The sequence below is a fragment of the Type-F symbiont of Plautia stali genome (assembly GCF_059731105.1).
The window spans coordinates 4,041,256-4,082,191 of record NZ_AP035909.1 but is presented as its reverse complement, the minus strand read 5'-3'; the positions used below and the strand labels follow the sequence as shown (position 1 = coordinate 4,082,191).

31 protein-coding genes, 1 tRNA gene and 3 rRNA genes (1 of these 35 cut by a window edge) are annotated in these 40,936 nt (G+C 56.0%); 21 read left to right on the top strand and 14 right to left on the bottom strand.

The features are described 5' to 3' along the window. Positions 1 to 109 precede the first annotated feature (109 nt). From mioC to ravA, 5 genes are all read right to left on the bottom strand, one after another. Positions 110 to 550, bottom strand: a complete 441-nt coding sequence (gene mioC / locus AC6I7A_RS19455; protein ID WP_058957195.1) for an FMN-binding protein MioC — start codon at positions 548 to 550, stop codon at positions 110 to 112. Between the two features lie 155 nt (positions 551 to 705). After that, positions 706 to 1,167, bottom strand: a complete 462-nt coding sequence (asnC, locus tag AC6I7A_RS19450; RefSeq protein WP_009088190.1) for a transcriptional regulator AsnC — start codon at positions 1,165 to 1,167, stop codon at positions 706 to 708. 103 nt (positions 1,168 to 1,270) lie between these two features. Continuing rightward, positions 1,271 to 3,409, bottom strand: coding sequence for a 5-histidylcysteine sulfoxide synthase (gene ovoA / locus AC6I7A_RS19445; RefSeq protein WP_058957196.1), 2,139 nt, complete (start codon positions 3,407 to 3,409; stop codon positions 1,271 to 1,273). Positions 3,410 to 3,477: 68 nt separating this feature from the next. Beyond that, positions 3,478 to 4,938, bottom strand: a complete 1,461-nt coding sequence (viaA, locus tag AC6I7A_RS19440) for an ATPase RavA stimulator ViaA (protein WP_009088186.1) — start codon at positions 4,936 to 4,938, stop codon at positions 3,478 to 3,480. Continuing rightward, a complete protein-coding gene (gene ravA / locus AC6I7A_RS19435) occupies positions 4,935 to 6,431 on the bottom strand; it encodes an ATPase RavA (RefSeq protein ID WP_046100974.1) in 1,497 nt (498 codons plus the stop codon). The genes viaA and ravA overlap by 4 nt, the downstream gene beginning before the upstream one ends. Positions 6,432 to 6,721: 290 nt before the next feature. On the opposite strand from ravA, the gene kup reads away from it, so the two are divergent. Continuing rightward, positions 6,722 to 8,590, top strand: coding sequence for a low affinity potassium transporter Kup (gene kup / locus AC6I7A_RS19430; protein WP_009088184.1), 1,869 nt, complete (start codon positions 6,722 to 6,724; stop codon positions 8,588 to 8,590). Positions 8,591 to 8,605: 15 nt separating this feature from the next. Here kup and qseC read toward each other — a convergent pair whose 3' ends face one another. After that, positions 8,606 to 9,961, bottom strand: a complete 1,356-nt coding sequence (gene qseC / locus AC6I7A_RS19425) for a quorum sensing histidine kinase QseC (RefSeq protein WP_082668184.1) — start codon at positions 9,959 to 9,961, stop codon at positions 8,606 to 8,608. Continuing rightward, on the bottom strand, positions 9,949 to 10,620 hold the full coding sequence (gene qseB, locus AC6I7A_RS19420) for a quorum sensing response regulator transcription factor QseB (protein WP_009088182.1): 672 nt from the start codon (positions 10,618 to 10,620) through the stop codon (positions 9,949 to 9,951). The genes qseC and qseB overlap by 13 nt, the downstream gene beginning before the upstream one ends. A 162-nt stretch (positions 10,621 to 10,782) precedes the next feature. Here qseB and AC6I7A_RS19415 point away from each other — a divergent pair, with 162 nt between their 5' ends. The 7 genes from AC6I7A_RS19415 to rbsR all read left to right on the top strand — a co-directional run bounded on the left by AC6I7A_RS19415 (position 10,783) and on the right by rbsR (position 17,277). After that, the gene (locus tag AC6I7A_RS19415; protein ID WP_009088181.1) at positions 10,783 to 11,190 is read left to right on the top strand and encodes a YgiW/YdeI family stress tolerance OB fold protein; all 408 of its coding nucleotides are present in this window, start codon (positions 10,783 to 10,785) and stop codon (positions 11,188 to 11,190) included. A gap of 293 nt (positions 11,191 to 11,483) precedes the next feature. After that, positions 11,484 to 11,903, top strand: a complete 420-nt coding sequence (gene rbsD / locus AC6I7A_RS19410; RefSeq protein WP_058957197.1) for a D-ribose pyranase — start codon at positions 11,484 to 11,486, stop codon at positions 11,901 to 11,903. Positions 11,904 to 11,910: 7 nt separating this feature from the next. Then, complete coding sequence (rbsA, locus tag AC6I7A_RS19405; RefSeq protein WP_058957198.1) at positions 11,911 to 13,419, top strand: ribose ABC transporter ATP-binding protein RbsA; 1,509 nt, start codon at positions 11,911 to 11,913, stop codon at positions 13,417 to 13,419. Further along, a complete protein-coding gene (rbsC, locus tag AC6I7A_RS19400; RefSeq protein WP_009088178.1) occupies positions 13,416 to 14,387 on the top strand; it encodes a ribose ABC transporter permease in 972 nt (323 codons plus the stop codon). Before rbsA ends, rbsC begins: the two co-directional genes overlap by 4 nt. Before the next feature lie 25 nt (positions 14,388 to 14,412). Then, positions 14,413 to 15,288, top strand: a complete 876-nt coding sequence (gene rbsB, locus AC6I7A_RS19395) for a ribose ABC transporter substrate-binding protein RbsB (protein WP_009088177.1) — start codon at positions 14,413 to 14,415, stop codon at positions 15,286 to 15,288. 62 nt (positions 15,289 to 15,350) lie between these two features. Continuing rightward, positions 15,351 to 16,280, top strand: coding sequence for a ribokinase (gene rbsK, locus AC6I7A_RS19390; protein WP_058957199.1), 930 nt, complete (start codon positions 15,351 to 15,353; stop codon positions 16,278 to 16,280). Positions 16,281 to 16,284: 4 nt separating this feature from the next. After that, a complete protein-coding gene (rbsR, locus tag AC6I7A_RS19385) occupies positions 16,285 to 17,277 on the top strand; it encodes a ribose operon transcriptional repressor RbsR (protein WP_009088175.1) in 993 nt (330 codons plus the stop codon). Here the strand turns inward: rbsR and mdtD are convergent. Next, the gene (mdtD, locus tag AC6I7A_RS19380; protein ID WP_058957200.1) at positions 17,274 to 18,674 is read right to left on the bottom strand and encodes a multidrug transporter subunit MdtD; all 1,401 of its coding nucleotides are present in this window, start codon (positions 18,672 to 18,674) and stop codon (positions 17,274 to 17,276) included. The two genes, rbsR and mdtD, sit on opposite strands and share 4 nt — an antisense overlap. A 533-nt stretch (positions 18,675 to 19,207) precedes the next feature. Between mdtD and AC6I7A_RS19375 the strand changes: the two genes are divergently transcribed. From AC6I7A_RS19375 to rrf, 4 genes are all read left to right on the top strand, one after another. Next, a 16S ribosomal RNA gene (locus AC6I7A_RS19375) occupies positions 19,208 to 20,747 on the top strand. Between the two features lie 88 nt (positions 20,748 to 20,835). Continuing rightward, a tRNA-Glu gene (locus AC6I7A_RS19370) sits at positions 20,836 to 20,910 on the top strand. 229 nt (positions 20,911 to 21,139) lie between these two features. Beyond that, positions 21,140 to 24,044 (top strand): 23S ribosomal RNA (locus AC6I7A_RS19365). A 100-nt stretch (positions 24,045 to 24,144) separates the two neighbouring features. After that, positions 24,145 to 24,260 (top strand): 5S ribosomal RNA (gene rrf / locus AC6I7A_RS19360). The 16S, 23S and 5S rRNA genes sit together here with 1 tRNA gene alongside, the layout of an rRNA operon. Before the next feature lie 85 nt (positions 24,261 to 24,345). Here rrf and mobB read toward each other — a convergent pair. Both mobB and mobA read right to left on the bottom strand, forming a co-directional pair. After that, positions 24,346 to 24,852 (bottom strand): molybdopterin-guanine dinucleotide biosynthesis protein MobB, encoded by a 507-nt coding sequence (gene mobB, locus AC6I7A_RS19355; RefSeq protein ID WP_058957392.1) that lies wholly within the window; start codon positions 24,850 to 24,852, stop codon positions 24,346 to 24,348. Position 24,853: 1 nt separating this feature from the next. Then, complete coding sequence (gene mobA / locus AC6I7A_RS19350; RefSeq protein ID WP_058957391.1) at positions 24,854 to 25,420, bottom strand: molybdenum cofactor guanylyltransferase MobA; 567 nt, start codon at positions 25,418 to 25,420, stop codon at positions 24,854 to 24,856. A 39-nt stretch (positions 25,421 to 25,459) separates the two neighbouring features. On the opposite strand from mobA, the gene AC6I7A_RS19345 reads away from it, so the two are divergent. From AC6I7A_RS19345 to spfP, 5 genes are all read left to right on the top strand, one after another. Next, a complete protein-coding gene (locus tag AC6I7A_RS19345; protein WP_046100879.1) occupies positions 25,460 to 25,735 on the top strand; it encodes a YihD family protein in 276 nt (91 codons plus the stop codon). 45 nt (positions 25,736 to 25,780) lie between these two features. Beyond that, positions 25,781 to 26,767, top strand: a complete 987-nt coding sequence (locus AC6I7A_RS19340; protein ID WP_009088169.1) for a serine/threonine protein kinase — start codon at positions 25,781 to 25,783, stop codon at positions 26,765 to 26,767. A gap of 26 nt (positions 26,768 to 26,793) precedes the next feature. After that, a complete protein-coding gene (dsbA, locus tag AC6I7A_RS19335) occupies positions 26,794 to 27,423 on the top strand; it encodes a thiol:disulfide interchange protein DsbA (protein WP_009088168.1) in 630 nt (209 codons plus the stop codon). A 378-nt stretch (positions 27,424 to 27,801) separates the two neighbouring features. Beyond that, a complete protein-coding gene (polA, locus tag AC6I7A_RS19330) occupies positions 27,802 to 30,588 on the top strand; it encodes a DNA polymerase I (protein ID WP_058957390.1) in 2,787 nt (928 codons plus the stop codon). A gap of 285 nt (positions 30,589 to 30,873) precedes the next feature. Continuing rightward, complete coding sequence (gene spfP, locus AC6I7A_RS19325) at positions 30,874 to 30,921, top strand: small protein SpfP (protein ID WP_071892919.1); 48 nt, start codon at positions 30,874 to 30,876, stop codon at positions 30,919 to 30,921. Positions 30,922 to 31,006: 85 nt separating this feature from the next. On the opposite strand, the gene yihA is transcribed toward spfP, so the two are convergent. Beyond that, positions 31,007 to 31,642: a ribosome biogenesis GTP-binding protein YihA/YsxC gene (yihA, locus tag AC6I7A_RS19320; RefSeq protein WP_009088163.1), complete on the bottom strand. Its 636-nt coding sequence runs from the start codon at positions 31,640 to 31,642 to the stop codon at positions 31,007 to 31,009. A 549-nt stretch (positions 31,643 to 32,191) separates the two neighbouring features. Between yihA and yihI the strand changes: the two genes are divergently transcribed. Both yihI and hemN read left to right on the top strand, forming a co-directional pair. Continuing rightward, positions 32,192 to 32,716, top strand: a complete 525-nt coding sequence (gene yihI, locus AC6I7A_RS19315) for a Der GTPase-activating protein YihI (RefSeq protein ID WP_009088161.1) — start codon at positions 32,192 to 32,194, stop codon at positions 32,714 to 32,716. Positions 32,717 to 32,949: 233 nt separating this feature from the next. After that, a complete protein-coding gene (gene hemN / locus AC6I7A_RS19310; RefSeq protein WP_058957389.1) occupies positions 32,950 to 34,323 on the top strand; it encodes an oxygen-independent coproporphyrinogen III oxidase in 1,374 nt (457 codons plus the stop codon). A gap of 40 nt (positions 34,324 to 34,363) precedes the next feature. Here the strand turns inward: hemN and glnG are convergent, their stop codons facing one another. The 3 genes from glnG to glnA form a co-directional block, all read right to left on the bottom strand. After that, positions 34,364 to 35,773, bottom strand: coding sequence for a nitrogen regulation protein NR(I) (glnG, locus tag AC6I7A_RS19305; protein WP_009088155.1), 1,410 nt, complete (start codon positions 35,771 to 35,773; stop codon positions 34,364 to 34,366). 7 nt (positions 35,774 to 35,780) lie between these two features. Next, complete coding sequence (gene glnL, locus AC6I7A_RS19300) at positions 35,781 to 36,830, bottom strand: nitrogen regulation protein NR(II) (RefSeq protein WP_009088153.1); 1,050 nt, start codon at positions 36,828 to 36,830, stop codon at positions 35,781 to 35,783. 138 nt (positions 36,831 to 36,968) lie between these two features. After that, entirely contained in the window at positions 36,969 to 38,378 is a 1,410-nt protein-coding gene (glnA, locus tag AC6I7A_RS19295; RefSeq protein WP_009088151.1) for a glutamate--ammonia ligase, read from the bottom strand. 438 nt (positions 38,379 to 38,816) lie between these two features. On the opposite strand from glnA, the gene typA reads away from it, so the two are divergent. Both typA and yihX read left to right on the top strand, forming a co-directional pair. Further along, entirely contained in the window at positions 38,817 to 40,640 is a 1,824-nt protein-coding gene (typA, locus tag AC6I7A_RS19290; protein ID WP_009088150.1) for a ribosome-dependent GTPase TypA, read from the top strand. Positions 40,641 to 40,850: 210 nt separating this feature from the next. Further along, positions 40,851 to 40,936: the 5' end (the start) of a glucose-1-phosphatase gene (gene yihX / locus AC6I7A_RS19285; RefSeq protein WP_058957388.1), read on the top strand. The gene runs 511 nt beyond the window's last position; the window shows 86 of its 597 coding nt (coding positions 1–86); it begins with the start codon at positions 40,851 to 40,853; its stop codon lies beyond the right edge, outside the window.

Genomic DNA, 40,936 nt, shown 5'->3' with positions numbered 1-40,936 from the left:
TTATACGCAGTAAAAGAGGGTAGTTATCCACAAAATAATCGAGCGGAAAAGGATAAAATCAGCATCTTCCACTGGGGATCGTCACTATTTCGCGATCCCCGTCCGCGATTCAGATCGCGTTTTTCCACGTTTCCAGCCAGGCCTCTGCCGGATCTTCAGGGATCTCATGCTCCAGCACGTCAATCTCCAGACGATCGCCTATCCGCTGCGCCCCCTGTGCGGTCAGCAGCGCATCAATCTGGCGGATCGCGCCGCAAAAGAGATCGTACTCATGGTTGCCGAGTCCGACAGCGCCAAAGCGAACCTGAGAAAGATCGGGCTGGCTGTCGCGGATAGCTTCAGCGAGTGGCAGCAGATTGTCAGGGATATCGCCGGCACCATGCGTTGAGCAGACCACCAGCCAGATACCGGTCTGCGGCACCTCATCCAGCTCCGGGCCATGCAGCAGCTGCGTGGAGAAGCCTGCTTCCTGTAATTTTTCTTCCAGATGTTCAGCCACATACTCGGCGCTTCCCAGAGTACTGCCACTGATTAAGGTAATATCGGCCATCTTGCTCTCCCGGACAGTAAGGCGAGCATTGTACGCTGTGATCAAGCGGTGATCCACCTGTGGACAACAGGGTTAATGGATCGGGAAAGGCGAACGCAGCCGTTGTCAGCCGCCACATTCGTCAGGGATAAGATTATGCACAGGGAAAGGAACGATCAGGGCTTGATGGTACGCATGATTGGGTTTTGCAGCGAGATCAGGGTTTCGGTTGACTGAATTTCATCAATGGTCTGGATCTTGTTGATCAGCACCTGCTGCAGGGCATCGATTGACCGGCACATCACCTTAATAAAGATGCTGTAGTGACCGGTGGTGTACCAGGCTTCAACCACCTCATCCAGCGCATCCAGTTTGCTCAGCGCCGCCGGATAGTCACGCGCGCTCTTCAGGATAATGCCGATAAAGCAGCAGACATCAAACCCCAGCTGGCGCGGATCGATATCCACCCGCGTGCCCAGGATAATACCCGCCTGCTTCATCTTCTCCACGCGCACATGAATGGTGCCGGGACTGACATTAAACTGCTTTGCCAGCTCGGCGTAAGCGGTGCGCGCATTCTCCAGCAGGGCATTCAGAATGCCGCGATCCAGGTTGTCGAGCTGCAGATGTTCGGCCATGGCCATCCTCGTTGTGGGTCTGCTTAAGTGAACAAGGGTGAATGTGCAGCAAAATAGTGGTTCAGGCAACTCCCGGCAGCGACGGGCGCCGCTGCCGGGTTGCTTAGCGTTTGCGCCAGACGGTGACCTGCGCCAGCGTATGCTGGAACTTGCGGGCCGTTTCGCGGATCACGAACGGCACATCCTGCGGTTCATCGATCAGCTCGAAGTCGGCGGCCAGCAGCCGTTGCAGCGCCTGCAGGGTCGTCAGGGCCTCTCCGTTTTCCCGCACGCCGCCCAGCCAGTTCTCTTTCGGCGTGAAATCTTCCAGCCAGGTGTAAGGCGATGAGAGCAGCAGAATGCCGCCCGGACGCAGCATCGGCGTCACATCCTGCAGGAAGCGCGCGGGCTGACGCAGACGATCGATCAGATTGGAGGCAAGCACCAGATCGTAACCGGCCGGTTGCGGCTTCAGGTTGCAGGCGTCCCCCTGCACAAAGCGGATTCGCTGCGCCAGATCGCTCTCCAGATCGAAATCTTTCAGGCGAACCTGACGATACTCGACCAGATCGCCCTCCTGAGGCAGGAGATAGCGGAAATCTTCACCGCTGGTCAGCTGCAGCGCCACATCGATGAAGCGCGCCGAGTAGTCCATGCCGGTGACGCGTTCGAAGTGGCGGGCCAGTTCGAAACTGGCGCGTCCGGTCGCGCAGCCGATATCCAGGGCGTCGCCCCGGGCGCGGGTGTAATTCAGCGCCAGCTTCACCAGGCTTTCGGCATAGTTTTCCACGCCGAAATAGCGCGGGCCATACTGGAAGTCGAGATACTGCGACACCATGGCGTCAGACTCATACGGATTCAGCGCCATGCTCTCCCTGTGCCCGGACACCACATAGCGGAAACCGGCATGCTGGAAGAAGTGGCGGCGAAACGCATAGCGTGCCGATTTCAGGGCTTCATTGCCGGTGGATATCCAGCTGCCCCCTTTGATCAGCGAGTGTTTACCATCAAACGTCGGCGTCGAGAAATCGTCGTAAAGCGGATGGACCCGGAAGCCTTCGAAGCCGTTAATTGGCGTGGTGGTCCACTGCCAGACGTTGCCGACGATATCGAAGAAGTCGCCCTGGGCGAACAGATCGACCGGTGACGAGGAGGCCCAGTAAGCCAGGTTAATGTTGCCCGGTGCCTGCTCCCATTGCGGCTGGTCGCCGGCAACCTGTTCGCGCAGCTGAGTCCACTCCGCTTCGCAGGGAAGCTGAATCGCCAGCCCCGTCTGATCTGCTTTCCAGCGGCAGAAGGCGGCGGCTTCCAGCTGATTGACCTCGGCAGGCCAGTCCCAGGGCATCGCCACCTCTTCACACATCAGACGCAGTTTCAGCTGATCGGGCATCGCAGGTGTGCCAACCCAGAAGGTGGGCATCTCTGCTTTGGCAAACTGACACCAGCCCCAGCCTTCATCATCCCACCAGCGACGATCCTGATATCCTCCCGCCTCGACGAAGGCCAGAAATTCTGCGTTGCTGACCAGCATTTTGCTCGCCTGGAACGGCTGCAGCGTAATCTGCTGGCGGCCATACTCATTATCCCAGCCGTAGGTGTCGTCAGTTTTACCCAGCGTGACCGTGCCGCCGGGCATCGGCAGCAGGGCGTTGGCCGGAACGGCCTGACGCTGGTGGCGCGCCAGCGGACAGATGGGCCATGCGGACTGCGGCTTAACCCACTCAATCGGAAGCTGGCGGATCAGCACGCTGGAGGTTTCCAGATGGATGCGCTCATGCTCGATGCCCATCAGGATCACCCAGGCCGGACTTTCCCAGTCGATCGGCAGAGTGAGCGGCATGGTCTGGATGAGATCGCTGACCAGGGCTTTCACGCGTCCCCGGTATTCACGCACTTCATCGACGGTGGGCCAGTCGTAGTGACTGTCGTTGAGATCGTCCCAGCTCATCTCATCCACCCCGATCGCCATCATCGCTTCGATGCGATCGTTCAGACGCGCGTCGATGAGACGTCCGGCCATCAGCTTATTAATGTAGAAGGTCGCCGTGTGACCGAAATAGAAAATCAGGGGGTGGCGCAGCGGAATGGCTTTGGTGAACCAGGCCTGCGGATCCGCCAGACAGGTAAACAGACTCTCATACTGCTCCCAGGTCTGATGGAAATAGGCCAGCAAATCGGCACGTTTTTGTTCGCTATTCTGGCCGGAGAGCAATAACGTCCGCGTAGGTGCAGGCAGATCGCGGTGGGGTTGAGCAAGCGTCACAGGAAGCTCCAGATTGCTGAGTAAGTGAAACGGTAAACTATAGCAAAGAAGCTTTTCTGCCAGATGACTTAACGGCGCCAGTGACGCAGAAGGCGGCTTTTCATGCCGGTATCGAAACGCCAGATATGGTCGAAGATGCGCAGAATACCGGGTTTCCCGTGGGCCGACATGGCCACCGCGTGAAAACGTTGCTGATTGTGTCGCTGGCGCTGTTTTATCGCCCCGATCACCTCTTCCGGCAGACGCTGGGCGATGAAATCGGAGACGATGACCGCATCCGCTTCCTGCCACAGTGCGCCCTCCATCCGGTTCACCACCGAGGAGAGGCAGGCGGCCAGATCGGTGCCGCCACGAAAGCGCTGGCTGAGAAAGCGAATCGCCTGTTCCAGCCCATCTTCCCCGGTCAGCTCGTAGCCGATGACTTCATGGGCAAACAGCATGATGTAGCAGCGACGCCGGTCGGCCAGCGCGACTTTCAGCAGCGCCAGACAAAACGCTTTTGCGCAGCGCTCGTTGAAGCCCCCCATTGAGCCGGAGGTATCCACGCAGACGATAAACGGCCCGCGGGGCTGCTCCTCATGCTGCTGATGGCTGGCCGGCCGCATCGTCACTTTTTCGTGCCAGGCCTCGCCCTGCAGACGGTAGGTCAGCAGCCGTTTCTCAACCAGGCGCCGGTAAAACTCCAGCTCCAGTTCGCTGATGCTCAGCGCGGCTAACTCCGGCGGCAGCAGACGCAGTACGTCATCGCTCTGATGAATGCCGCTCACCTCTTCCGGCACGGACGCGGGCTCCTGCACCAGATGGTGAAAGGCCTCCATCGGGGCATCCTGTGACGGCACCGATTTAGCCTCCCGACTACGGCCCAGCTGCTGTGCCAGCTTCAGCAGCTCCGGTTGCTGCGCGAGAAAATCACCATATTGCAGCATCAGCTGATAGTCGCCGGGCTGCAGTGACGCTTTGCTCATGTCCCATAACCGGCCTGCCGCCGCTTCATCATCGTCGCCCAGGATCGGGGCCAGCTGACCGCTCAGCGCCATGCGCTGCTGCAGCTCCGCCAGCAGGCGTTCGCGCTGCTGCTCCAGCAGCTGCTGATTCAGTGTCAGGGTCTGTAAGGTCAGACTCAGCCGCCAGCGCTGCAGAAAAAGCTGGTGCTGCGCGCTGCTGAGATGGTGGATATCGGTGTGCTGCAACAGCCGGTTCGCTTCATCCAGGAAGGGCGAAGGCAGGCTTTGCAGCGCCTGAAGCGTCGCATCCAGCTGGTGGATAAATTCACGATCGCTGAGGAGCTGAACCCGCTGAAAGAGCTGAAACTCCTCTGCCAGCGTGGCCGGAACCGGGGTGGCTTTGAGTTCCGCGTTGATCTCGGCCCGCCAGCGCGGCACATCACGCAGCAGCGCTTTTTTCAGCCCGGGAAACTTTTCAAAAAACAGCGCAAGCTGTGGGGAGGCCAGCAGGGCGACGATCAGCTCTTCAATCAGTTCGGTCTCCCCCACCGAGAGCAGGGTGCTGAGCGTCTCCACGGAGATCATTTACGCGCCTGTTTCAGCTGCTCTGCCACATCCTGCAGGCTGGTTTCGACCCGCGCCAGCCAGTCGTCGCTGATAAACAGGCAGCGCTGATGCTGACTGAAGAGATGCCGCTGGGTGCGCAGTTCACTCTCCAGTGCATCCAGCGCCTCGGTAATCTCACCGGGCAGCGGCTCGCTGTTGCTGACGCCGGGCAGGGTCAGCCGCGATGCCTGCAGACTGACATCGCGGATCGCCAGGCAGTGCTGCGCATCCACCTGAAGATCCAGGCTCTGAGCAAAGCCGATGCCGTTGAGCTTGCCGCGCACCTCGCCCCCTTTCTGCAGCCACTGGTTCAGCGCATCACGCGCGATCACCAGGTGGGTAACCTGCATATCGTGCAGCATCAGCGGCTTTTGCAGCATCAGCGTCAGCTGCTCATCGGTGAGGCTTTCGGGCATATCGTAGTGCGGCTTGCGGCTGAACATGCCGCTGTGCTTCTCCAGCGTGATGGCCTGCGCCACGCTCTGCTGTTGCTGCAGCGCCAGACGACGGGCTTTGATCTGATGCAGTTTCAGCAGCATCGGCTGCTGCTGCCAGGCGTGTTGTGTCATCAGCTGGTCGATTTCGCGTTCCAGCAGCTGCATGGACGCCACGTCGTGCCAGAGGCAATCTTTCAGCAGGATCAGGTCTATCGGCGCAATCGCGCTGCGTCCGCTGTAAAAGGCGCTGGCCTGTAACAGGTGAATGGCTTTTTTCCAGCGACGATCGGAAATGTAGGGGGCGGCAGGCTGGCTCTCCAGCTGCTGACGCAGCTGATAGATCAGCTCGAAAACGGCATCCGGCAGCCCCACCTGGCTGATGCTGAGCTGCCACTGCGCATACTCCTCATCGCTGATGCGCAGAGATTCCGCCACCGGATTGGCGTGTTCATCCTGCTGGTGGGTCAGCATGCTGCGGAAGTTCTGCTTCTCATGCACGTTATCCAGCCACAGGCGGATCAGCATCCGGTCATAGAGCGCCTCAAGACCGCTGTCCGCTTCCGGAAGTTCATTGGAGGCGGTGACCAGCAGACGCATCGGGATGGTCTCTTCGCTGTCACCATTACGGAAGCGGCGTTCGTTGATGGCGGTCAGCAGGGTATTCAGAATCGCCGGGCCGGCTTTCCAGATCTCATCCAGAAACACAATCTCTGCGTCGGGCAGATACCCTTTAGTGAGGCGCTGATAGCGCCCTTCATCCTTCAGCGCCTGAATAGAGAGCGGGCCAAACACCTCTTCCGGCGTCGAGAAACGGGTCATCAGATATTCAAAGGCGCGGGCGTGCTGAAAGGCATATTTGAGGCGGCGTGCTATCAGGCTCTTGGCGATGCCGGGCGGGCCCAGCAGGAACACGCTTTCACCGCTCAGCGCCGCCAGCAGGCAAAGGCGAATGGCATGATGCCGCTCATACAATCCTTTTTCTAACGCATTGCTCAGGCGAGAAATTCTTTCTGCCAAAAGATGGGGTTGAGCCATAATCACTTCAATGTCCTTACGATCGACGGGCCGCCGCGCTTAAGCAAGCGCCTTACTCTATAGATCATCATGCGTGAAAGCGTTGATAGCTGTCAGCTTTTTTGTATCAGAAGGTTTGCCTGCTATCACGCGGTATCCACTGACATTTTACCGCCTGAAGCGCCCCCGTTATCCGGCGAGCAAGGCGAAGCGGGTATAGGAATTTTCACCAATACGTGCATACTGTGCGCTTTTTGATGGCCTGAGCGAGGGGTGTTTGCGCCTCTCAGACTCCAACAAAAGATAACTCTATGAGCTCAGATAATAAGCAGTCCCTTCCCGGATTAACGCTGGCCGCGATTGGTGTTGTTTACGGGGATATCGGCACCAGTCCGCTCTATACCCTGCGTGAATGTCTCTCCGGACAGTTTGGTTTCGGCGTTGAACGGGAAGCGGTGTTTGGCTTTCTGTCGCTGATTTTCTGGCTGCTGGTGCTAGTGGTCTCACTCAAATATATCAGTTATGTGATGCGCGCCGACAACGCCGGAGAGGGCGGTATTCTGACCCTGATGTCGCTGGCGGGCCGCCACACCGGTGCGCGCGCCACGGCGGTGCTGGTGATCATGGGACTGATTGGCGGCAGCTTCTTCTACGGGGAGGTGGTGATCACTCCGGCCATTTCGGTGATGTCCGCGATTGAGGGCCTGGAGATTGCCGCGCCGTCACTGGATCCTTTTATTGTGCCGATGTCGATTGCGGTGCTGACGCTGCTGTTTGTGATTCAGAAACATGGCACCGGTATGGTGGGCAAACTGTTCGCGCCCGTGATGCTGATCTGGTTCCTGGTGCTGGCGGTCCTGGGGGCCTGCGGCATCATGAAAAACCCGGAAGTGCTGCACGCACTCAATCCCGCCTATGCCATTGAGTTCTTCCTGCACTACAAGTCGGTCTCGTTCTTCGCGCTGGGCGCTGTCGTGCTGGCGATTACCGGCGTGGAGGCACTCTATGCGGATATGGGCCACTTCGGCAAAGTGCCGATCCGGCTGGCCTGGTTCTCGGTGGTGCTGCCGTCGCTGGTGCTGAACTACTTTGGTCAGGGCGCGCTGCTGCTCAGCGATCCGAAAGCGATTAAAAACCCCTTCTTCCTGCTGGCCCCGGACTGGGCGCTAATCCCGATGCTGATTCTGGCGACGCTGGCCACCGTTATCGCCTCACAGGCGGTTATCTCTGGCGTCTTCTCGCTGACGCGTCAGGCGGTGCGACTGGGCTATCTGCCTGGGATGCGTATCATCCACACCTCTGAGCGCGAGTCGGGTCAGATCTATATTCCGGCCATCAACTGGGTGCTCTATTTCGCCGTGCTGATTGTGATTATCAGCTTTGAGCATTCGAGTAACCTGGCGGCGGCCTACGGTATCGCCGTGACCGGCACCATGGTCCTGACCTCGATCCTCGTCTGCACCGTGGCCATTAAAAACTGGCACTGGCAAAAGCTGGCCGTCGGCCTCATCCTGGTGCTGCTGCTCTTTATCGACGTGCCGCTGTTTACCGCCAACCTGGTGAAAATCTTCTCCGGTGGCTGGCTGCCGCTCTGCCTCGGTCTGGTGATGTTTATCATTATGACGACGTGGAAAAGCGAGCGTTTCCGCCTGCTGCGTCGCATGCATGAGCACGGTAACTCCCTGGAGGCGATGATCGCCTCGCTGGAGAAATCGCCGCCGGTTCGTGTGCCGGGCACCGCGGTCTATATGTCGCGTGCGCTGAATGTGATTCCGTTTGCCATGCTGCATAACCTCAAGCATAACAAGGTATTGCATGAGCGCGTGGTGCTGCTGACGCTGAGAACGGAAGATGCGCCCTACGTTCACAACGTGCGGCGTGTGACGATTGAGCAGCTCTCACCGACCTTCTGGCGGGTGGTCGCCAGTTACGGCTGGCGTGAAACGCCTAACGTTGAGGAGATTTTCCATCGCTGCGGGCTGGAAGGGCTGAACTGCCGCATGATGGAGACGTCGTTCTTTATGTCGCACGAGTCGCTGATCATCGGCAAACGCCCCTGGTATCTGCGCCTGCGCGGCAAACTCTTCCTGGCGCTGCAGCGCAACGCACTGCGCGCACCAGACCAGTTCGAGATCCCGCCAAACCGGGTTATCGAGCTGGGCACCCAGGTCGAGATTTGACGGGTCGCGCCCGCCTTACGGGGTGGGCGCGGACCAGCGCAGCGTGACGCACAGGCCGCTGCCGGGACGCTGGCTGAAGCTCACCTGCATCCCGTGCAGCTGGGCAATATTACGCACAATCGAGAGTCCCAGTCCGCTGCCACTCTTCTCCTGACCGGGCGGTCGCCAGAAACGCTCACCAAGACGCTGGCGGTCGGCTTCACTCAATCCCTCGCCGTTATCCTCCACCGCCAGGCTGTTCGCCTGTAACCGCACATCAACTTCACTGCCTGCTGGCGTATAACGAATGGCGTTATCCAGCAGATTACGCACCAGCAGTGACAGCAGCAGCGCATGCCCCTGAATCTGCGGATCGGCGTCGGCATGCAGCCGCAGCGTCACGCCCGCTTTATCCGCCAGCGGCAGCTGGGCGGCCAGCGTCTCCTGAACCGTGCGCTTCAGCGCCACCGGCCCGAAGGCACTGCGCGCATCGTCGGCTTCCACCCGCGAGAGCGTCAGCAGCTGATCCACCAGCCGCGTGGCGCGCAGGATCCCCGCATCCAGCTGCTGCAGCGCATGGGTGCGCATCACCTCATCATCCGCCGTCAGCTGAATGACTTCGCTTTGCACCTGCAGTGCAGCCAGCGGACTGCGCAGCTCGTGCGCCGCGTCGGCGGTAAAGCGCCGTTCGCGCTGCATCATGGCGCTGATGCGGCGGAAGAGGCCATTCAGCGCCACCATCAGCGGCTGGACCTCTTTCGGCACCCGCCCGGCCTGCAGCGGCGTATCATCATCGGGCGCGCGCTGCGCCAGCTGCTTCGCCAGCCTCTTCAGCGGGCGCAGTTCAGACCAGACCAGCCCCATCAGCAGCAGCAACATAAACGGCAGCGCGATCAACCAGGGCAGCACGCTCGCTTTCATTACGTCCTGCGTCATGTCATCCCGGTACTCCAGCTCCTGGCCGACCACCACGCGAAACTGCTTGTCGGGAGTGGTGAGCCAGACAAATCGCCAGCGGTCATCATCATTCGTGAGCTGACCTTCATGGAATCCCTGAGATGCTGCGTCGAACGGCAGATAGCGACCATTATCTCCATCGTTCATCACCTGCCTGCCGTCATGCGTGAAGACGGCAAACGCCAGGGCGTCGTCATCCTGTTCGCCGCGATGGTGGCGCAGGATCGCTTTGGTTTTTGGCAGCGTGGTGTTCTCCAGCGTCGAAAAATCCAGTGTCAGCAGACGCTTTGCCAGCAGCATCTGCTGGGTATCGAAGAGTTCATCCAGGGTTTCACGCGTCTGATGCCAGGCACTGAGGCTGGCACTGACCCAGCAGAAAGCGACCAGCAGCACAAAACCGATGCCAAGCCGCAGAAACAGGCTCATTGATCGCATTCGGCGGCTCCCAGGGTATAACCGACGCCGTGCAGCGTGCGGATGAACTGACTGCCCAGCTTTTTACGCAGATGATGGATATGCACCTCCACCGCATTGCTGGAGACATCGGCATCCCAGCTGTAGAGCTTCTCCTCCAGCTGGCTGCGCGTCAGCACCCGACCGGGATTTCGCATAAACAGCTCCAGCAGCGCCAGCTCCCGGCTTTTCAGCGCAATGGTTTCGCCCTCACGCATCACGCTGTGACCGCCGGGGATCAGCACCACATTGCCGTGACGAAGTTCAGGCTGAAGCTGGCCGTGCCGGCGGCGAATCAACGCCTGCAGGCGCGCGGCCACCTCGGTCAGGGCAAAAGGTTTACACAGATAGTCATCGGCACCCTGCTGCAGCCCTTCGACCCGCTGATCGAGCGCATCGCGCGCGGTAAGGATTAACACCGGAACATCTTTGCCCTGCTGTCGCCACTGTCGCAGAATATCGAGCCCGTCGCGTTCGGGCAGAGAGAGATCCAGAATCACCGCATCCCAGGGGGCCGCGTCCAGCGCGTTAAAGCCCGCCTCACCGGAGGTAAACCAGTCAACGCTGAAGCCCAGCCTGCTCAGCCCTGCCTTAATACCGTCACCAATTAAGCGATCGTCTTCAATCAGTAAAATACGCATGATGTCTCCCTGTTCCGATAGCGTTTTATACGAAGCCACCTCCTGCTTGTACAGCGGATTCCGGCAAATATCGTCTATTTTTAATGCTTAAGAAGCTGTTAAGAACTCTGTGGTCAACTGGGCCTGTTCCACCCGGACCGACCACTAAAAAAGGGGTACACCATGAAAAAGCACGCTGCTATTCTGACCGTCGTTATGCTGGCTTCCGCGCCGGTTTTTGCTGCACAGCAGGGCGGATTTGTTGATCCCAGTGCGCCCGCCGCACAGACGAAGGCTGCCGCTGGCCAGGGCGGTTTTCGTGCCGACCAGACCAGTGTGGTGACGGTGAAGCAGGCGGAAGAGATGAAAGATGACAGCTGGATCACCGTGCGCGGCAAGCTGGAGAAACAGATCGGCGATGAAGATTATCTGTTCCGCGACCAGACCGGCACGATGAAAGTCGAAATCGACCACAAGCACTGGAACGGCCAGACCATCTCACCGAAAGACAATGTTGAGTTGACGGGTGAGCTGGATAAAGATTTCAACAGCATTGAGATGGACGTCAAACAGGTTAAGAAACTGCCTTAATCTTTTTTTCAGGCCCGCGCCTCTCCTGGCGCGGGACGCTTTCCTCCTCTGTCCATCTCCTCTCTGTTTTGTGCTGAACCCTTGCTGCCCGTTTTTTCCGGCGTTAAGTTTGCCAGCCGCCTGAGACTGCCTTCACGATCCTTTTTTCAGCCCCTCTCCTGCCCTAATTCAAATTCTCGCCCGCGTAAGCGAAACGTTTCGATAGCGATCACAGATTTCTTCTTTGCCGGTTGAGTTGATGGCGGCATTTCATACACTCCTGTCAGCGAAACGTTTCGCTGTGGAGTGAAAAGATGAAAAAAGGTCGCCTGTTAAACGCTGAACTCTCTCATGTGATTGCCCGCCTGGGACACACGGATACGCTGACGATTGCGGATGCTGGCCTGCCGATTCCGGCCGGTCCGCAGCGTATTGATCTGGCGCTCACGCCGGGTACGCCCGATTTTATGCAGGTGGTGAATGCGGTTGCCCTGGAGATGCAGGTAGAAAGCGCCCTGATGGCGGAGGAGATTCAGCAGCACAATCCGCCTCTTCACCGTGCGCTGATTGCCGCACTCGAAGCCCTGCAGCAGCAGCAGGGGAACGTCATCACCATCCGCTACCTCTCGCATGAACAGTTCAAACAACACACGCAGCGTAGCCAGGCGGTCATTCGCAGCGGGGAGTGCTCTCCGTTTGCCAATGTCATCCTCAGCGCCGGTGTGACCTTCTGAGGCCGCTATGCAACCTTTACTGCAACTCGACGGCATTGAAAAATCCTTTCCGGGGGTGAAAGCCCTTAAGGGTGCCTCGCTGAATGTCCGCGCAGGTCGCGTGATGGCGCTGGTCGGAGAGAACGGCGCAGGCAAGTCCACCATGATGAAAGTCCTGACCGGGATCTACCAGTATGATGCCGGTACGCTGCGCTGGCTCGGCAAAGAGACCCGCTTCAGTGGGCCGAAAGCGTCGCAGGAAGCGGGCATTGGCATCATCCATCAGGAACTGAACCTGATCCCGCAGTTAACCGTGGCGGAGAACATTTTTCTTGGTCGCGAATATGTCAGCCGGTTTGGCCGCATTCAGTGGCAACGCATGTATGCCGAAGCCGACGCGCTGCTCAAACGCCTCAATCTGCGCTTCAGCAGCCACAAGCTGGTGGGCGAGCTGTCGATTGGCGATCAGCAAATGGTCGAAATCGCCAAAGTGCTGAGCTTTGAATCGCAGGTGATCATCATGGATGAGCCGACCGACGCGCTGACCGACACCGAAACGCTGTCGCTGTTCCGGGTGATCAATGAGCTGAAAGCGCAGGGCTGCGGCATCGTCTACATCTCGCATCGCATGAAAGAGATCTTTGAGATCTGCGATGACGTCACGGTGTTCCGCGACGGGCAGTTTATTGCGGAGCGTCCGGTCAGCGCGCTGACCGAAGAGAGCCTGATCGAGATGATGGTCGGGCGCAAACTGGAAGATCAATATCCCCGTCTGGATCAGGCGCCCGGCGACGTGCGGCTGAAAGTGGAAAACGTCAGCGGACCGGGCGTGGATAAGGTCAGCTTCAGCCTGCGCAAAGGCGAAATTTTGGGTATCTCCGGCCTGATGGGCGCGGGCCGTACCGAACTGATGAAGGTGCTTTACGGCGCGCTGCCGCGCCACGAAGGCAAACTGTGGCTCAGCGGCCGCGAAGTGGTAACGCGTTCGCCACAGGATGGGCTGGCTAACGGCATCGTCTATATCTCCGAGGATCGTAAGCGCGACGGCCTGGTGCTGGGCATGTCGGTAAAAGAGAACATGTCGCTGACGGCGTTACGTTATTTCAGTCGCGGCAGCGGGTCACTGAAGCACGCGGCAGAGCAGCTGGCGGTCGGCGATTTTATCCGGCTGTTCAATGTGAAAACGCCCTCAATGGAGCAGCCGATTGGCCTGCTTTCCGGGGGTAACCAGCAGAAAGTGGCGATTGCCCGCGGACTGATGACCCGGCCCAACGTACTGATTCTGGACGAACCGACCCGCGGTGTGGATGTCGGCGCGAAGAAAGAGATCTATCAACTGATTAACCAGTTCAAGGCCGAAGGGCTGAGCATCATCCTCGTTTCCTCGGAAATGCCGGAAGTGCTGGGCATGAGCGACCGGATTCTGGTGATGCATGAAGGCCGTATCAGCGGCGAATTTTCCCGGGAAGACGCCACTCAGGAACGTCTGATGGCCGCCGCCGTAGGCAAGCAACACAGCGAGGATTTAGTGGTATGACAACCCAAACGTTACCTGCCAGCCGCCGCTGGTTTAGCAAAAGCTGGTTACTGGAGCAGAAGTCGCTGATTGCGCTGATGGTGCTGATCGCCGTGGTCGCCAGTCAGAGTCCGAACTTCTTTACCGTCGCGAACCTGTTCAACATTCTGCAGCAGACCTCGGTGAATGCCATTATGGCGGTCGGGATGACGCTGGTGATCCTGACTTCCGGTATCGACCTCTCTGTGGGATCGCTGCTGGCACTGACAGGTGCGGTAGGCGCGTCGCTGGTGGGTATGGAGGTCAATGCCCTGGTGGCGGTGGCTGCCTCGCTGGCGCTGGGGGCGGCAATCGGTGCCCTGACCGGCACCATCGTGGCGCGCGGCAGGGTACAGGCGTTTATTGCCACGCTGGTCATGATGCTGCTGTTACGCGGCGTTACCATGGTCTATACCGACGGCAGCCCGATTAACACCGGATTCAGCGCCAATGCCGATTTGCTGGGCTGGTTTGGTATTGGTCGCCCGCTGGGTGTGCCTGCACCGGTCTGGCTGATGGCGCTGGTCTTTATCGCCGCCTGGTACATGCTGCAGCATACCCGCCTGGGCCGTTATATCTATGCGCTGGGCGGTAACGAAGCGGCTACCCGTCTCTCCGGCATCAATGTAAATCGCGTCAAAATCATCGTCTATTCACTGAGTGGCATGCTGGCGGCGCTGGCGGGCACGATTGAAGTGGCCCGTCTCTCTTCGGCACAACCTACTGCGGGCACCGGCTATGAGCTGGATGCGATTGCCGCGGTGGTGCTGGGTGGCACCAGTCTGGCGGGCGGTAAAGGGCGTATTTTCGGCACGCTGATCGGTGCGCTGATCCTCGGCTTCCTGAACAACGGCCTGAACCTGATGGGCGTCTCTTCTTACTACCAGATGATCGTTAAAGCGGTAGTCATCCTGCTGGCGGTGCTGGTGGATAATAAAAGCAGTAAATAACTCTGACCTTACACAGGATAATAAGATGAAAAAGTTAACCGCACTGGCCATCATCCTTGGCGCAACTCTCAGTACCAGCGCCATGGCAAAAGAGACCATCGCTCTGGTGGTTTCGACCCTGAATAACCCCTTCTTTGTTTCGCTGAAAGAGGGTGCGCAGAAAGAAGCCGATAAGCTGGGCTACAACCTGGTGGTGCTGGATTCACAAAACAATCCGGCGAAAGAGCTGGCAAACGTGCAGGATCTGACGGTGCGCGGCACTAAACTGCTGCTGATCAACCCTACCGACTCGGATGCTGTAGGCAATGCCGTGAAGATGGCTAATCAGGCGAACATCCCGGTCATCACACTGGATCGCGTCGCGTCACAGGGCAAAGTTGTCAGCCATGTCGCCTCCGATAACCGGTTCGGCGGTAAAATGGCCGGTGACTTCATCGCCAAAAAAGTCGGTGAAAACGCGAAAATTATTGAGCTGCAGGGCATTGCCGGGACCTCCGCGGCCCGTGAACGTGGCGAAGGTTTCAAACAGGCTGCCGATGCGCATAAGTTCCAGATCCTCGCCAGCCAGCCCGCTGACTTTGACCGCACCAAAGGGCTGAACGTTATGCAGAACCTGCTGCAGGCCCACCCGGATGTGCAGGCCGTCTTCGCGCAGAACGATGAAATGGCTCTGGGTGCTCTGCGCGCGCTGCAGACCGCCGGTAAAACCGGTGTGATCGTGGTCGGTTTTGACGGCACGGCGGATGGCGTGAAAGCGGTAGAAAGTGGCAAACTGTCCGCGACCGTGGCACAGATGCCGGACAAAATTGGCATGATCGGCGTGGATACCGCTGATAAAGTGCTGAAGGGTGAAAAAGTGCAGGCGATCAATCCGGTCGACCTGAAGCTGGTCACTCAATAACTCAAAGAAAAGCAGGGCACCGCGCCACCCTTCCGGTGGCGCACTTATTCCGGACTCCCCTAATGAGCAAAAACGCAAAACTGGCCGTTCTTGGCAGCATTAACGCTGACCACATCCTTAATCTGGCGCACTTTCCTCGTCCCGGTGAAACGGTGATCGGGCAGAATTATCAGATTGCGTTTGGCGGTAAAGGTGCGAATCAGGCGGTTGCCGCCGGTCGCGCAGGAGCCGATATCGCCTTTATCGCCTGTGTGGGCGCTGACGACATGGGTGAACGGATTCGTCAGCAGCTGGCGCAGGACAATATTGATACCACCCCGGTTGAAGTGGTTGCGGGTGAGTCCACCGGCGTGGCGATGATTTTCGTTAACGGTGACGGCGAAAACAGTATCGGTATCTACGCCGGTGCCAACGCGGCGTTAACGCCTGCCTGTGTGGCGCGTCATCAGCCGGTCATCGCTGCAGCCGATGCGCTTCTTATGCAGCTGGAGTCACCGCTGGAGAGCGTTCTGGCCGCGGCCACGTTTGCCCGACAGCATCAGACTCAGGTGATTCTCAATCCGGCCCCGGCCACCCCGCTCTCTGACGACCTGCTGGCGCTGGTCGACATTATTACGCCGAATGAGACTGAAGCGGAGAGCCTGACCGGCATCGCCGTCAACAGCGATGAAGATGCTGCCCGCGCCGCGGCAGTGTTACATGCAAAGGGCATCGGCACGGTGTTGATTACGCTGGGGCGCCGCGGCGTCTGGCTGAGCGAACAGGGTGAGGGCCAGCGCATTGCAGGCTTCAGCGTGAAGGCGATCGATACTATCGCGGCGGGCGATACCTTTAATGGTGCGTTTATTACCGCACGACTGGAGCAGAAGCCGATCTATGAGGCCGTACGATTTGCCCACGCCGCCGCCGCGATTGCCGTGACCCGCTCGGGTGCGCAGCCCTCCGTGCCGTGGCGCGCGGAGATCGATGAATTTTTGCAGCAGCAGGGCTAAGCGCTTGAGTACCATGAAAGATGTCGCTCGCCTGGCGGGCGTCTCTACCTCCACCGTCTCGCACGTCATCAACAACAATCGCTTTGTCAGTGAAGGCGTGCGGGAAAAAGTCGAGCAGGCGATACGTCATCTGAATTACGCCCCCTCGGCACTGGCGCGCAGTCTGAAGATCAACCAGACCCACACGATAGGCATGCTGCTGACCACCAGTAGTAACCCGTTCTATGCGGAGGTGGTGCGGGGCGTCGAAGAGAGCTGCTATCAGCGTGGCTACAGCCTGATCCTCTGTAACACCGCCGGGGATGAGGAGCGGATGAACCGCAGCCTTGAGACGCTGATGCAAAAGCGCGTCGATGGCTTACTGATTATGTGCACCGAAAGTCACCTCCCTTCCGCAGACATTCTGAATCGCTATCCCTCTATCCCGGCCGTCATGATGGACTGGGCGCCATTTGAAGGGCGTGGTGACATTATTCAGGATAACGCCCTGCTGGGAGGCGAACTGGCAACTCAGCATCTTATCGACAGCGGCTATACCCGCATCGCCTGCATCGCCGGCCCGCAGGATAAGACCCCGGCCCGCATGCGTCTGCAGGGGTATCGCAACGCCATGACAAAAAGCGGCCTTGAGATTCTGCCGGGCTACGTGGTGAGCGGTGACTTTGAATTTCAGGGCGGTTACAACGGGATGGTTGAGCTGCTGGCACTGGACACGCCACCGGATGCGGTGTTCACCAGCAACGACGCCATGGCGGTCGGCGTTTACCATGCGCTCTATCAGGCGGGACTGCAGGTTCCACAGCAGATGGCGGTCATGGGCTATGACGATATCGAACTGGCGCGTTATCTTTCTCCGCCACTGAGTACCGTTCATCAGCCAAAAGATGCCCTGGGCGAACTGGCGATAGACACCTTAATCCATCGTCTCAGCGATCCCGACGCCAGCCAGCAGACGCTGGTGCTGACGCCGGAACTCGTGGTGCGTGGGTCGGCTTAAGACTTTTTCTTCCTGTCGCGATTGGTGATCAGATTACGTCCATCCCCGTTTTTCAGCAGCATAAAGGTCAGCCCGGAGAAGACGGTTATCACGCCCATGGTCAGAAACGTGGCGTGAAACTGTGAAATGGTGCTGGTTTCAAACTCCTGATAGAAGCGCAGTACCGCGGCGCTGACGGCCACACCAAAACTGATCGCTAACTGCTGGGTCACGGCCAGCACGCTGTTGCCGCCGCTGGCGTTGTCATCATCCAGATCAGCCAGCGTGATCGTGTTCATGGCCGTGAACTGTGTCGACATGGCCATGCCGAGAATAAACAGCGGCAGTAACAGCACAATAATGCTCTCAGCAGGCGACTGCAGGGAGAAGCTGGCGATCAGAATGCCAATGATGGCGGTAATGCCGACCAGCAGGCGGCGGTATCCCAGCCAGCGCAGCAGTTGGGTCACCGTGGATTTCGCCAGGATAGAGCCAATCGCGGTGGGAGCCATCATGCAGCCTGCGATAATTGCTGAATAGCCAAAACCGACCTGCAACATCAGTGGCATTAAAAAGGGCACGCAGCCCGTGCCGAGACGTGACGCGATGTTACCACCGATGCCGACTGAGAAGGTGCGGGTTTTAAACATCGGCAGGCTGATCAGCGGTGAAGGGTGACGCCGGGCATGCACTATATAGAGAAGCAACAGCACAATCCCGCCCAGTAATATCCCGCCAGCCAGCCAGGCTGAGACAATCCGCTCGCCAAACAGCTCAATACCGATTGAGATCATCACCAGTCCGGCCCCGAATAATAGGAAGCCTGCAAAGTCGAAGCGGCGCTTGGGGGTGGTGAAGTCCGGCATATATTTGCGTGCAAAGACAATACCGAGAATGCCTATTGGAATGTTGATCAGGAAAATCCAGTGCCAGGTGGCGTAGGTGACCAGAACGCCGCCCAGCATCGGTCCCAGTATCGGACCCACTAATCCTGGCATGGTGACAAAGTTGAGCACCGGCAGCAGCTCACTGCGCGGATAGGCACGCAACAGCGCCAGCCGGGCAACCGGCATCATCATGGCGCCGCCGACGCCCTGCACGATGCGTGACATAACCAGCACCGACAGCGTAGGCGAAAGCGCACAGGCCAGTGAGCCCAGGGTAAACAGTGACACGGCAACGATAAACACCTTACGCGTGCCGAAACGATCGGCAAGCCAGCCGCTGACCGGAATCAACATAGCAACAGTCAGGGTGTAGCTGATAACGGCGGATTGCATGGCCAGGGGAGAACGATCGAGGCTGGAGGCGATGGCGGGCAGTGCAGTATTCAGTATGGTGGCGTCGAGTGACTGCATGAAAAAGGCCATGGCAGCTATCCATGGCAAACCGGCCATGCTGCGCGCGGATCTTATCATTGAGTGTCCTTCTGGGGTTATCCTGCGACAAGAAGCAAAATAATAGCACCCGCAATCCGCCACGGCAGGTCTCTTTACAACGTTTAATGGCGGTTTTTGTGCGTTATTCAGGCATGAAACGTCTGTTTTTAACCCGTTCGTTTAAAAAAGATGCGCTCAGCAAATTAATTCAAAGAAACACTTGTCAGCCCGCGGAAACTCCCTATAATGCGCCTCCATCGACACGGCACACCGGCAACGGGAAGCGGGTTGAAGGTTCAGGAGACTGAGCCGCCGGAGAAAAACTTCTGAAAAAGAGGTTGACTCTGAAGGAGGAAAGCGTAATATACGCCACCTCGCGACAGGACGCTAACGCACTGTTCGCACTGCTCTTTAACAATTTATCAGACAATCTGTGTGGGCACTCGCAGGATTGATATCAGCGTCCCCGGACGCACAAAAATATCAAAGCCTCACGAGTGAACACATAATGAAATTCATTATGACGTTTTACAGATGAGCACCGCTGAACTCGTTTCAGCAAATCAAACTTTAAATTGAAGAGTTTGATCATGGCTCAGATTGAACGCTGGCGGCAGGCCTAACACATGCAAGTCGGACGGTAGCACAGAGAGCTTGCTCTTGGGTGACGAGTGGCGGACGGGTGAGTAATGTCTGGGGATCTGCCCGATAGAGGGGGATAACCACTGGAAACGGTGGCTAATACCGCATAACGTCGCAAGACCAAAGAGGGGGACCTTCGGGCCTCTCACTATCGGATGAACCCAGATGGGATTAGCTAGTAGGCGGGGTAATGGCCCACCTAGGCGACGATCCCTAGCTGGTCTGAGAGGATGACCAGCCACACTGGAACTGAGACACGGTCCAGACTCCTACGGGAGGCAGCAGTGGGGAATATTGCACAATGGGCGCAAGCCTGATGCAGCCATGCCGCGTGTATGAAGAAGGCCTTCGGGTTGTAAAGTACTTTCAGCGGGGAGGAAGGCGGTGAGGTTAATAACCTCGCCGATTGACGTTACCCGCAGAAGAAGCACCGGCTAACTCCGTGCCAGCAGCCGCGGTAATACGGAGGGTGCAAGCGTTAATCGGAATTACTGGGCGTAAAGCGCACGCAGGCGGTCTGTTAAGTCAGATGTGAAATCCCCGGGCTTAACCTGGGAACTGCATTTGAAACTGGCAGGCTTGAGTCTCGTAGAGGGGGGTAGAATTCCAGGTGTAGCGGTGAAATGCGTAGAGATCTGGAGGAATACCGGTGGCGAAGGCGGCCCCCTGGACGAAGACTGACGCTCAGGTGCGAAAGCGTGGGGAGCAAACAGGATTAGATACCCTGGTAGTCCACGCCGTAAACGATGTCGACTTGGAGGTTGTTCCCTTGAGGAGTGGCTTCCGGAGCTAACGCGTTAAGTCGACCGCCTGGGGAGTACGGCCGCAAGGTTAAAACTCAAATGAATTGACGGGGGCCCGCACAAGCGGTGGAGCATGTGGTTTAATTCGATGCAACGCGAAGAACCTTACCTACTCTTGACATCCAGAGAACTTTCCAGAGATGGATTGGTGCCTTCGGGAACTCTGAGACAGGTGCTGCATGGCTGTCGTCAGCTCGTGTTGTGAAATGTTGGGTTAAGTCCCGCAACGAGCGCAACCCTTATCCTTTGTTGCCAGCGATTCGGTCGGGAACTCAAAGGAGACTGCCGGTGATAAACCGGAGGAAGGTGGGGATGACGTCAAGTCATCATGGCCCTTACGAGTAGGGCTACACACGTGCTACAATGGCGCATACAAAGAGAAGCGACCTCGCGAGAGCAAGCGGACCTCACAAAGTGCGTCGTAGTCCGGATCGGAGTCTGCAACTCGACTCCGTGAAGTCGGAATCGCTAGTAATCGTGGATCAGAATGCCACGGTGAATACGTTCCCGGGCCTTGTACACACCGCCCGTCACACCATGGGAGTGGGTTGCAAAAGAAGTAGGTAGCTTAACCTTCGGGAGGGCGCTTACCACTTTGTGATTCATGACTGGGGTGAAGTCGTAACAAGGTAACCGTAGGGGAACCTGCGGTTGGATCACCTCCTTACCTGAAGATACCTTCCCGCGCAGTGCTCACACAGATTGTCTGATAAAAAGTAATGAGCAGGACGGCTGCGAAGTCGTGACACTATCGTGTCCCCTTCGTCTAGCGGTTAGGACTCCGCCCTTTCACGGCGGCAACAGGGGTTCGAATCCCCTAGGGGACGCCACCTGCTTGGTGACAGGTGAAAGGTGTCTCCATACAGTATCTCAAAACCGTTTCCGCTGCGCGAGCAGGGAGACGCGTCTGAGATATTTGCTCTTTAACAATCCGGAACAAGCTGAAAATTGAAACGACATGACGCGTTATTCCTCCGTAATAAGGAATAGCAAGGCGACATGTTCGAGTCTCTCAAATGCTTACAGCACGCAGCGTTGAAAAACGCCTGTGGGTTGTGAGGTTAAGCGACTAAGCGTACACGGTGGATGCCCTGGCAGTCAGAGGCGATGAAGGACGTGCTAATCTGCGTAAAGCGACGGTAAGGTGATATGAACCGCTACAGCCGTCGATGTCCGAATGGGGAAACCCGGTGCACTCAGTGCATCATTGCAGCATGAATACATAGTGCTGCAAGGCGAACCGGGGGAACTGAAACATCTAAGTACCCCGAGGAAAAGAAATCAACCGAGATTCCCCCAGTAGCGGCGAGCGAACGGGGAGCAGCCCAGAGCCTGAATCAGCATGTGTGTTAGTGGAAGCGTCTGGAAAGTCGCAGGGTACAGGGTGATACTCCCGTACACAAAAGCACACACGCTGTGAGCTCGATGAGTAAGGCGGGACACGTGGTATCCTGTCTGAATATGGGGGGACCATCCTCCAAGGCTAAATACTCCTGACTGACCGATAGTGAACCAGTACCGTGAGGGAAAGGCGAAAAGAACCCCGGCGAGGGGAGTGAAACAGAACCTGAAACCGTGTACGTACAAGCAGTGGGAGCACCCTTGTGGTGTGACTGCGTACCTTTTGTATAATGGGTCAGCGACTTATATTCTGTAGCAAGGTTAACCGTATAGGGGAGCCGCAGGGAAACCGAGTCTTAACTGGGCGTTAAGTTGCAGGGTATAGACCCGAAACCCGGTGATCTAGCCATGGGCAGGTTGAAGGTTGGGTAACACTAACTGGAGGACCGAACCGACTAATGTTGAAAAATTAGCGGATGACCTGTGGCTGGGGGTGAAAGGCCAATCAAACCGGGAGATAGCTGGTTCTCCCCGAAAGCTATTTAGGTAGCGCCTCGTGAACTCATCTCCGGGGGTAGAGCACTGTTTCGGCTAGGGGGCCATCCCGGCTTACCAACCCGATGCAAACTGCGAATACCGGAGAATGTTATCACGGGAGACACACGGCGGGTGCTAACGTCCGTCGTGAAGAGGGAAACAACCCAGACCGCCAGCTAAGGTCCCAAAGTCATGGTTAAGTGGGAAACGATGTGGGAAGGCACAGACAGCCAGGATGTTGGCTTAGAAGCAGCCATCATTTAAAGAAAGCGTAATAGCTCACTGGTCGAGTCGGCCTGCGCGGAAGATGTAACGGGGCTAAACCATGCACCGAAGCTGCGGCAGCGACACTATGTGTTGTTGGGTAGGGGAGCGTTCTGTAAGCCGTCGAAGGTGTGCTGTGAGGCATGCTGGAGGTATCAGAAGTGCGAATGCTGACATAAGTAACGATAAAGCGGGTGAAAAGCCCGCTCGCCGGAAGACCAAGGGTTCCTGTTCAACGTTAATCGGAGCAGGGTGAGTCGACCCCTAAGGCGAGGCCGAAAGGCGTAGTCGATGGGAAACAGGTTAATATTCCTGTACTCGGTGTTACTGCGAAGGGGGGACGGAGAAGGCTATATCAGCCGGGCGACGGTTGTCCCGGTTTAAGCGTGTAGGCGGAGGGTCCAGGTAAATCCGGACTCTTTTAACGCTGAGGCGTGACGACGAGGCACTACGGTGCTGAAGTGATAAATGCCCTGCTTCCAGGAAAAGCCTCTAAGCATCAGGTAACACAGAATCGTACCCCAAACCGACACAGGTGGTCAGGTAGAGAATACCAAGGCGCTTGAGAGAACTCGGGTGAAGGAACTAGGCAAAATGGTGCCGTAACTTCGGGAGAAGGCACGCTGGCGCGTAGGTGAAGGGACTTGCTCCCGGAGCCGAAGCCAGTCGAAGATACCAGCTGGCTGCAACTGTTTATTAAAAACACAGCACTGTGCAAACACGAAAGTGGACGTATACGGTGTGACGCCTGCCCGGTGCCGGAAGGTTAATTGATGGGGTTATCCGTAAGGAGAAGCTCTTGATCGAAGCCCCGGTAAACGGCGGCCGTAACTATAACGGTCCTAAGGTAGCGAAATTCCTTGTCGGGTAAGTTCCGACCTGCACGAATGGCGTAATGATGGCCAGGCTGTCTCCACCCGAGACTCAGTGAAATTGAACTCGCTGTGAAGATGCAGTGTACCCGCGGCAAGACGGAAAGACCCCGTGAACCTTTACTACAGCTTGACACTGAACATTGAGCCTTGATGTGTAGGATAGGTGGGAGGCTTTGAAGCGCGGACGCCAGTCTGCGTGGAGCCATCCTTGAAATACCACCCTTTAATGTTTGATGTTCTAACGTGGCCCCGTGATCCGGGGTGCGGACAGTGTCTGGTGGGTAGTTTGACTGGGGCGGTCTCCTCCCAAAGAGTAACGGAGGAGCACGAAGGTCAGCTAATCACGGTCGGACATCGTGAGGTTAGTGCAATGGCATAAGCTGGCTTGACTGCGAGAGTGACGGCTCGAGCAGGTGCGAAAGCAGGTCATAGTGATCCGGTGGTTCTGAATGGAAGGGCCATCGCTCAACGGATAAAAGGTACTCCGGGGATAACAGGCTGATACCGCCCAAGAGTTCATATCGACGGCGGTGTTTGGCACCTCGATGTCGGCTCATCACATCCTGGGGCTGAAGTAGGTCCCAAGGGTACGGCTGTTCGCCGTTTAAAGTGGTACGCGAGCTGGGTTTAGAACGTCGTGAGACAGTTCGGTCCCTATCTGCCGTGGGCGCTGGAGAATTGAGGGGGGTTGCTCCTAGTACGAGAGGACCGGAGTGAACGCACCACTGGTGTTCGGGTTGTCATGCCAATGGCACTGCCCGGTAGCTAAGTGCGGAAAAGATAAGTGCTGAAAGCATCTAAGCACGAAACTTGCCCCGAGATGAGTTCTCCCTGACCCCTTGAGGGTCCTGAAGGGACGTTGAAGACGACGACGTTGATAGGCCGGGTGTGTAAGCGCAGCGATGCGTTGAGCTAACCGGTACTAATGACCCGTGAGGCTTAACCTTACAACGCCAGAGGCGTTTTTTGAGAGACACGATTTTCAGTTTGTGACGGATAAAGAATTAGCAGAAGCGAAGAATTTTTCGTTTCGTGCACCAAGATTTGCCTGGCGGCTTTAGCGCGGTGGTCCCACCTGACCCCATGCCGAACTCAGAAGTGAAACGCCGTAGCGCCGATGGTAGTGTGGGGCCTCCCCATGCGAGAGTAGGGAACTGCCAGGCATTATACAAGTGAAGAAGCCCCGCACTGATGTGCGGGGCTTTTTTACGTCTGCAGATCGTGAAAAATCGCAGTGCAATACCATCCTCAGCGGCTTTTCAGCCACTCAGCAATGAAATCTGCAACGCTGCCCGGACAATTTATATCCAGAACCGGTACGTTCAGCGCTAATTTCTGGTCAGTGGCAACCGCTATTGTCCGCGCATCGAGCAGCTCTTCGATCCCACCCTTAACCCCCTCGCGCCATAAAACAATCTTTGGAACAGGTTCATCTTTGAAGCCTTCGACCAGCACCACCTCAAGTAAAGCGTGATCCATGCGGCTGACCAGATAAGACAGATCAATCGACGGCTGATCCGACGTTTCACACATCAGCGCCCAGCGTTCTGAACTGGCGACCATGACCTGACTGGCCCCCGCCTTTCTGAGCAGATAGCTATCTTTACCTGGGGTATCCACATCCATCTGATGATGGGTATGCTTGATCAACCCCGCGCGAATGCCTTTGCCACTGAGAAGCGGAATCACCTGCTGCAACAGCGTGGTTTTACCGGTTCCACTCCAGCCCACAATGGCAAGTAAGGGTAGTGACATATCAGGTTCTCTCTTTCAGATCGTCTGGCGTATTGATGTTGCGGAAGGCGGATTCATCATCATCCAGTGCGACCGCATGACCACCATGATCGCGCAGGAATTGCATGAGGCGCCGCTCTCCGGCCTGCAGATAGTCAAAAAGGGCTTTTGCCATATCACGGTGAATCAGGGCGAGTGTAGGGTGATCGCGCGTCTGCGAGCGAACCCATACTGCGGGTGCTTCTCTGCGTTGATGGATCAGTTTTTCCACAAAGTTAAGAGGAATCGCCGGGGTATCGCAGGAGCAAAAAACCGCCCATTCTCCTTCTATGGCGATTAAGGCACTGTAGATGCCAGCCAGCGGGCCCGGGTAATCGTCAAAAACATCCTCTATAACGCGACACCCGCTTAGCTGATAGCGATCAATATTACGATTCGCATTAATCATGACAATGTCGACTTGTGGCCTGAGCCGCTCAAGAACATGCTGGTAAAGTGGTCTGCCGTCCAGCTGCACCAGCCCTTTATCCAGCCCCCCCATACGGCGGCCCTGACCACCCGCCAGAATGATGCCGGTTAATGCTGTCATGACGGTGCCCTCGCTGATTACGTACCTGGAGAAAACGAAATGAAATGCCATCGCCTGAATGAATTGCTGGAATTGCTGCAACCCGCCTGGCAAAAAGAGCCTGACCTTAATCTGGTCACATTTTTGCAGAAACTGGCTCAGGAATCTGGTTTCCGTGGCCCGTTAAGTGAATTAACTGACGATATATTAATTTACCATCTCAAAATGCGTGACTCAGCCAGCGATGATGCCATTCCGGGGCTGAAAAAAGATTATGAAGTCGATTTTAAAACGGCACTCCTCCGCGCGCGGGGTGTCATTAAACCGGACGAGTAGTGTTATCCTTGGCAGCTACATGCAAGGGCAACCACAGGTAACAGAATGAGCGACGCTGCTTTCAACTTCCAGACACTGAACCCCGACGTGCTGCTTGATGCGCTCTGGGGTACAGGAATCCGCGTCGAATCGGGACTGACAGCCCTGAACAGTTATGAGAACAGGGTCTATCAGTTCAGCGATGATGAAAAACGTCGCTATGTCGCCAAATTCTATCGTCCACAGCGCTGGCGTGCCGAACAGATTGCGGAAGAGCATCAGTATGCCCTTGATCTGCTGGCTGACGAGGTCCCTGTTGCGGCACCGCTGCGGCTTCAGGGCGAGACGTTGCACAGCCATGCGGGCTTTTTCTTTGCGCTCTTTCCCAGTCTGGGCGGGCGGCAATATGAGACCGACAACGAAGATCAGATGGAGTGGGTAGGTCGTTTTCTGGGGCGTCTTCATCAGACCGGTCGCAAAGCGCTGTTCAGTCACCGGCCAGTCATGGGACTGGATGAGTATCTGCACGAACCGCGTCAGGTGCTGGAGCAGGCTCAGCTGGTTCCTGATTCACTGAAAGCCATGCTGCTACAGGCGGTTGATAAGCTGGGAGAGGCGCTGCAGCAGCACTGGCATACCGGATGGCAGCCGCTACGATTACATGGTGACTGCCATCCGGGAAATATTCTGTGGCGCGATGGACCGCTGTTTGTCGATCTCGATGACGCCCGTAATGGTCCGGCGGTGCAGGATCTCTGGATGCTGATCAGCGGCGATCGACAGGAACAGCGTATTCAGTGGGATATCCTGCTGGAGGCTTACGGTGAATTCAGCGATTTTGATATTAATGAATTGTCACTGATTGAACCTTTACGCGCGATGCGCATGGTTTATTATCTGGCCTGGGTCGTCAGACGCTGGCAGGATCCCGCTTTTCCGCGTGCGTTTCCCTGGATGACAGATGAAGATTTCTGGCGCAGGCAAATTTCGCTATTCACCGAGCAGGAGAAGCTGTTGCAGGAACCTCCTCTGCAGCTGACACCGCAATATTAATGACGTAGTCAGGAGAGTGTTTCACGATGAAAAAGATTTGGTTTGCACTGATGGGTTTAGTGCTGGCATTCAGCGCGTCTGCTGCCCAGTTCACTGAAGGTAAACAATATGTCAGTCTGCAGAAACCCGTGGCCGGCGAACCTCAGGTGATGGAGTTCTTCTCGTTTTTCTGCCCGCACTGCTATCAGTTTGAACGCATTTATCACGTTAATGACGCGGTTAAAAAGAACCTGCCTGCTGACACCAAACTGGTGAAATATCACGTCGATTTCCTCGGCGGTGATCTCGGGCCGGTCGTGACTCAGGCCTGGGCGGTAGCGATGGCGCTGGGTGTGGAAGACAAGGTTACGGCACCGATCTTCGACGGCATTCAGAAAACGCAGACCATTACCGATCCTGCCAGTCTGAAAGAGGCCTTTATTCAGGCGGCCGGGATCTCCTCTTCTGATTACGATGCGGCCTGGAACAGCTTCGCAGTTAAAGCCTTAGTTGCCCAGCAGCAGAAAGCGGCGGCTGATGTCGATCTGCGTGGTGTGCCTGCGATGTTCGTTAATGGCAAATACATGGTGAACAATGGCGGGCTGGATACCAGCTCTATGGATAATTTCGTTGCAGACTATGCCAACGTCGTTAAATTCCTGGTAAGCCAGAAGTAATCAGCCTTCTGCACCCGTGAAACGCCAGCGCCTGCTGGCGTTTTTTTTATGCTTCTTAATTGCGCGACGGTTTTGTCCATCTCCAGGGCATAAATTTAATATCCACACAAGGGATCACGCTATTGAAAATGGCGATCACGTCACGGTAATTGATAAAGCACATGAAAAATAAGCATTTTATTTGCTCATAAATTGCCTGATCGCCTGAGGGATCGCGCGTTATCATTTTTACGCACAAAGTTATCCACAACCCGATCGTTGCGATCCTGCCTCCGGAAATGTGAAAAAACGTCCACGCGGCACGCCTTAGTTCACCATTTCTGCCAGGTTGTGGCATCCTTATAGTCCAACTCACAGCAACGAAGACTACACAGACTTATGGCGCAAATTGCAGAAAATCCCCTGATTCTGGTTGATGGCTCATCCTATCTTTATCGCGCGTATCACGCGTTTCCGCCGCTGACCAACAGTGCAGGTGAACCGACTGGCGCCATGTACGGCGTGCTCAACATGCTGAAAAGCCTGCTGGCACAGTATAATCCGAGTCACGTTGCTGTGGTGTTCGATGCCAAAGGCAAAACCTTCAGAGACGAACTGTTCGAGCATTACAAATCTCACCGCCCCCCAATGCCTGACGATCTGCGCGCGCAGATTGAGCCGCTGCATGAGATGGTACGGGCGATGGGGCTGCCGTTGCTGGCGGTGAGCGGTGTGGAAGCGGACGATGTGATCGGTACGCTGGCGCTGGAGGCTGAAAAGAAGGGCCGTTCAGTGCTGATCAGCACGGGCGATAAAGATATGGCGCAGCTGGTTTCGCCAGGGATTACGCTGATTAACACCATGACCAATACCATTCTCGGGCCGGAAGAGGTCGAGCAGAAATATGGTGTCCCTCCCGCGCTGATTATCGACTTCCTTGCCATGATGGGCGACAGCTCAGATAACATTCCCGGCGTACCGGGCGTGGGTGAAAAAACCGCACAGGCGCTGCTGCAGGGGCTGGGCAGTATGCAGACGATTTATGACAACCTGGATAAAGTGGCCGATCTCTCGTTTCGCGGTGCCAAAACGATGGCGACCAAACTTGAGCAGAATCGTGAGGTGGCCTTCCTCTCGTATCAGCTGGCGACCATCAAAACCGACGTTGAGCTGGCACAGCCCTGTGAAGAGCTGACGGTGACCGATCCCGATATTGAGGCACTGCAGTCTCTGTTCAGCCGTTATGAGTTCAAACGCTGGCTGAGCGATCTGCAGGACGGTAAATGGCTGCAGGGGAAAAAGAGCAATACGCAGGCGCAAAAAGCCCTGTCCGATGAGCCGGCACCCGTGGTGGAAACCAGCAGCGTATTGCCAACCGATAATTACGTGACCATTCTGGATCAGGCTCTCTTTGATAGCTGGCTGGAGAAGCTGAAAAACAGCGACGTCTTTGCCTTTGATCTGGAGACTGATGCGCTTGATACCCTGAGTGCAAATATTGTCGGCATCAGCTTCGCGGTGGCGCCCGGTGAAGCGGCTTATCTGCCGGTTGCCCATGACTATCTTGATGCGCCTGAGCAGCTGGATCGCGCCGCCGTTCTGGCGCAGCTTAAGCCCCTGCTGGAAGATGCCAGTGCCTGGAAAGTGGGCCAGAACCTGAAATACGATCGCGGCGTCCTCAGGAACTACGATATTGAACTGGCCGGTATCCGGTTCGACACCATGCTGGAGTCATACATCCTCAATAGCGTGGTGGGCAAACACGATATGGATAGCCTGGCTGCTCGCTGGCTTAAACATAAAACGGTCACTTTCCAGGAGATTGCCGGTAAAGGTAAAAATCAGCTGACGTTCAATCAAATCGCGTTAGAGCAGGCAGCCCACTATGCTGCCGAAGATGCCGATGTCACGCTGCAGCTGCATCTGAAGATGTGGCCTGAGCTGGAAAAAGAAGCGGGCCCGAGAAACGTCTTTGAGCAGATTGAGATGCCATTGCTGACGGTCATCTCCCGGATAGAGCGTAATGGCGTCTTGATCGACCAGGCTATTCTGGCGCAACACTCGAAAGAGCTGACTGCCCGACTGGCTGAGCTGGAATCGAAAGCGCATGAGCTGGCAGGCGAGCCCTTCAACCTCTCCTCCACGAAACAACTTCAGGTGATTCTGTTTGAAAAACAGGGCATCAAACCCACGAAGAAAACACCGGGTGGGGCACCGTCAACCAGCGAAGAGGTGTTAGCCGAACTGGCGCTCGATTATCCGCTGCCTAAAGTGATCCTGGAGCATCGCGGCCTGTCGAAACTGAAATCGACCTATACGGATAAGCTGCCGCAGATGATCAATCCGCTGACCGGACGGGTGCATACCTCCTATCATCAGGCCGTTACCGCCACCGGACGCTTGTCCTCTGCCGATCCTAACCTGCAGAACATCCCGGTGCGTAATGACGAGGGGCGCCGAATCCGTCAGGCCTTTATTGCCGATAAAGGTTATCGCATCGTCGCAGCCGACTACTCCCAGATTGAACTGCGTATCATGGCGCATCTCTCTCAGGATAAAGGCTTACTGGACGCCTTTGCCCAGGGTGAGGATATTCACCGTGCCACGGCATCGGAAGTGTTTGGTGTCGCGCTGGATAAGGTGAGTGGAGAACAGCGTCGCAGCGCCAAAGCGATTAACTTTGGTCTGATTTATGGCATGAGTGCCTTTGGCCTGTCACGTCAGCTCAACATCGGTGCAGGTGAAGCGAAAAAGTATATGGACCTCTACTTTGAACGCTATCCGGGCGTACTACGCTATATGGAGAACACCCGGCAGCTGGCGGCGAATAAAGGCTATGTTGAAACGCTGGAAGGGCGCCGGCTCTGGCTGCCGGATATTAAATCCAGCAATGCGATTCGCCGCAAAGCTGCAGAGCGTGCCGCCATCAATGCGCCAATGCAGGGAACGGCAGCAGACATCATCAAACGCGCGATGATTTCCGTGGATGAGTGGCTTCAGCAGCAGAATGACAGCGCAGTAAGAATGATCATGCAGGTTCACGATGAACTGGTGTTCGAAGTGAAATCGGAGGCGGTGGAAGCGGCCAGCCAGAAAATCCGTGCGTTAATGGAAGGCAGTGTGAAGCTCGACGTACCGTTACTGGTTGAAGTCGGCGTCGGTGACAACTGGGACGAAGCACACTGATTAGCGCCTCCGGGCCGGTTCTGTCGCACAAAACTGGCCCTGATTCAGGCATAAGTAATTCGTTTAGTTGAGCGGTCAGCTGTAACCGGGCGACACCGGGAGCGAAAGCGCGTTTCTAACTGCTTATCGGCTAAACATTTTTTTCGTCATTAAACTACATCACAACGCTATTTTTGTGACGGGTATGGTAAAAAAAGTCCTGTTTTGATGTAAGTAAGCAACAAAAAAGCCTTTGTCAGGCACAAAAAATCAGGTAAAGTTCGTCGCGTAGGGTACAGAGGTAAGATGTTCTATCTTTCAGACCTTTTACTTCACGTAATCGGATTTGGCTGAATTTAGCCGCCCCAGTCATTCTGTGACTGGGGCGTTTTTTATTGGGGTTTTTGTTACCGCAGTGTCAGCGGATCAGCGATGCTGCTCACGCGTCCCCGTGCTGATCCTCAGTCGCCTCATCAGGCATCGCATACCAGCTGTCCAGTTTCTGACGAACCTTATCCACGCCGATTTTCTTCAGCGATGAGAAGAGCTCTACCTGGATATCGCCGCCGAAGCTAAGCGCCGCCTCACGCACGACGTTGAGCTGGGCTTTGCGGGCACCGGAAGCGAGTTTATCGGCTTTGGTGAGCAGCAGCAGAACCGGAATTGCGCTTTCCACCGACCACTGAATCATCTGGCGGTCGAGATCTTTCAGCGGATGACGAATGTCCATCAATACGACCAGCCCCTTCAGCGCCTGACGCTTTTGCAGGTACTCGCCTAACGCACGCTGCCACTTCAGCTTCATCTCTTCCGGCACTTCGGCATAACCGTAGCCTGGCAGGTCGACCAGACGCTTCCCTTCTTTAACTTCAAACAGGTTGATCAGCTGGGTACGTCCCGGTGTTTTACTGGTGCGCGCCAGGCCTTTCTGATTGGTTAACGTGTTCAGCGCACTCGATTTTCCCGCGTTCGAGCGGCCAGCAAAAGCCACCTCAATTCCGGTATCGGCAGGCAGATGACGGATATCCGGTGCGCTCATGACAAAGTGGGTAACGTGATAATTCAATTCAGACAAGGTAACACTCCAGAAAACGCATTAGGGCAATGGCGGCGATTATACGCGTTATGGCGCGAAAGTGCTCAATCGCGTCGTGATAACAGTCCATGTAAGAGATTGACCATTCGCGCTGCGGGTTATGTCGATTTTTACGCGGATTTCTGAAAATAAAATCATCATAATTTCAATGATTTAATAAGTTTTGCTCTTTTTTTAAGCCAACTATCGGTGGCGCTGACTTGAGGCTTTTACCAGTTGGTCTACATTATTGTGCAGTGAATGGCAGCACACATCAGGATGATGCGCTCAGGGATGTCAGGATGGCAATGAGCGATGGAATGGAACAGGTCAGGGATATGGCCAGACAGGGACAGGGAATAGCTCAGGAGTTGAGCAGGCGCGGGATTGACCGGGATGTTACGAGCCGAAAAGGATTTAAAACATGATTCCTTCTTGTGAAGGTATGAAATAAGGCGACAGCTTGAGCTGTCGCCTTTTTTCTTTGTCGGGTTTCTGCTAGATTTCGCCGCAATTCTATACTGAATAAAAAAGCCAGGACCGAATACTATGAAGCAACCTGCACGAGCTGCCCACGGCAAACCTGCCGTCAAAGCCAAACGCAAATCGCGTGACGAAATTAACCTTGAAGCGCGCGATCGTAAACGCGATAAAAAGCATCGCGGACATGCATCTGGCAGCCGTGCTAATCCGGCGGCGTCGGACAGCAATGGCGCACGCCAGTCAGCCCCGGCAAAAGATCCGCGCATCGGGAGTAAGAAGCCGGTGGCCCTGATCGCCGATGGCAAAACCACCGCCGTCAGGCCACAGAAAAGTGCAGATAAACCGGCAGCCCCGAAGAAAGTGCGCCTGACGCCGGAAGAAGAGCTGGCGAAGCTGGAAAACGATGAGCGTCTGGATGCGCTGCTGGATCGCCTGGAAAATGGCGAAACGCTGTCGGCAGAAGATCAGGGCTGGCTGGATGCCTCGCTGGATCGCATCGACGAACTGATGGAGCAGTTAGGCATCGTGATGGACGATGGCGAAGATGAACAGGCAGAAGAGGATATGTACCGTCTGCTGAAGGGCAACTAAGCAAATTTGATCGGCATGCGAGTTCCGCATGCCGTGCTTCTCAGGTAAACGACAATGTTTTGGCCTGGATCAATTTTCGCGCTGCTGGCGACATGTTATCTGCTGTGATTATTGTTTAAACTACGGCGCCTGTCGCGTCTGAAGCAACGTTTACGTCGGGTCTCATCCCGCTCACCTTTCATCCCTTCTTCTTCGCGACCTTCTCTCAGACGACGTCACCGGAAGGAGTGAGCATGCCATCGCTGCAGATTGCCTGGGATCAGGCGTTAATTGAAAAGTACAATTACGCCGGGCCACGTTACACCTCCTATCCCACTGCGCTGGAGTTCAGCGAAGACTATACGGAAACCGATTTTCGGCATGCCGTGGCACGCTATCCGGGGCGTCCGCTGTCGCTTTACGTTCATATCCCTTTCTGCCACCGTCTCTGCTACTTCTGCGGCTGTAATAAGCAGGTGACGCGTCAGCGCCATAAAGCGGACCGCTATCTGGATGTGCTGGAGCAGGAGATTATTCAGCGCGCGCCGCTGTTCCGCCAGCGCCGGGTGACAAAGCTTCACTGGGGCGGCGGCACACCGACCTTTCTCGACAGGCAGCAGGTTTCGCGGCTGGTGGGCTTGCTGAAGCAACACTTCAATGTGACCGATGATGCCGAAATGTCGATCGAGGTCGATCCGCGGGAAATGGCGCCGGATATGATCGATCATCTCCGATCGCTGGGCTTTAATCGTCTCAGTATGGGCGTGCAGGACTTCAACAAAGCGGTGCAGGCGCGGGTTAACCGGGTGCAGGATGAGGAGGTGATCTTCAGTCTGATGGCCCGCGCTCGTGAACAGGGCTTCCGCTCAACCAGCATCGATCTGATCTACGGTTTACCTCTGCAGACGCCTGATAGCTTCGCATGGACGCTGGAGCGGGTCGTGGCGCTGAATCCGGACCGTCTCAGCGTCTTCAACTATGCGCATCTGCCGGCGCTGTTTGCTGCACAGCGCAAAATCAAAGAGGATGAACTCCCCTCGGCCCGGCAGAAACTGGATATTTTACAGCAGACCATCGCGACCCTGACGCAGCAGGGCTATCACTATATCGGCATGGATCACTTTGCGAAGCCGCAGGATGAGCTGGCTGTCGCGCAGCGCGACGGGAAGCTGCATCGCAATTTTCAGGGTTACACGACGCAGGGTGACAGCGACTTGCTGGGGCTGGGTGTCTCTGCCATCAGCATGGTGGGTGACAGCTATGCGCAGAACCAGAAAGACCTTAACAGCTGGTACAGCAGTGTGGAACAGCAGGGGAGTGGCCTGTGGCGTGGCGTCGCCTTAACCCGCGATGACTGTCTGCGGCGGGATGTGATTAAAACACTGATTTGCCACTTTTCGCTCGATTTTGCCGCAACAGAGGCGCAGTGGGGAATTTGCTTTCATGACTACTTTGCTGAAGATCTGGCGCTGCTGAAACCCTTGATTGCCGACGGGCTGGTGGAGCAGACGACGACGGGGCTGGAAGTGACGGGGATTGGCCGGTTGCTGGTCCGCAATATCTGCATGTGCTTTGATCGCTATCTGCGGCAGAAAGCCCGTCAGCAGCAGTTTTCGCGCGTGATCTAGAGAAACGGGCTGGCAGACCTCGCCAGCCCGAACTGAACCCCTATTCCATCCCCAGCTCTTTCAGCTTGCGCGTCAGGGTGTTGCGTCCCCATCCCAGCAGACGTGCGGCTTCCTGCTTGTGGCCCTGGGTATGGCGCAGCGCCGTAGTCAGTAGCGTCCGCTCCATCTCGGGCTGGGCTTCTGACAGCAGATTCTGATGACCGGAACGCAGCGCGCGGTCGGCCCACTGAGCCAGCAGCGTAGCCCAGCTGTCAGGCAGTGACTGCACCGGGTTTTCCGGTGTGCTGGACTCAAACAGCTCGCCGGGCAGATCCTGAATCAGCACTTCCTGACCGGCCGCCATCACGGTCAGCCAGCGACAGGTGTTTTCCAGCTGGCGCACGTTACCTGACCAGTGCAGACGGGTCAGCGCCGTTTCGGTTTCCGGATGCAGAATCTTCGCTTCTACCCCCAGCTCACGGGCCGCCACCTGCAGGAAATAACGCGCCAGACGCGGGATATCTTCACGACGCTCACGCAGCGGCGGCAGATGCACACGAATTACATTCAGGCGGTGGAACAGATCCTCACGGAACTTGCCTTCCTGCACGCGTAATTCCAGGTTCTGGTGGGTAGCCGCAATGATCCGCACATCCACTTTGACCGGCGCATAGCCGCCGACGCGATAGAACTGACCATCGGCCAGCACGCGCAGCAGTCGGGTCTGCACATCCAGCGGCATGTCGCCAATCTCATCCAGAAACAGCGTGCCCCCATCGGCCTGCTCAAAACGGCCCTGGCGGATCTGGTTTGCACCGGTAAAGGCGCCTTTCTCATGACCGAACAGTTCTGACTCAATCAAATCTTTGGGGATCGCCGCCATATTCAGCGCGATAAACGGTGCTTTGGTGCGCGGGCTGTGCCGGTGCAGCGCATGGGCGACCAGCTCTTTACCGGTGCCCGACTCACCATTGATCAGGACGCTGATCGAAGAGCGCGACAACCGCCCGATGATGCGGAACACATCCTGCATCGCGGGCGCTTCCCCGATAATATCGGTGGTCGGTCCGCTGACCGGCTGATTACGCGGCTGCTGCTGCTCCTGATAGTGACTGATGGCACGCTCTACCAGCGCAACCGCCTCATCAATATCAAATGGCTTAGGCAGGTAATCAAACGCCCCCTGCTGATAGGCGCTGACCGCGGCATCGAGATCGGAATGCGCCGTCATAATGATGACCGGCAGCATCGGATGACGCTGTTTAATCTGTTTCAGCAGCGCCAGGCCATCCATACCGGGCATGCGAATATCTGACAGTAAAACGTCCGGGGTTTTGGTTGAGAGGGCATCCAGCACCTCACCTGCGCTGTCAAACGTCGCACAGCTCAAACCGGCTCCAGTGAGCGCGCGTTCAAGCACCCAGCGGATGGAGCTATCGTCATCGACGATCCAGACTATCCCTCGTTGCATAGAAACCTCACTGGCGAATAGGCAGGTAGACCGAGAATTCGGTGTGGCCCGGCCAACTGTTAAATTCTATTTTTCCTGAATGCTGATCAATCAGGCTACGGGCGATGGAGAGACCTAAACCGGTTCCGCCTTCACGTCCACTGACCATCGGATAGAAAAGCGTATCCTGCAGCTGGGCCGGAATACCGGGGCCATCATCTTCAATATCTATTCGTGCTACCAGGCGATAACGGGTGCCGTGCAGCGTCAGCTGAAAAGCCGTACGGGTGCGAATAACAATCGTCCCGCCGTCGTCGCCCAGCGCCTGAAGCGCATTGCGTACGACGTTAAGCAGCACCTGTTCAATCTGGTCAGGGTCGTGCGGCAGTTCCGGCAGGCTGGGATCGTAATCCCGCACCAGGGAGACATTCTCCGGTAGCTCCATCGACACCAGATTGACCACCCGCTCAGCCACCTGGTGAATGCTCTGGGTAATGTGCATCCCCGGCTGCTGTGGCCCTAACAGACGATCCACCAGATTCCGCAACCGGTCGGCCTGTTCAATAATGACCCTGGTATATTCATTCAGCGAGGGATCGGGCAGGGCGCGTGATAAAAGCTGTGCCGCGCCGCGCAATCCTCCCAGCGGATTCTTTATCTCATGGGCCAGACCGCGAACCAGATCGCGTGCAGCCACCTGCTGGGCGTGCTGTAACTGCTCCTGACTGAGGCGACGCTGGTTATCCATCGGCGCCATTTCCATCAGAATCAAGCCATCGGGTAAACGCTGTGCGGTCAGCGACATAATATGTGCGCGACCATCGACTACCAGCGTGACCTCACTGTCAGTGAATCCCTGGCCAGCCTCAAGACTCTCGCGCATCACCTCAATATTCAGCGAAAAGTAGCCGGTTAAATCCGGTAACGGCGTGCCGAACAACTTGCGTGAGCTCTGCGCCAGTAATTGCTGCGCCGCCGGGTTGGCGTAATGAATAACCAGGTCGTTATCCACCAACAAAATACTGTTGATTAAAGCGTTGAGAATCTGCCCGGCGTCGGGCAGAGAGCCAGTTGCCATACAACGTTCCTCTGCACTAAATAGGTGCATTCTGGTGTTTAAGCCGAAAAGCGGGAGAATGAACGGTGAATTCGCGGAGAAAAAAGCCCATCCGAAGATGGGCTAAAAGTTTCCACGGCAACAAAAACGTCTGATCAGTTAAACGCTGTAGTACAGCTCGAACTCAACCGGGTGTGGCGTCATGCGAACGCGGTCCATCTCAGTTTTACGCAGTTCGATGTAAGCATCGATAGATTCATCAGTGAAGACACCACCGCGGGTCAGGAACTCGCGATCTTCGTTCAGTGCATTCAGCGCTTCTTCCAGCGAGCCTGCAACTTTTGGAATCTCAGCTTCTTCTTCCGGTGGCAGGTCATACAGGTTTTTATCCATCGCATCGCCAGGGTGGATTTTGTTGATGATGCCATCAAGGCCAGCCATCAGCAGTGCGGTGAACGCCAGGTATGGGTTAGCCGCTGGATCCGGGAAGCGCGCTTCAATACGACGGGCTTTCGGGCTGGCCACTACCGGGATACGGATAGACGCTGAACGGTTACGGGCAGAGTAAGCCAGCATAACCGGTGCTTCGTAACCCGGAACCAGACGCTTGTAGGAGTTGGTGGTCGGGTTCGCCAGGGCGTTGATCGCTTTAGCGTGCTTGATGATACCGCCGATGTAGAACAGCGCCATTTCAGACAGGCCGCCATACTTATCGCCCGCGAACAGGTTCTGGCCACCTTTAGAGAGTGACATGTGGCAGTGCATGCCTGAACCGTTGTCGCCAAACATTGGCTTCGGCATAAAGGTCGCGGTCTTACCGTAAGCGTGCGCGACGTTGTGAACGACATATTTGTAGATCTGAATTTCGTCAGCTTTTTTGGTCATGGTATTGAAGCGGGTCGCCACTTCGTTCTGACCCGCAGTCGCCACTTCGTGGTGATGCGCTTCAACTACCAGACCCATCTGCTCCATGGTCAGACACATGGCAGAACGGATGTCCTGTGATGAGTCAACCGGTGGAACCGGGAAGTAGCCGCCTTTCAGACCTGGACGGTGACCTTTGTTACCGCCTTCGTACTCTTTACCGGTGTTCCATGCCGCTTCGATATCGTCGATAGCAACGTGTGAGCCGGAAGTCGATGAACCGAAACGGATGTCATCGAACAGGAAGAATTCAGGTTCTGGTCCAAACAGGACGGTATCGGCGATACCGGAAGAGCGCAGGAAATCTTCAGCGCGTTTGGCGATAGAACGTGGATCGCGGTCGTAGCCCTGCATGGTGCCTGGCTCGAGAATGTCACAACGGATGATCAGCGTAGAATCTTCGAAGAAAGGATCCATGACCGCCGTGGTAGCGTCAGGCATCAGCACCATGTCTGATTCGTTGATGCCTTTCCAGCCGCCGATAGACGAACCATCGAACATTTTGCCTTCTTCGAAGAAGTCAGCGTTAACCTGGTGAGCAGGGATCGTAACGTGCTGTTCTTTACCTTTGGTATCGGTAAAACGCAGGTCAACAAACTTAACTTCATGCTCGTTCATCATCGAGAGAACGTGTTCAGCGGACATACTCAACTCTCCTGGAAATGGTCTTTCATTATCTACATGGCGAGGAAACGTCGTTTCCGGAGGGCGTGGCGGGAAAGGAAATTCCTGACCACTCTTTTCCGGCACGCTCTTCAACCGACATCTGACTGGCGTTTACGCTTGTTACGGATAAAGCGAATTCTGTGCCAACTTTTTTGATGTTGCTTAAATCGCCTTATGATGCACCTTTTTGTCGTAATGCGGCTGCACCACGATGGTTTTAATGCACCATAACAGTGCTGAAGGTGAATTTACAGGCACCATTTTGGTGCATAGGACCAACTTAGTGCATTTTCTGCACCGGGAACAGTGCGAATTTGCGTCAATGCAATAATCTTTCAGTGAAAAGTGTGATCGTGTTCAGTCTTCCGCTTAATCCGTGTACAATAGCGCGCTATTTCTAATGCCTGAGGCAAAGCTGTGATCGAAAATTTGCGTAACATCGCCATCATCGCGCACGTTGACCATGGAAAGACCACCCTGGTTGACAAACTGCTGCAACAATCCGGTACTTTTGATGCCCGTACCGAAGCAACCGAGCGCGTGATGGACTCCAATGATTTGGAGAAAGAGCGTGGGATTACCATCCTCGCAAAAAACACCGCCATTAAGTGGAATGACTACCGTATCAACATCGTTGATACCCCAGGACACGCCGACTTCGGTGGTGAAGTTGAGCGCGTCATGTCCATGGTGGACTCGGTGCTGCTGGTTGTAGATGCGATGGATGGCCCTATGCCGCAAACCCGCTTCGTGACCAAAAAAGCGTTCGCGCATGGTCTGAAGCCGATTGTGGTTATCAACAAGGTAGACCGCCCGGGCGCACGTCCGGATTGGGTTGTGGATCAGGTGTTTGACCTGTTTGTTAACCTGGATGCGACTGATGAGCAGCTCGACTTCCCTATCATTTTCGCCTCTGCGCTGAATGGTATTGCAGGTCTTGACCACACCGACATGGCTGACGATATGACCCCGCTGTACCAGGCCATCGTTGACCACGTTTCACCTCCACAGGTTGAAGTTGAAGCGCCACTGCAGATGCAAATCTCGCAGCTGGACTACAACAACTACCTGGGCGTGATCGGCATCGGCCGCATCAAGCGCGGTAAAGTGAAGCCTAACCAGCAGGTCACTATCATCGATAGCGAAGGCAAAACCCGTAACGGTAAAGTCGGCAAAGTCCTGACTCACCTGGGTCTTGAGCGTATCGACAGCGATCTGGCTGAAGCGGGCGATATCATTGCTATCACCGGTCTGGGTGAGCTGAACATCTCTGACACCATCTGTGACACGCAGAATGTGGAAGCGCTGCCAGCCCTGAGCGTCGATGAACCTACCGTAACCATGTTCTTCAACGTCAACACCTCACCGTTCTGCGGTAAAGAAGGTAAGTACGTGACGTCGCGCCAGATCCTGGAGCGTCTGAACAAAGAACTGGTTCACAACGTGGCACTGCGCGTTGAAGAAACCGAAGACTCGGACGCATTCCGCGTTTCAGGTCGTGGTGAGCTGCACCTGTCTGTTCTGATCGAAAACATGCGTCGTGAAGGTTTCGAACTGGCGGTATCCCGTCCGAAAGTTATCTTCCGCGAATTCGAAGGCCGTAAACAGGAGCCATTCGAGAACGTCACGCTGGATATCGAAGAAACGCATCAGGGTTCCGTTATGCAAGCCATGGGTGAGCGTAAAGGTGACCTGAAAAACATGGATCCGGATGGTAAAGGCCGCGTACGTCTTGACTACGTGATCCCAAGCCGTGGTCTGATCGGCTTCCGTAACGAATTCATGACCATGACTTCCGGTACCGGTCTGCTTTACTCCACCTTCAGCCACTACGACGACATTCGTCAGGGCGAAGTGGGTCAGCGTCAGAACGGCGTCCTGATCTCTAACGGTCAGGGTAAAGCGGTTGCGTTCGCCCTGTTCGGTCTGCAGGATCGCGGTAAGCTGTTCCTGGGTCACGGTGCAGAAGTCTATGAAGGCCAGATCATCGGTATTCACAGCCGTTCTAACGACCTGACCGTGAACTGTCTCACCGGTAAGAAGCTGACCAACATGCGTGCTTCCGGTACAGATGAAGCCACCACCCTGGTTCCACCGCAGAAAATGACGCTGGAGCAGGCTATCGAGTTCATCGATGATGACGAACTGGTAGAAGTGACTCCGCTGTCAGTGCGTATCCGTAAACGCCATCTGACCGAAAACGATCGTAAACGTGCTTCACGTGGTCCTAAAGACGCGTAATCACGCTTTAGCGTAATAAAGAGCCCCGCCATGCGGGGCTTTTTTTTGCCTGCGATTCCGCGCCTGCCCGCCGGACCAGCCAATTATTGTCTGCTGTGACACGCTTTTTGCCCACCCGCTGCCGTTTACGCTTTTCTCTCCGGTGCTGGCTGTTCAGCCTGCGTTTTTGCCGCTAGAGTGAATACTCCAGGGAACCGAAGGAGGCGCACCATGCTGTATATCTTTGATTTAGGCAATGTGATTATCGATATCGACTTTAACCGCGTGCTGGGCGTCTGGAGTGACCTTAGCCGTGT

Excerpts from the sequence above, each read along its gene's own strand:
- dsbA (WP_009088168.1), top strand. The coding sequence starts at position 26,794 with ATGAAAAAGATTTGGTTTGCACTGATGGGTTTAGTGCTGGCATTCAGC.
- qseC (WP_082668184.1), bottom strand. The coding sequence starts at position 9,961 with ATGCGATCAATGAGCCTGTTTCTGCGGCTTGGCATCGGTTTTGTGCTG.
- AC6I7A_RS19340 (WP_009088169.1), top strand. The coding sequence starts at position 25,781 with ATGAGCGACGCTGCTTTCAACTTCCAGACACTGAACCCCGACGTGCTG.
- rbsA (WP_058957198.1), top strand. The coding sequence starts at position 11,911 with ATGCAACCTTTACTGCAACTCGACGGCATTGAAAAATCCTTTCCGGGG.
- AC6I7A_RS19415 (WP_009088181.1), top strand. The coding sequence starts at position 10,783 with ATGAAAAAGCACGCTGCTATTCTGACCGTCGTTATGCTGGCTTCCGCG.
- yihI (WP_009088161.1), top strand. The coding sequence starts at position 32,192 with ATGAAGCAACCTGCACGAGCTGCCCACGGCAAACCTGCCGTCAAAGCC.
- rbsK (WP_058957199.1), top strand. The coding sequence starts at position 15,351 with ATGAGCAAAAACGCAAAACTGGCCGTTCTTGGCAGCATTAACGCTGAC.
- polA (WP_058957390.1), top strand. The coding sequence starts at position 27,802 with ATGGCGCAAATTGCAGAAAATCCCCTGATTCTGGTTGATGGCTCATCC.
- AC6I7A_RS19345 (WP_046100879.1), top strand. The coding sequence starts at position 25,460 with ATGAAATGCCATCGCCTGAATGAATTGCTGGAATTGCTGCAACCCGCC.
- glnG (WP_009088155.1), bottom strand. The coding sequence starts at position 35,773 with ATGCAACGAGGGATAGTCTGGATCGTCGATGACGATAGCTCCATCCGC.
- mioC (WP_058957195.1), bottom strand. The coding sequence starts at position 550 with ATGGCCGATATTACCTTAATCAGTGGCAGTACTCTGGGAAGCGCCGAG.
- mobB (WP_058957392.1), bottom strand. The coding sequence starts at position 24,852 with ATGTCACTACCCTTACTTGCCATTGTGGGCTGGAGTGGAACCGGTAAA.
- glnL (WP_009088153.1), bottom strand. The coding sequence starts at position 36,830 with ATGGCAACTGGCTCTCTGCCCGACGCCGGGCAGATTCTCAACGCTTTA.
- qseB (WP_009088182.1), bottom strand. The coding sequence starts at position 10,620 with ATGCGTATTTTACTGATTGAAGACGATCGCTTAATTGGTGACGGTATT.
- mdtD (WP_058957200.1), bottom strand. The coding sequence starts at position 18,674 with ATGATAAGATCCGCGCGCAGCATGGCCGGTTTGCCATGGATAGCTGCC.
- rbsB (WP_009088177.1), top strand. The coding sequence starts at position 14,413 with ATGAAAAAGTTAACCGCACTGGCCATCATCCTTGGCGCAACTCTCAGT.
- ravA (WP_046100974.1), bottom strand. The coding sequence starts at position 6,431 with ATGGCTCAACCCCATCTTTTGGCAGAAAGAATTTCTCGCCTGAGCAAT.
- kup (WP_009088184.1), top strand. The coding sequence starts at position 6,722 with ATGAGCTCAGATAATAAGCAGTCCCTTCCCGGATTAACGCTGGCCGCG.
- viaA (WP_009088186.1), bottom strand. The coding sequence starts at position 4,938 with ATGATCTCCGTGGAGACGCTCAGCACCCTGCTCTCGGTGGGGGAGACC.
- asnC (WP_009088190.1), bottom strand. The coding sequence starts at position 1,167 with ATGGCCGAACATCTGCAGCTCGACAACCTGGATCGCGGCATTCTGAAT.
- mobA (WP_058957391.1), bottom strand. The coding sequence starts at position 25,420 with ATGACAGCATTAACCGGCATCATTCTGGCGGGTGGTCAGGGCCGCCGT.
- hemN (WP_058957389.1), top strand. The coding sequence starts at position 32,950 with ATGCCATCGCTGCAGATTGCCTGGGATCAGGCGTTAATTGAAAAGTAC.
- rbsD (WP_058957197.1), top strand. The coding sequence starts at position 11,484 with ATGAAAAAAGGTCGCCTGTTAAACGCTGAACTCTCTCATGTGATTGCC.
- glnA (WP_009088151.1), bottom strand. The coding sequence starts at position 38,378 with ATGTCCGCTGAACACGTTCTCTCGATGATGAACGAGCATGAAGTTAAG.
- rbsC (WP_009088178.1), top strand. The coding sequence starts at position 13,416 with ATGACAACCCAAACGTTACCTGCCAGCCGCCGCTGGTTTAGCAAAAGC.